Origin of the sequence: Shewanella zhuhaiensis, from assembly GCF_022484835.1 — a bacterium.
GTDB lineage: Bacteria > Pseudomonadota > Gammaproteobacteria > Enterobacterales > Shewanellaceae > Shewanella > Shewanella khirikhana.
Genome location: NZ_JAKUDL010000003.1, coordinates 342,991 through 400,661 on the forward strand (window position 1 = coordinate 342,991; position 57,671 = coordinate 400,661).

Here is a 57,671-nt window from a genome sequence, read left to right on the forward strand (position 1 = left end):
CAGGCAAAGCTTATTCAAAGAAAGTTGCGCTCAATCAACATTTGTACCTCCGGCGGCGTGCTACTTTCTGCCCAGTTTCCAACGAATAAGGCGAACTATGAGAACAAGGCATTGGATGGGGGGAATCCACCGCATTGCGGGGCTGGTGATTTCATTTTTGACCATGGCGTTGATGGCGCCGCTGGCCTGGGCCAGTGAGTCGGGCCAGGGCGAATGGCTGGATTTAACCCACTCGGGAGTGGGCTATCTGGCCATTTTTATTTTCGTGCTCGCCTATACCCTGGTGATGCTGGAAGAGAAGCTGCATCTACGTAAATCCAAGCCGGTGCTGGTTGCCGCAGGCATAATCTGGGGCATGCTGGGGTTTGTTTATTCCCAGCACGGCATGCCCCAGGTGGCGGAGGAAGCCTTCAAGCATAACCTGCTGGAGTATGCCGAACTGCTGCTATTCCTGTTGGTGGCCATGACCTACATCAACGCCATGGAAGAGCGTGGCCTGTTCGATGCGCTGCGGGCCTGGATGGTCAGCCGCGGCTTCACCCTGCGGCAGGTGTTCTGGCTTTGTGGCATTCTGGCATTCTTTATTTCGCCGGTGGCGGATAACCTGACCACGGCGCTGCTGATGTGCGCCGTGGTAATGAAGGTGGGTGGCGAGAACCGTCGCTTTATCGGCCTTGCCTGTATCAATATCGTGGTGGCCGCCAACGCCGGTGGCGCCTTCAGCCCCTTCGGTGACATCACTACCCTGATGGTATGGCAAAAAGGCATAGTACCCTTTGGTGAGTTCTTCGATCTCTTTATTCCATCGGTGGTTAACTTTATGGTGCCGGCGTTGGTGATGAGCTTTTTTGTTGGCAAAGAACGTCCTGCGGCCGTATCGGAGCGGGTGTTTATGCGCCGCGGCGCCAAGCGCATAGTCGGGCTGTTTTTGCTGACTATTGCTTCTGCGGTGATGGCTCACTCTTTCCTGGGAATGCCACCGGTACTGGGGATGATGACCGGCCTTGGCATGTTGCAGTTCTTTGGCTTTTTCCTTCGCAAGACCTTCGACAGCTCGGTGGAAAAGGCCCGCGCCAAGGCGGAAGCCAACAAGGACAACGACCGCCTGGCCAATCTGGGCAACGTGGTGCCCTTCGATGTGTTCAGCCGTGTCGCCCGCGCAGAATGGGATACCCTGCTGTTCTTCTACGGGGTGGTGCTGTGTGTGGGTGGCCTTGGCTTTATGGGCTATCTGACCCTGGTATCTGAAGCCATGTATACCCATTGGGATCCCACCTATGCCAACGTCGCCGTGGGCGTACTGTCGGCGGTCGTGGATAACATTCCGGTGATGTTTGCCGTGCTGACCATGAACCCGGACATGGCCCTTGGCCAGTGGCTGCTGGTGACCCTGACCGCCGGGGTCGGGGGCAGTTTACTGTCCATCGGCAGCGCCGCCGGGGTAGCGCTGATGGGGCAGGCCCGCGGCATCTATACCTTCGGTACCCACCTTAAATGGACACCTGTTATTGCCCTTGGCTACGTGGCCAGTATTCTGGTGCATATGTGGCTGAACGCCGCCACCTTCTGATCACATGCCCTTATGCCGCGTTACCTTTGTAAGTATTTGAATCAAAGGTAATCCGGCAGGGTTCACGTTTTTGGATGATATTTCCCTTTAGGCAGCCTGGATCACAACGCCAGGTTGCCGCTCCCTTTTATACTGCCGCCCCTTTTAACGGAAGGTAGCAGTATGCAAATAGGCCCGGCGCGGTTTTCTCCTCAAGCTTTAACACTCTCTTTTGCCGATGGACGCGAGCTGGCGTTATCGGCGGCTCAGGGTGCCTTACTGCTGATGCTGGGAAGCGAGCGTGGCCGGGTAGTGTCGCGCCCGAGTTTGCTCAGTGCCCTCAAACGGGTTGGTGTAGCAGAGCCCCGACTCGACAGTGAGATGCGAAGCCTGGGGGCACTGATGGGCAAAGACTGGCCCCGGCTGCTGGAAGTGGTGGGCGATCAGGGCTTTATTTTGCATGCCCGGCCACGACCGGGGCGTTCGCTGTTTGGCCGTCCGCTGGGGGAAGTGTCAAAGCCGCTTTTCCTGGGGGTGATACTGCTGATTGGCGTGGCATTGTCACTGATGCTGCAGGCTATGCCGACGCGGGTGACTCCCCCTTTTGCCAAGGTTGAGCGACTGACTCTGGCTAATGGGCAACAAGTTGAGCTGCGCCGATTTGGAAAAAAGCACAAGCTTATCAGCGAACTGACTACCACCCTTGAAAATTGCTCCCCCGCCGGTTGGTCGGTTATCACTGTGTCGGTGGCGGCAAAGAGCGACCTGTTGCATCTGGTGCTGGAGCAGCCTGACCAGGCACCGCGAAATCTGAAACTGCTGGGCACCCAATCAGAGCCTCTCAGGCTTGATATGAACACGCTGAAGGAGGCTGGTGTCTGTGACTAATTCTCCATTATGGTGGCGAGCCCTGCTGTGGGGTGTTGCGGTGGCGCTGCCGCTGCTGGGCTTGATGCTGACACAGGCTATGAGTCATCAGCGCAGCGACTTAAGGCTTCGCTGTGAGTCCAGCATGTTTGTTGCCGGGCAAAGCGAGCCCAAAAGAGTACAGCTGGACGTGCGCATTCAAGAAGGGATGGCCGAGCTTGTGTACGGCATTGAGCGTGATAATCGCGAGCTTGGCGCTGTGCGTCTCAGCGGGCAGCTGACGGATTGGGTACCCGCAAACCTCTGTTATCAGCTGTCTCTCGATAAGGGCCAGGTGTTGATGGATTTCACCCAGTCCCAGTTACCCGATCATTTACAACAGGTGCTGTTGATGGGGCGTGAGCCCTTACTGCGCGGTGAATCGCTGTCGGTGAATTTTAAGATGCTGGAGCAGAGTGGCTCGCGGGCGCTGCTGGGGTTTGATGACAGTAACGCCCTGTGGAGCTGTGAGGTAAAAAAGCAGGGGCCCATGGGCTAGCGGCCCCCGTTGTCGCATCACGGCGCGTGTAGCAGCTTAAGGTGCTTCTGCGACAAATTGCATGTCACTGCTGGCCTTGGCACCGTGAAAGGTGATGGCCAGTCGATAACGGGACAGGGTGCCGTCGGGGGCGTCCTGGCTCCAATCCAGCCCCTGAGCCTGGAAAAGATAACGGCCCTTGGTATTGCCTTCGGTCAGAACCCCTTCACAGTCGGCGGGCACATCGCCGCACACAAAGCTCTGGGTCACGTGCCAGCGCTTCCATGCCTTGGCATTTCTCGAGGCCTTGCCTTCAGCGGGCAGACCAAAGTAAATCAGCTCGTACTGTTTCGCTTCGGTCACCGCCAGTCCGGCGCCGTCTTTCAGGACAAATTCCACTTCACCGGTTAAGGGCTCAAAGCTGACCACTTCCAGGCTCAGCGCCTCGGCTTGATCTATGTGGACAGTCTCTGCCACCGGTGGCTCGGGTGGCTCAATGTCCGGACTGTCGTTATCGCTGCCACAGGCGCCCAGTAATAAGGTGCCCAGCAGGGGATAGAGTAGTTTTGCGTTCATGGCGCCTCCTTAATTGAAGTGGCCGGTGTGACATGTGGTGCACTCCATGTCTGTCTTGACGCTGGCGGCCGGGCCCATGGTCTCTGTGGTGCCGTGGCAGGTCTGGCAGCGCTGGGCTTCGTCGGAAGGCTTGGCTTCTGGGGTTCCGGCAATCACTTCACCCTTGTGGGCGCGGTTAAGGAGGTCAACCAGATGGTAGGCCATGGAGGCCGACAGACGGTAGCAGCGTTCACCTTTCTGGCTGAAGGTTTTACCGGATGCCTTGGACCAGTTACTGATGGAGGAGTGACACAGCACGCTGTTAGCAATGGAGGAGCTGCCAACCAGGGCGGTTTTCTCAGCGGTGGAACCAATGCCGGCAATAAACTCAGGCGTTTCCAGCGGCAGCATGGTGTTTTCGTACCAGCGGAAGGCCGCGCCAATCACGGCGGCGTTCTGGCCGTTGATATCATCGAGCAGGTTGACCAGCATACCTATGGCGTTGAGGTTGCCACAGAGGGTGCCTTGTCCAACCACCCCGGCAAAACCGTATCCGGCCAGTGCGGTTGGAATGCTCTTGAACTTGTCGGCATCCACACTGGCAGAATGGGCCAGCATGGTTACTGTGGCATGGAATACCTGATGCATACAGCCGCCGCCGGTTTCATAGGCCAGTTTGGCGGTGGCCATGGGGTCCAGAGGCACATACTTAAGCTTTTCACCCAGCGCCAGCTGATAGTTGCCGTTTTCATCGGTGGCGGCCATCAGTGAAGTGCTGACCAGGCCAAGACCTGCTGCGCTGCCGAGGCCGATGATTTGTCCGAGCGCCTGTCGTCTGTCGATTTTCATATAGTTATTCCTCGTTTTGGTGATGCCAGTTTTTTTAATGCAAGAGCCAAGTGGCCATGGAGCCAGTATGGCGGCCAGTAAAACGAAGACTGTGATTTATCCCCCTTGAACCCGGGGGCGGAATCGATGGTTTTTGGATAGGTGTTTTCGAACGATAGGCGTTTTGGTAACAGAGAAATAAGGTCGATAATCGCGTCAGATCGCGCTATTTGTAATATTCATGTGAATTCATCCACCTTCATGGCGCTTCAAGGCTGGCCTGAAACAGATTCAACATCCTGTGCGGATTCACAATTTTCAAAGATACCTCCTTCGAGGCAAAGAAAGACCGCGCCTTAATCCAGATCACAGTTGATTTGTGCCTGTTCCGTTACAATTGCCCCGTGCAACTGTTGAGGGTTTGGGATGCAATTGGGTGAATGCTGGTTTGATGACGCCAGGGGGGAACTGACCAACAGCGCCTCCGGCGACGTATGGCATTTGCCCCGCGCCGAATTGCAGGTGCTGAGGTTGTTGGTGCGTCATCCCGACGAAGTGGTTTCCAAATCGGATTTACGCCGCGGTGATGAAGAACATGACGACTTGAGCGACTCTTCCGTTGCTCGGGCGGTCTTTATGATCCGCTCCTTTATCGGTCCCGGCAGCGAGCTGTTGATTGAAACCGTGAAGGGCCAGGGTTATATGCTGCGCCAGCAGGTTGCGTCTCCGGCTGCACCCCACCAAAGCTGCCAAATTCGCCTTGGCCACCGCTTCAGTGTGATGCCGGTGTGGCTGCTGGCCCTGCTGATGCTGCTTGCCATCAGCGCCAGTATTTACTACGTCTACCGGGTCGGCGAGCTGGCGCCAACCGCACCACTGCGGGTGCAAACCCTGACTCAGGCCGATGGCCAGTTGGTGAAATTGGTGTTCTATGCCCATTCCCGCAGCAACAATACGCTGCTGCTGGATAAGGCCGCTATTATCGCCGGTGCCCTTGGTGATTGCCGCAAGTCGCGCTGGCGAGATGTGTTTGTGTCGTTAAGTCACGACTCACGGGTGCTCAATATCACCATGCGTGGCGATTATCTCGGTCAGGCGGTGGTGAGAAACCTTAAAGTCAGCGATGGTCGCGAGCCCAGAGCCTTTATCAGCCCCGAGTGGCTGAAGGAGGTAGACATCTGTGACTAGGCCCTGGATTTGGGGGATTAACCTCAGTATTTTACTGCTGCTGATGCTGGCGCTCGGCACCATCTATTCGCTCACCCGCGGTGCAGAAACCACCTTGCTGAATTGCTCATCAGAACTCTATGAGCCGGGGGATGGCGGCAAGGCGCGCCAGTACCTGCTGGTGGATCTGGTGACCAAAGGCAAGCGGGCACAGATGCATTACCGCTACTTCAACCTCGATGGCACCCAGGCGGGCAGCATCAGCATGGAGGGGAAACTCAATACTTCCCCCGGCGCAGGTAACCGCTACAACATCGCCATCCACAGCAAGGAAGAAAAGCCCGGCAAGGACGGCTCGCCAGTGCCCATGCACATGAGCTATGTTTCCTATGTCAGCGGCCTGAATCTGTCCGGCAAAGGCTTACATGAGCTGGAGCTGGAAATCCTCGAGCTGGATACCGCCCGCGACTACGCTATTGTGCTGTTTCAGCCGAGCAATACTGTCTGTGGTTGCCGGTTGATCCATTAAGGCTGTCTTGGCACACTGAAGGGGAAGGCTAAGCTTATGCCTTCAATCACTTTTTTAAATCCGCTTTCTCTCTTTCCAACCCCTTCGGGAGGCTTGTGGCCAACGTTCAGTTAAAACAGGAAGACGCGCTTTCAGTTAAATTTTCCCATCAGCTCGGCACGGGCGATGCCTGCAGGCTGGATCTCTATTTTGCCCTGCCCAAAGAGATGGGCATCGGCCCCGAGAGTCTGGATGAAGAGGAATACTTCCACAGCGCCATTGTGGGGCGGCGGGCTTACTATTCCGACGGCCTGCATCTGCCGTTGGTGCAAAGCCGTTTTGTCAGCCTCAACAAGCGTACCATGGAAGAGTTCAGGCTCTATCTGAACCTGTTTGCCTACCAGTTTGCGGTGGCGATGGAGAATGACACCAAGGAGCTGCTGCAACTGAAAACGGCGGAGGAGTTCTTTCCTGCGCTGTCGGAGCTTGGCGAGCAGGTGGTGGGGATCTTGAAAAAATTCCGCCGCAGCGAGCCCACCGAGCCCAAGTGGAAGCCCTGGTTTGAACACGCCGACAACTATTTGTCCTGGCACTGCGAGCAAAAGCTGTTGCAGCTGTTGATGCATGCTCCTGAGTTGCCAACTGAGGAAGCCGAAAGCTTTGAGGTGCGCGAATCGACGCTGGCACTGTGCCGAAGTGAGTCCGAGTATCGCGACTCCAGGCGCTACAACTCAGAGAAAACCAAGTCAGATCATAACCGTATCTCCAATAAGATGTTGCTGCTCAGGCGGCTTATCCAGCAAGGGGTGGTACTCAAAGAAGAGCTGAAACCCCTTGGCGTTGGCCTGAAAAAGTTTGTCACCGGCCTTGCCACCGGTCTGGTGATGTTGGTGGTGTCGGCGCTTATCATCAAGGCCCAGGGGGTATTCAGCGGCCTGACCATGAGCCTGCTGTTTACCCTTGCGGTGATTTACGGTTTTCGCGAGATTTTTAAAGAAGATATCCGCAACGTTATGTGGCGGGCCATTCAGCGTGGCCGCCCCCGCTGGAGCCGCTTGCTGCGGGACACTTCCAGCCAAAAGGTCATTGCCCGCCAGCAGGTGTGGCTCGATTTTATGCGCAGTAAAGACCTGCCGACGGCGGTGACAGAAATCCTCAGTCGCCGTCACCAGCAAAACCGCATCGAGGCGGAATATCTGCATTACGGCATTTCCACCCGGGTAAACGATGAAGACTTTTTGGCGGGGTACGACACCCTGTCGGAGCAGGTGTCATTCAGTCTGGTGCCCTTTGTGCGCTATCTGGAACGTGGCAAGGTAAGGGTGTTTCGCGAGCAGGAAGGTAATATCAGCGCCGAGACCGCCGAGCGCCGCTATCAAATCAACGTGGTGTTGGTGTACCGCGAGGGACGCAAACCGCCCCGTTATGCCAGATACAAGATCACCTTAAACCGCTCCGGGATAATAAGTGTGAGTGAGAAATCCCTGCCGGAGCAGCTGTTGGGTGTCAGCGGGTAAAGGCCTGGCAAATCTTCTGATCGCCGGTTTGCTTGGCCCGCTTAAGGGCGATTTCGGCGTGGCTGATGTAGGCTTCCAAATCCTGGCCGTCCTGATAGGCGGCAATACCGATGGAAATCCCTTCGCCCAGCCCATGGGTGTTGAGTTCACCCAGCACGTCCATGGCGTATTTGTGGGCCTCGTTGTTGCCGGTGGATGGCAGAATAATCACCAGTTTACCCAGCTGCCAGTGGGAGATCTGGAAGTTTGATGGCAGCTCTTTGAGCAGCAACATTTCCACTTCCTGCTGGCGTTTCTCCAACTGGCCGATATCGCTCATGTGGCTCAGCATGCCAGAGGGGCTGATGTCCATCAGCATCAGGCACGAGTCGACCCGGCTCGATTCGCCCAAGGCGTCGAAGTAGCGCTGCAAATCTTCAATATTGGCCAGAATGGTGCTGCGATTGGGGATAAGGTGGCCGTTGTCTTTGCCACGGCGACTGGCGGCCTGCTCCAGGGTGCACACCAGATATTCCACATCCCCTTCGTCATCGAGATGACCTTTGAGCGTGGCTTGCAAGCAGGTGGTTGCATTGTTGGTGCAAAGGATTTGCCCTTGCCAGCTGCCCTGCATGGCCACCATCTGGCTGATGCGCGGCCACTGGTTGCCCAAATCGTTTTCCAGAATATCCGCCAGATTGCCACTGATGGGCTCGGCAATATCCAGCAGTTGCTCAAAGGCGCTGTTGTACTTGAGCAGGGTGCCATCGGCGCGGGTGAGGGCGGTAGCCACAGCGCTGTCGGCCAGCAGGCGATGCAGGGATTCCTGCTTGCGGCTTTGGGCCAGCTCACTGATGTCGGTCAGTCCCACCAGGAAGTAGCGCTGACGGTCGCGATTGGCGCGGGTATAGCGGATTTGCACGGTCAGCAGCGCATCCGGGGTATTGTCCAGACTCATCTCACCGCGCCATTCGCCCTTATTCTGGGCGGTTTGAATGATGCGGGCATAGGTGTCGTCATCGAGCTGCAAACAGCGCTGCAAACTGCGGTCGGTAAGCTGATCGGCCGCAAGCGCAAGCAGCATGCCGGCGGTAGGGTTGGCACTCAGTACCCGGCCTTTGTCGTTCACCAGCAGCATGCCTTCATCGCCACTGAACAAGTCTGCCGCCAGTTGAATACTGTTGTGGCGGGCGCGCTGCTCGAGGCGATACAGGTGAGTGAGCACCACAGCCGCCGACGCCAGCAGGGTGAGGATCACCGCGCCAACAATCAGAATGGTTTGCCAACGGGCAAAGCGTGAGGCGATATCATCGTTGCGAATGTAAGAAACCAAAAAGTATTCGCGGCGGGTTTCGTATTGGGTGGTCAAATCCACCTTGAGATACACGAAGGTAGCATCGTCGCCGTGGAACTGGCCGAAGTTGCTCATGGCCATTTGCCGCCACAATGCCGGATAACTCTGACGCAGGCTGGCATTGAGGGATTCGGGCAGCCTTGGCAGCGGATTATCACTGGCACCGGCGTACATCAGGCCCTGGGTGTCAAACATCATCATCGGCGATTGGCCGGAACTGATGGCCGGTTTCACCAGCTCCAGGGTGCGCAGCATGGAGTTGTAGGTGACCAGATAGCCGCGCACTGTCTGATCCGGATTTTCGAGCCAGGCCAGTTGGTACATGTAGGGTTCTAGGCCGCCATTAATGGACAAAAACTCCATCGGCGAGCTGTAAATCTCATTGCCGCCCATATTACGGGCGCCGCCCAGCAGCGAGGGGGGCAGGGTTTGGGTGCCAAACTGGTTGGTGGAAGCAAACATAAACTCGCCGCGGGCATCAAACAGGGCGATCCCCATCAGCTCAGGCATGTTTTTCTGCAAGCTTGTCCACTGACTCAACAGCTTTTCTTTAATGGCCTCATCGCCGCTTTCCATGTATTGGCGCAGCAATTCGCCGCGGGCGAAGGTTTGGGTGCGAAACTGCTGAAAGGTCACCTTGTCGGCAATCATGGTGCCCACGGTTTGCAGTTCACTGTATCTCTGGGTGGCCCATTCTTCCTGTAAGCGCCGCTCACCCAGGGTGATAATCACATTGGTTACCAGCACCACGCTAATCACCAGCATGGCCAACTGGCTGGCGATGGCCAGCATCCGCTGATGGGACCAGCGTACGCCCTGAGCGTCGGTCAGCAGTGAGGTCAGAGGTGAGAGTCCGGTGTTGGGTTTGAGCATGCCAAATCAGGTCGGGTCAAAAGTGGACAACATGTTAACACGAATCCCCGACCAATGAAGAGAGCATTCAAGGGGGGCGGCATCAGCCCATGATGTCGAGCTTACGATGCTTGAAGCGGCACCCAGCGGCCTCCACCAGGGCACGGCAGGCATCGATATCCACGCCTTCCAGGCCCTCAATGGCTGAAACTTCCACCCGTACTATGTATTTGGGGGCCTCGTTAATAAAAGCATTGACCGCCGCAAAGGAGCCCTTGAGTTTGGGTTGGCAGTGACGCACATACGTCTCTTCGTCCTGGGCATTGAGGGAGACCGACAGTGCATCCACGCAGCTCGCCAGCTCAGGCAGGATATTGCGCTTATGGAACAGATTGCCAAGGCCGTCGGTATTCACCCTGACCTTGCCGCCACGGGCCTTGATTTCCCGGGCAACCCCCAGCAGGGTTGCCAGATTTAAGGTGGGCTCGCCGTAGCCACAAAAAACATACTCATCGAACTGACTCACATCGCCAAGCAGGGGCAAAAAGTCTGCGGTAGTCGGCTGGCTGCTCAGGGCAAGCTGATACTGATGAATTTGCTTGCTGCCCTGCTGCTTGGGGCAAAAGGCGCAGCGCAGGGTGCAGCGGCCGGTGATGTTGAGATAACGGCTTTGGCGGATATCGTAAACCAGCGTGGGCTGGGTCTGTTCGGTGGTGGCGTGTGTGTGCATGGAACTGCAGTGCCTGGGGCACGTCCTTACTCAGGATGGATGGCGGCAGTCTAACAAAGGGATGCGCCGGAAAATGTCTGCGGGATCAAAAAGGGAGAGCCTGTGCTCTCCCTTTTCCTGTTCTGGCGTCGATATTATGATGATAGCCGCGCGCCTGAATTACTGGCTGTGCCTCGCACCTTTTGCTTACAGCGCCTCAGCGCTTGTCACAATGCGTCATGCTTTCCCGGCATCTCGCTGTGGCCTGAGCTTGGGCTCAGGTGGGCGGCTTCATGGGCGTGCTCCTGGCTTGCCGGGCGCCACCACCAGTTAAAGAAGCGGCGCCACAGTTTGCTGAAATCAGCCAGAATCACGTACAGCAGCGGTACCAGGATCAGGGTCACCACGGTGGAGAACAAAATCCCGAATGCCAGCGAGGTGGCCATGGGGATCACAATCTGCGCCTGCAGGCTGCGCTCCAGAATAATGGGCACCAGACCGAAGAAGGTGGTCAGTGAGGTCAGGATGATGGCCCGGAAGCGGAAACAACCTGCATTCACTGCCGCATCCTTGATGGAATAACCCTGCGCCCTGGCGCGGTTAACAAAGTCCACCAAAATCAGCGAGTCATTCACCACCACCCCGGCGAGGGCGATGATGCCGCACAGGCTGAGTACGCTCAGCGACAGCCCCAGCAGCAGGTGGCCAATGATGGCGCCAATCATACCGAAGGGAATAACCGACATGATGATAAGCGGCTGGCTGTAAGATTTGAGCGGAATCGCCATCAGCGCATAGATGGTAAAGAGCGCGAAGAACAGACCCTGCAGCAAGCTGAACATGGCGCTGGCTTCTTCCTGACTCTGGCCATCGAGCGCGCTGGAGATATGGGGGTACTTGCGCTTGAGCTGCGGCATAAAGTCTTTTTCAATCTCGGCCACCACTTTGCCGGGCTCAACCTTATCTTTGTTGGCGGCGGCGGTGATGCTGATGGCGCGGCGACCGTCCACCCGGGTGATGGCGGAGTAGGAATCGCCCACTTCAAAATCGGCCACGGTGGCGAAGGGCACGGCATTGCCATCCGGGGTACGGATCAGCATGTTTTCCAAATGCCCAAGGGTGCGGCGCTGCTCCAGTGGGTAGCGCACCATCACCTTGACTTCTTCTTTGTTGCGCAGGATACGCTGGGCCTCATAGCCGTAGAAGCCGTAACGTACCTGACGCGCCAGATCTGACAGGGTCAACCCCAGCGCCTCGGCTTCGGGGCGGATCTTAAGGCGAATTTCATGGCTGCCAGAGGAGTAGTTATCGGCAATGTCGTACAGCCCCTCGTAGGTACCAAGCTTGGCTTTAAGCTCCTTGGCGGCCAGCGCCAGTTGCTCAAGGTCGCTTGACTGCAGACGGAAGGCCACATCGGCGCCGCCATCTCCGGTGGTGGCGTTCATCGACAGTTTTTTCACCCCGACCATTTCCGGCACCGCATCACGCCAGGCTTCGGTAATGGCATTACCGTCCAGCTCGCGGTCTTCACCCTTGGTCAGCTCGGTGAAAATAAAGGCGCTGGTGCGGGAGTTGAGGGCAAAAAAGCTGTGCTTGACCACAGGTTCACCGTACTTTTGCTCCATCTCACCGTTCATGCGATAAAGCGCGTCTTCGATGTCCTGCAGTGCCTTGAGGGTGGTTTCTTCCGAGGTGCCTTCTTCCATTTCCAGCTGCACCTGGACGAAGTCCGACGGAATGCTGGGGAAGAACACCCAGCGCACCATGCCGCTGCCCACTAAGGCAATCGACAGGAACAAGACGCCAATAAAGCCAGCCAGCCAGCTGTATCTGTGGTAGATGGCGCGCTCAAGGAAGCCCTTGTAGCTGTGATGGATAAAGTGGGCCACCCGTTCGTTGAATCTTTGCTTCATCAGTCCCAGACGGCTGGTTGGAGCCTTGGTACTGACCTTCATATGGCCAAGGTGAGCCGGCAGAATGAGTTTGGATTCCACCAAAGAGAAAGCAAGACAGAGGATGACCACCATGCCGATGGATTTCCAGATGATGCCCATGGGGCCATCCACCATCAGCATAGGGATAAAGGCGGCAATGGTGGTCAACACCCCGAAGGTGGCGGGCATGGCCACCTTTTGGGCGCCGCGAATGACGTTATCCATGCTGTGCCCGTGGCGCTCCACCTCGGTGTGCACGCTCTCGCCAATCACAATGGCATCGTCCACCAATATCCCGAGCACCAAAATAAAGGCGAACAGGGTGAGCATGTTGATGGTCAGCCCGAAGGGTTCCAGCGGCATCACCAACACAGTGCCAAGGAAGCACACCGGGATCCCGACCATAACCCAGAAGGCGAGTTTGAGGTCGAGGAACAAGGCCAGAATAACAAACACCAGCGCGGCGCCCATCAGCATGTTAGACAACATCATGTTGAGGCGACCGTTGAGGTAGTGGGTCAAATCGCCCCAGTAGTCGAGTTCGGCGCCGGCCGGCAGGGTGAGTTTGCGCTCACCAAGGTAAGATTTCACGTCTTCGGCAATGGCTACGGCGTCCTGGCCTTTCAGGCTCAGCACTTCCACTATCACTGCGGGTTTGCCATTAAAGCGGGTGTATTCGAGACGCTCTTCGAAGTCATCCTTGATGGCTGCCACATCGCTCAGCATTACCCGGCTGCCGTCCAATCCGGTGGCCACCACTATGCTGGAGAAGTCATCGCCTGTGTAGGCCTGGCCCTTGGTGCGCAGCAAAATATCACCGTCTTTGGCGCGAATGGCGCCGCCGGGCAGATCCAGAGAGGAGTTTTGCACCGCCATGGCCACCTGGGTGAAGGTAAGGCCGTATTCCCTGAGCTTATCTTCAGACACCTCGATGCCGATTTCATAATCCCTGGCACCAGCCACCTGAGCGCGGGTCACCGAAGGCAGCGCCGCCACTTCATCACGGATGTTTTTGGCAAGCTCCTTCATTTCATGGGGATTGAGATCGCCATACACCGACAGCCAGATCACATTGTTTTCGGGCTTTCGCTGATAAATGTTGGGCTTTTCAATGTTGGCCGGGAAGGTGGAAATCGCATCGATACGCAGCTTGGCTTCATCAAGCACGGTTTTGGGATCCACCCCGTCCTCAACTTCCACGGTAATATTGCCAAAACCATCGCTGGCGACCGAAGTCACCTTCTTGATGCCGGTAACATCCTGAATCGCTTCTTCGATTTTGATGTTGATCCCTTCTTCGATTTCCTGCGGCGCCGCGCCCGGATAGGCCACGGAAATTTGCAGCAGGTTGAGCTCAAAGCTGGGGAAAATTTCTTTATTGATAATTTGGGTGCTGAACAGACCGCCAATCAGCAGCACTATCATCAGCAGGTTTGCCGCCACACTGTTGCGGGCAAACCATGCAATTATGCCTTTGTGGGTGTCCATGGTTACTTGTCCCCTGCCTGCGCCAGACGCTCATCGGAAGGCGCTGTGTCGTCCTTGCTGCTGTCAGGTTTGTCTTCGCCCTGGATTTTCACCATCTGGCCACTGCCCATGTTGCCGATATTGGTAATGGATACACGCTCGCCGTTTTTCAGGCTGTCTTTGATGAAGGCATGTTCCACATCGGTGCGCACAACTTTGACTTCACGCAGTTCCAGGGTGTTGTCGGGAAGTACCACGGGCACTTTACTGTCGCGCACTATGTAGCGGGGCAGTTTGACAATGCCATCGACGGTGCGGCCCTTGATGATGGCGTTCACGAAGGTACCAAACTTAAGCGGCAGTTCGCCGGTGCTCTTGTGCAGGCGCAGATAAGGGTCTTTCACCTCGGCAACCAGATACACCATGCGGTTGCTCTGATCTATGACGCCTTCACTGCGCACGATTTCGCCCTGCCATACCACGTCACGGCCAGCCAGGGTGGCGCTTAAGGTGACTTGGGTGTCGGGGTTGTCGACCGACTCAAGGTAGGCCAAATCGGCATTGGTAATCGGCAGGCGAATTTCGGCAACGCCGGTGTCGTAAAGCTCACCAAGCTTGGTGCCAAGGGTGACATACTGTCCCAGATCCACGCTGCGTGCCTTGACGATACCGTCGAAGGGCGCGCGGATCACGGTGCGCTCCAGGTTACGTTTGGCGCGGGCAAGTGCTGCCTCGGCATACTTAACGTTGGCCTGTTCTTTTTTCAGCTGAGGGATACGCAGGCCAAGCTCTGGTGGCACGCCTTTGTCGTAACCCTTGAACTCGGTCTTGGCCACTTCGCCGCGCGCAATCTCTTCATTCAGCGCTGCTGTGGCCTGAGCCAGACTGGCTTCGGCCTGCATCAAATCGGCCTGATAATCTGAAGGCTCAATCACTGCCAGCTCATCGCCTTTTTTCACCACACCACCGGAGACAAAGTTTGCCGACACGCTCAGCAGTCGTCCCTGTACTTCGGCGACCAGTTGGGTCTTGTGTTTGGGGGCAACCACACCGTAAGAAGGCAGATTGAGAGAGACGGTTTCCTGATGGACTTCAGTCACTTCAATTAACGGCAGTGGCAGCTCGTCGGCTTTCTGCTCGGGCGCTTCCTTCATGCCGAGCAATACCACGGCGGCAAATATAAACAGGAAGAGGATGATGATGGGGAGGAGGATTCTTCTTAACAGTGTACTCATAGCGGCCCGCTTATCCATTTTCAGGTAACGGTGCCTAAGTTACCAAATGCGGCTTGCTATACCAATCAGTTTTTGTAAAGGAAATGTATCTGATTTTGTTCCGCTAATCGGTGTTTGAGTGGTGCCAAGCCCTTGGCAAGCCTTTGATATTTGGTTGGGGCTGAATAAATGCTGCGCAAAAAGAAAGGGAGCCAGTGGGCTCCCTTAACAACAAGTTACAAAAGTGGTTATTTTTTAGCGGATTTTTTGGGCTTCTTGGCCTTGCCGTCTTTGGCTTTGACCTTCTTCTTGCCCGGCACCTTGGCTTCTTTGTGCTTGGGGCGCAGGCCTTCGATTACCCGGCGCTTGAGCGACTGCTCGGTGTAGCGCTCAATCTTACCCAGAATACGCATATCATGGGCTTCAACCAGCGAGATGGCCGTGCCCTTGGCACCGGCTCGACCGGTACGGCCAATACGGTGCACATAGGTATCGGCCGAGCGTGGCATGTCGAAGTTAATCACGTGGCTGATATCGTCGATATCGATACCACGGGCGGCCACATCGGTGGCCAGCAGCACGTTCACTTCACCCTTGGTAAAGCGGCCCAGAGCCTGGAAACGCTTCTTCTGATCCATGTCGCCGCGCATAAAGGCGCAGGCAATGCCTTCCTGTTGCAGCATGCCATCGAGGCTGGCAACCACTTCGCGGGTCTTACAGAACACAATGGCGCGGGTTACTTCTTCCTGTTTGAGCAGGTGACACAACAGGGCGAACTTGTGGTTCTTATCGTCGGCAAGGTGGATCCACTGATGGATTTTGGCCTTTTCGCTGCGTGGTGGCTCGGATTCCACAAACACAGGATCGTTGAGCAGTTCGCGGGCAAAAGCGCCTACACCGCCGCCTTCCAGAGTGGCAGAGAACAGCAGGGCCTGCTTACGGCCCTGAGCTTCTAAAGCCAGGGTTTTCACCACATCGCCAAAACCCATGTCAAGCATACGGTCGGCTTCGTCGATAATCAGGGTTTCTACCAATTCGGCACTGAACAGGCCCTTGTCGAGGTACTCGAGCAAGCGGCCGGGGGTGGCCACCAGAATGTCCACGTTCTGTTTCAGCATGGCTTCCTGGGGCTGGTAGGGCACACCACCAGTGATGATTTTGATATCCAGCTCGAGGTCGGTGGCCAGGTGGCAGGCATAGCGATGCACCTGACTTGCCAGTTCCCGGGTGGGGGTAAGGATAAGCACCCGTGCCTGACCGGCACGGCGGCGAGGGAAATCAATCAGGTGCTGCAGCGCAGGCAGCAGGAAGCTGGCAGTTTTACCTGTGCCGGTAGGGGCACGCGCCAGAATGTCCCTGGCTTCCATCGCAAGAGGGACTGTCATGCGTTGAATGGTGGTGGGGGACTCGTGCCCCATGGCTTTCAGCGACTCCAGCAGTGCGGGGTCTAATTGGAAATCTTCAAATTGCATGGCGGCGTTCCTACGAAATCAGGCGCGGTATTATAGGCGCTTTGTTGGCGCTTCGATACCTTGTCTTACAGTTTCAGGTAAAAGTCTCTGGTGAGCTCTGTCATGGCCTGGGTGTAATGGCCTTGAATGTCACGGATTGCCAGCTGGGTTTCTGTGGGCTGGCACGACGTTTTCGTTATTGCTATCAATAGTCTGCGCGGCGGTTTTCCCTCAACGGTACTCACGGCTACCCGGTGGCTGACATAAAGCTCAGCGTGAGTGAGTGCTTGCAAAAAAGCCGCTTCGCTCTCGGTAGGCAGGATAACACTGGCAACGCCATTTTCGCTAAGGTGAGTTGCAAACAGCTGACACAGCGCAGTAAAACTCAGGCTGCCTGTGTGCCTTGCCTGGGCGCGGCCAGGTTTATCGCTGAGCGGGCCTGTCTCAAAATAGGGCGGGTTACACAAAATGTGAGTAAACACTTCGCCGCTAAGCACTGTGGACGAAGTGGCATCGGCTTCGATTACGCAAAGCCTGTCTGCCCAGGGGCTGGCGGCAAAGTTGTGGCGGCAGGCGTTGGCCGCCGCACTGTCGATTTCGACGGCGGTAATGCGGGCATCAGAGCGCTGGGCAGCCATCAACGACAGCAAACCGCTGCCGGCACCAAGATCCAGCAGGGTTTGGGCACCGGTTAACTCGGCCCAGGCCCCCAACAGCACGCCATCGGTGCTTACCGGCATGCCGCAGCCCTCGTCGTCGATATGAAATGCCTTAAAGCTGAACCCCATCGCTTGATTGCCCTTGTTGGTTGTCTGTTATCTGTGGCCGCCATTATCACTTGGGGCGAATAAGCCTTCAGTGGCTGCGGCTGCGCATTGCCGGGCATAGTAGCAGAGCCCTTGTCCAATTGCCGGAAAATCCCGGTTCTACCTGTGACCTCTGGCTTAGTTCTGGTCTTACCTCTTGGCGTGAAAGGTTAGGGGGATGTGACGCGCCAAGGCCCACAAACGGGCAGCTTTGTGATCCCGGGCAACATCGCGTTAGCCCCGATGTTGCATCCGCGCGCTTTTTTAGCGGATGAACGGCCGTTTCCTTGCGCTCGGGCGATGGCTTTGATAATAGTCTCTGTCCTTCCCGGGGCTTTTTACACGACTTCGGGCCCCTCGGCGGTGATTTTTGGCAAAAGTTGCCTCGGGGCTGCGGTTTTTTTGGGCAGTTCACGCCAAATTTACCCATTTTTTCCTGTAAGCATGGCTTTACAAGTCCGATTGCCTCGATGCAAGCCGGTAGCCAAGCGCGGGATAATCACTTAAGTTTGTTAACAAAACACTAATAAGATGGGGCTTCTTGTGCAAAACAAGCAGATGAGTTTCTCAGACACCCTGAGTCTGGGATTTATGACCTTTGCGTTCTTTTTGGGGGCTGGCAACCTGATATTCCCGCCGTTTGCGGGCATGCTTGCCGGAGAAAACATGCCACTGGCGATGATGGGCTTCCTGGTGACGGCCGTGGGTATGCCGCTGGTGGGCCTGATTGCCGTGGCCAAAACCCAGGGTAAGGTTATGGCCTACCTGCCCGCGGTGGCAGCCACTGCGCTGGCGGTTGCTATTTATATCATTATCGGCCCAGCCTTTGCGGCGCCCCGCACCGGCCTGGTGGCGTTTGAGATTGGTGCCAAGCCCTTTCTTGGCGATACCAGCGCCGTGTGGATGCTGGGCAGTGTGAGTCTGAATGTGGCTCAGTTGCTGTTCACCCTCGGCTTTTTCACCGTCACCATGCTGCTGGCACTCTTCCCCGGCAAGCTGATGGACAGCGTGGGTAAAGTACTGACGCCGGTGCTGATGGTACTGCTGGTGGCGCTGGCGGTGTCTGTTATCCTGCTGCCCGGCGGTGAAACCGCTGCCCCTCAGGGCGATTACGCCGCAAGTCCACTGATCAAAGGTGTGATTGAAGGCTACAACACCATGGATACCCTGGCCTCGCTGATGTTCGGTATGCTGATTATCGATCTGCTGCGTAAAAAAGGGGTGGACGATCCCAAGGCCCAGACCCATGCGCTGGTGCGCGCCGCCATTATCGCCGCTTCAGGCCTGGCGTTTGTGTATATCTCGCTGTTTTTCCTCGGAGCCACTGCCGGTGATATCGCCGTTGGCGCCGACAATGGCGGCCAGATCCTGACCCGTTATGTAGACCGCGAATTCGGTACCCTCGGCGCCGCCATGCTGGCGACTGTGGTATCGCTGGCCTGTCTGACCACAGCGGTGGGCCTGGTGAGTGCCTGTTCCGATTACTTCAACGAGCTGTTTCCGCGCATCAAGTATCGCCAGTTTGTGATCCTGTTCTCCGCCATTTGTGCCTTGGTGGCCAACGTGGGGCTGGCGCAGCTTATCAGCATCAGTATTCCTGTGCTGGTGAGCATCTATCCGGTGGTGATTGCGCTGGTGGCGGTGACCTTCCTGACCGAGCGTATGCCAAACCCTGTGCTGGGCCACAGACTGGTGCTGGCGGTGGCGCTGCTGTTTGGTGCCATTGATGGCCTGAAAGCCGCCGGTGTTGATATGAGTCTGCTGGACTTTATGCCACTGTACGCCGAGGGCATGGCCTGGTTGTTGCCAACTGTGGTGACCATGGTAATCTGCCTCTTTATCGGTAATCGTCAGGCCGAGGCGGCTTAACCCCTAATCTATTCAGACAAAACTGGGGATTCAGAAAAAGCCGGGCCCGCCCGGCTTTTTTGTTGTTTTGAGAGGCCCCTTGCTTGCCTCAGTGATGGAGTGTGACTTGAGCGCCAACGCTGCCCCTAAATCTTCCCGCAGTAACTCCCGTAGCGGCAAATCCCGTAGCGATAAGTCCCGTAGTGATAAGTCCCGTAGTGATAAGTCCAGTCGCAAGACGTCCAAAACTACCGCTGCGGTGAAGCCCAGTGCCCAAGGCGCCATGCTTATCGATGCCTTTGTAGATGAGCTCTGGTCGCTGCACGGACTGTCGGACAATACCCTCAGTGCCTATCGAACCGACCTGGCGCAGTTTGAGGTGTTTTTGGGAAGCCGGGGCATGACACTGCTGATGCTGGACACCCTGACCTTGCGGGACTATCTGGCGTTTCGGGTCGAAAAGGGCGTGGCCAAAACCTCCACCGCGCGCATGCTCTCGAGTCTGAGACGCTTTTACCGCCATCTATTGGTGTCGGGGCAGATAACGGAAGATCCCACCGCGCTGGTGGAATCGCCCAAACTTGCCAAACCCTTGCCCGGCAGCTTATCTGAGGCCGAAGTGGAGCGGCTGCTGGCCGAGCCAAACACCGAAGACGCGATAGAGTGCCGTGACAAAGCCATGCTGGAACTGCTCTATGCCACCGGGCTGCGGGTCAGTGAGCTGGTGGGGCTGGGGATGTCCGAGCTTAGCCTGCGTCAGGGGCTGGTGCGAATTATCGGCAAAGGCGGCAAGGAGCGACTGGTGCCCATGGGTGAAGTGGCTCAGGATGCGCTGGAGCTGTTTTTCGACGGCTCGCGTCAGCAACTGCTCAAGCAGGGTGCTACCGAAGTGGTGTTTCCATCGAGCCGTGGCCAGCAGATGACCCGCCAGACCTTTTGGCATCGCATCAAACTCTACGCCCTCAGGGCCAATATTCACACCGAGCTGTCGCCCCATACCTTAAGACATGCGTTTGCTACACACCTTTTGAACCATGGCGCCGATCTGCGGGTGGTGCAGTTACTGCTGGGCCACAGTTCATTGTCGACAACCCAGATTTACACCCATGTGGCCAGGACCCGACTGGCGGATTTGCATGGTCAGCACCACCCAAGGGGCTGATGCGAAACGCCAAAAACATTATCTGATACAAAATCGACGGCACTCGATTTGCTTTTGTCGACATTAGTCGGTAACTTTTCAGGCCATTCGCGGGTCTAAGTCTTTAAGCGATATTGAACCGCCGTGCTTATCAAGGAATTCACATGAAATTGTCTCGCACCCTGACCCTCTGGGTTTCCCTCGCCCTGGCGCCATTGGCCTTTGCCAGTTCGCCAACGCCAAACGATATGCTCAAGAAAAAGGTTGAAGATACCCTGGGGCTGGAAGTGAGCTCGGTCGCCGCCGCGCCAATCTCTGGCCTGTATCAGGTGATCACCAACCGTGGCGTGCTCTACATTACCCAGGATGGCAGCAAGCTTATCCACGGCAATATCTACGACCTCGACAGCTCGATGAAAAACCTCACCGAGGCAGCTCTGGCTGGTCCGCGTCTGGAAATGCTGAAGAACTTCGAAGACAAGATGCTGGTTTACAAAGCCAAAAACGAAAAACACGTGGTGACTGTGTTTACCGACATCACCTGTGGCTACTGCCGTAAGCTGCACCGCGAGATGGCCGACTACAACAAGCTTGGCATTACCGTGCGTTACCTTGCTTTCCCACGCCAGGGCGTGCCCTCACCGAACGCCGATGAGATGGAAGCCGTGTGGTGTGCCAAAGATCCACTCAAAGCCATGGACGATGCCAAAGCCGGTAACGCCATTTCCGCCGCCAAATGTGACGCCGACATCGCCGGTCAGTACAATCTGGGTGGCTCTTTCGGTGTGAATGGCACCCCTGCCATTGTGCTGGAAGACGGCTCTATGATCCCGGGTTACCAGCCACCCAATGCGCTGTTTGACCTGCTGGAGCGCGTAAGCGCCCAATAAACCGAATTGGTTCGGTTTCCAAGGTGAGCCCAGGCTCACCTTTTTGTTGTCAGTCTTTTGCAAGGAGTTTCCGGCGTGAAGTATAAGCTCACCAGACGCCCTAAGGTGGATGATTCCCACCTGCCTGCCCACCTGCATCCGCTGCTGAAACAGCTGCTGGCCCGCCGCGGCGTGGCCGCCGAGGAATGTGAGCAGGAACTGGCCTCCTTGCTCAGGCCGGAAACCATGCTGGGATTGCCAGAGGCTGCTGCCATTCTGGCGGACGCGGCCGAAGCAGGAAAGCGGCTGCTGATTGTCGGTGACTTTGATGCAGACGGCGCCACCTCCACCTCAGTTTGCCTGTTGGCGCTGGCAATGATGGGCATAGAAGGTGCCGATTTTCTCATTCCCAACCGCTTCGATTATGGCTACGGCCTCAGTGTGCCTTTGGTGGCGCTGGCGGCGCAAAAGGGCGCCGAGGTGCTTATCACAGTGGATAACGGCATCAGCAGTATCGATGGCGTAGCCGCCGCCAAGGCCGCCGGTATGCAGGTAGTGATCACCGACCACCATTTGCCCGGACACGAGTTGCCGGTGGCTGATGCCATCGTCAATCCCAATCAGCCTGGCTGCCAGTTTGCCAGTAAGTCCATTGCCGGTGTTGGGGTCGCGTTTTACCTGATGCTCGCCCTGCGTGCAGAGCTTAGAAGCCGCGGCTGGTTTGCCCGCCTTGGCAGACCTGAGCCCAATCTAGCCACCCTGGTGGACATAGTGGCGCTGGGCACTGTGGCCGATGTGGTAAGCCTGGATGCCAATAACCGTATTCTGGTGGATGCGGGCCTGAAAAGGGTGCGGGCAGGGCGCTGTCGCCCCGGCATTACCGCGCTGCTGGAAGTGGCCAAACGTAACCCCGTCCGCGCCGTGGCTGCCGACTTCGGCTTTGCCGTGGGGCCAAGGCTCAATGCTGCCGGTCGTCTCGATGAAATGTCCCTCGGGGTTGAGACTCTGATGTGCAGCGATATCATGTACGCCCGCCGTATGGCCGCAGAGCTTGATGGTCTTAACCTCGAGCGTCGTGAGCTGGAAACCGGCATGCAGGCCGAAGCATTAAAAAGCCTGGAGCGTCTGCAGCTTAAAGAAGATGAGCTTCCATGGGGCATAGCCCTGTATCAGGACGACTGGCATCAGGGAGTGATAGGTATTCTCGCCTCGCGGATTAAGGACAGATACCACAGACCAGTTATCGCCTTTGCCGAGGCGTCAGACACAGAAATCAAAGGCTCGGCCCGCTCCATCAAGGGGCTGCATATGCGGGATCTGCTGGAGCTGATTTCGAGCCGCCATCCGGGACTTATTCTGAAGTTTGGCGGCCATGCCATGGCAGCCGGTTTGAGTCTTGGCAAAGCCGATTTCGAGCGCTTTAACGCCATCTTCGATGCCACTGTGCGGGAGATCCTGGCGCCAGAGCTGTTAACCGGTGAAATCCTTTCGGACGGAGAGCTGCCGGTGGAATTTATGACTCTGGAAACCGCTGCGCTGCTGCGGGCAAGTGGCCCCTGGGGCCAGGGTTTTGAAGAGCCGCTGTTTGACGGTCATTTCCGTTTGCTGCAACAGCGCCTGGTGGGTGAGAAGCACCTGAAAATGATGGTAGAAACCGAATGTGGCCGCCTGATGCTGGATGCCATTGCCTTTAATGTTGACCTCAATGTCTGGCCCGATGCCACTGTACGCCACGTGCAGCTTGCCTACCGCCTCGATGTAAACGAGTTTCGCGGCAATCAAAGCCTGCAATTGCTCGTTGAGCAAATCGAACCTATGTAATCCCTATTCGGAATGCATACTGTAAAATCATGAAAATTAACAAATTGATGCAACAGTAAACAAATTGTCTTAGGATGTTGCCAGGTCGGCGCCAGGACAGGTGTTAACCGTGGCTCGCGGCTGCAAATGATAACAACAGGCCAGCACGGGGTTGCGCGCACCTTACTTGGGTGGTGCCGACATTTTTCAAAGGAATTGAATATGTTCAAATACTCTCCCTTCGCGTTGGTCGTTGCTGTTGCTCTGGGTGGCTGTGGTGGCTCGTCTGACTCTGTTGATGACTACCGCCCCGACGTCGCCCCGCCTTCCACCTCTGAACCTGATACCTTTAAGCTGCATGCCGTTAAAGTTGATGGCTGTGGTGTTGGGGCTGATTTTACCGATGCCGGCATGCTCATTCACGATGCCAATGGCGCTGTGTTATCTGAAGTCAGTGCAGATGCCAATGGCAAATTTGAGTTTGAGCTGCCCGCAAATGCCAAACATGTCACGGTAAAGGGATATAGTCGCTACATCAACTGGAATGGCTTGCTGGTGCAGGAGCCTGAATACATCAGTTTTCTCGATGTCAGCGCCCAGGACCTCGGTGAAGTTCGCTTTCTTGATAAGAGTGAAGAGGCAAACTGTGGCTGCCGGACTATCACTGCCGATGTGACCGATTTAGCCGCAGTACGAACAGGCTTCATTCTGGATAGATTTGCCCTGGATGCAGCAGATACTCAAAGGAGCATGCAAGTTTGCACAGTCGACGCAGATAAGCTCAGGGTACAGCTTGGCGCACCAGATGGCTCAACAAGTCTGGCTGCCCGCATCGATGTGTATAACAAGACCGAATTCACGCTGTCATTGAATGACTTCAGCCATGCGGGTGTGAAAGTGAAGGTAAGCGCTGAAGTGGCTGCAGGTAGCCGTAAAGAGGTTTCCCAGTACTTTACCAATCCCTACCATTATGGCTCCTATGATAAGACCACCAGACTGGCATCTGAGTTTGTTTATCCGTCGCTGAGCGAGGCTAACTTGTTTGTTGCCAATGGCGACACCGAAGATTCTGGTTGGGGGATTTTGGCTTGGGTTGATCAGGGGGCAGATTTATCCTCCGTTAAGCCTTTGGTGCTTGGCGCTCAGGGGCAGGCGCTAAAGACTGAACTGACCCAGGGCGTGCTGGCTAAAAGCTACCCGCTAAGCTTTGATTTCAGTGTGGTATCTCCGACAGCGGTTACCTCATCGTTTTCGATTCATCACCAGAACCTTCAGGGTGACGCCACCTCATGGCGTATTCATGGCGGTGCCAAGGGCCAATTGCCGGATCTGGTTCTGGGTGGTGGCGAACAGTTGAGTCAGTTTTTCGGGGCTAATGATGCGGTGTCTGTCACTGACTTGGGTAAGGCCATGGATCTGAAGAGTTATCGCGCTGAGCGAACCAGGGGGCAGAATAGCTTTTTGGATGTAAGGGACTCAATGAAGGTACAAAGCACATTGTCCTTCAGCATTCGCCAATAAAACAAAAAGCCACCTGAAGGTGGCTTTTTTACTCAATAACCAAGCTATCAGGCTGTAACTGTCTTCACGCCTTCCGGAGTACCGACCAGCAGTACGTCGGCGCCGCGATGGGCAAAGAGACCATTGGTTACTACCCCTACGATGCCGTTGATTTGCGCCTCAAGCTTCTTGGGTTCCATGATCTTCATGTTGTGCACATCGAGGATCACGTTGCCGTTATCGGTGACCACACCTTCGCGGTATACAGGGTCGCCGCCCAGTTTGACCAGCTCACGTCCTACATAGGAGCGGGCCATGGGGATGACTTCAACCGGCAGCGGGAACTCGCCGAGAATCGCTACTTCCTTGGTGTTATCCACGATGCAGATAAACTTGTCGGCCACGGCAGCGACAATTTTTTCGCGGGTCAGGGCTGCGCCACCGCCTTTGATCATGTCCATCTGGCCGTTGATTTCATCGGCACCATCCACGTAAACCGACAGTCTGTCGACACTGTTCAAGTCATACACCGGAATGCCCAAGGCCTTGAGTTTGGCGGTGGAGGCTTCGGAGGATGACACAGCGCCTTCGATATCGGCCTTGATGGTAGCCAATGCATCGATAAAGTGGTTGACGGTGGAGCCGGTGCCCACACCGACGATGCTGTCCTTTTCTACGTACTTGAGTGCGGCCCAGGCGGCGGCCTTTTTCATTTCGTCTTGAGTCATGGTGAGGTCCTGTAAAAGACGTTAATGCGAAAAATTGCCCTTAGTATACCTGTAACTTGTTGTGAAAGTGGTTGGGGCTTAACAAAAATCCATCCTAGGTCCTCTTTTACGGGATCTGCTGCCGGTTTGGCAAAATCGGGGCTGCGCTTTGCTGCGGCAATGGATTAGGATAGCCTTTGAAAATTCAGGATAGTTTCACAAGGAGATGTTATGGCCGGAGCCAGTTTGCTCACCTTACTCGATGATATTGCGACCATTCTTGATGATGTGTCTGTGATGAGCAAGGTTGCTGCCAAGAAGACTGCCGGGGTGCTGGGTGATGATTTGGCCCTCAATGCCCAGCAGGTTACCGGAGTGAATGCCGATCGCGAGCTGCCGGTGGTGTGGGCGGTTGCCAAGGGGTCATTCCTCAATAAGCTGATTTTGGTGCCGGCGGCACTGCTTATCAGTGCCTTTGCCCCCTGGTTGGTGACGCCTTTGTTGATGTTTGGCGGCCTGTTTTTGTGTTTCGAGGGCTTTGAGAAGCTGTGGCACAGCAAGGCCAAGCATGACACTGCAGAGGGTGAAGATGCCCATGAGGCTCTTGTCCCCAAGGGCATGGACCCCAAAGAGTACGAAAAACAAAAGGTAAAGGGCGCGGTACGTACTGACTTTGTGCTTTCTGCCGAGATTATTGCCATTACCCTGGGCGTTGTGGCTGAGCACCCCTTTATGACTCAGGTCGCCACACTGTCGATTATTGCCGTAGTCATGACCATAGGCGTGTATGGCCTGGTGGCGGGCATAGTAAAGCTGGATGATTTGGGGCTGTGGCTGTCGAAAAAGGCTTCCGGAATTGCTCAAACCATTGGTGGATGGATCCTTGCCGCAGCGCCCAAGCTCATGAACCTGCTATCGATTGTGGGCACCGCGGCCATGTTTATGGTGGGGGGCGGTATCCTTACCCACGGCGTGGCAGTGCTGCACCATGGTATTGAGGCTGCCGCCGAACATGTGGCTGCCATAGCAGGGATAGGCCCTGTGCTTGCGTTTTTAACCCCAAGCCTGCTTAACCTGATTTTCGGCATTGTTGCCGGCGCACTGGCGGTGGTGCTGATGAACCTGATTGCAAAGCTCAGGGGCGCCGAGGCACATTAAGCCAGCAGCCCTTCAAACGCTACATCAGGCGTTAATTCCGGGCTCAAGGCAATCCGGGATCCAAATGATGAAAAAGCAGTGCCTCGGCACTGCTTTTTTGTTTGTTCAGTTTGGCGAGCGCAGCTAAGGGGATGTCGGTGGCAGGGGTTAAATACTCCAGACTGGGTTTGGCAAACAGGTAGCCTTGCAGGTAGCGGATCCCCAAGCCGGTCAGGCACTCGAGTTCAGCAAGTGTTTCAATACCTTCTGCCAGAACCTGGGTGCCCTGCAGTGCGCAGTGAGCCATGATGTCTTTAATTTGCGCCTGTTTTTGTGGCTCCCGGTCGATATTGCGAATAAGCGACATGTCCAACTTGAGCACATTGGGCTTGAGTTCCGCCAGCCAGCTGATGTGGGTGTAACCTGCGCCATAATCATCAATGGCGGTGAGAAAACCGAATTGGGCGTAACTCTGGAAAATATTTCTCAGGTGCGCCTTATCGATAATCTCTTCTCCTTCAGTCACTTCAAAAATGAGCTTCTTCAAATCGAAGCCGTAAAGATGGGCGGCTTCAATGGTTGCCCTGATACAGCTTTTGGGGTTGTAAACGGCATTGGGTAAAAAGTTGATGGTGAGGAAGGTATCGCAGCCCAGTTCGGCAGCGGTTTTAATGGCACTGACCCGGCAGGCCTGGTCGAAATAGTATTTATTGGCATCGTTTATCCGCTCAAACACCCAGGCGGCGCCTTGTCCCTCAGGGCCACGAACCAGGGCTTCATAGGCAAAAATATTGCGGCTTTGCCAGTCGATGATCGGCTGAAAAGCCATGCGGATATCAAAGCCGAGTGAGACGCCACTCAGGCAGTCTGCGCAGGTTTGTTGTTTGATTTCGCTGGGGAAGTCCACGTTTTCGTCTCAGGGAATCACTGAAAAGGGGCGTGATTTTACTGTAGATCCTGGCCTGCGGGAATTCCAAAAATCGGCGCTGCAGACATTTGATTATTGGCGATAAAAGCACACGCCAGATAAGCAAAAGACCCGCTTTGGGCGGGCCTTGGCTGAACGCTCTCGTCACCAGCCATGTGGCGGTGAAGCCTGAGCTAAACTAAGCGATATCAGTGGCTTGGCTTGTCGTGGGCTGCGGCGTATTTCACTGCAATCACGGCAACCACCATCAGCACAAATGGCATTGGGGCGGCAACCATGCCAAGGGCGCTGACATTCAGCATAAAGCCCATTGCGATATGACCAACCAGTGCCAATACCAAACCCAGAGTCGCGAGCAGCAGTACAACCAGTTCTGATTTCATCATCGAATTCCTTTTTAAAAGCCTTTGTGCGGTGGCGAGGCTGGCTCGCCGTCTTGTTCTGTTGGGCTCAGTATGCGTTGTTGACGCAGCAGATATTTGATCGCTATCAATTTTTAGGTAGGATTTCTTTGCTAGGGGAACAAAGTTTGCGCCAGCGCAAGCTTTGTTAAGAAATGGCGGAAAAGGTTAAAAAGTTGGCTTGGGATATGCTTATGTGTGACTTAGGGGATTAGCGCTTGGGAGACGCTGGTGTTGGTTTTTGAAGCAGGATTATATGTTTACCGAGGTGCTTTTACGTCCTGAGGATAACCGGGACGTCGGGTTAAAAGCCGGGGGAAAGTGCAGTGCCAACTGAATTACGCTGTAGCAGGTTGATGAAGCGGGCTCGATCCAAACTTATTCCGGCTCCTGATTATCAAACTTACCCATTTGGGCGTACCAGAGGGCGTTTTTCTCCAGCGCGGTCAGACGGGTTCGGGCACAAAACCCGGCAAGACCAATCCCAATGGGCACCACTATCAAATCTTCGCTGTGAAACGGTAGCAGATAGCTGAAGACCATCAGATACACCATGGCAGCCGTGACGGCAGGAATGAGCAGCAGTTGCCACTCAAAACACTGGCCCAGCACTCTGGCGCCAAGCCCAATCAGCACAGGTGGCAGAATATAGAGAAATACCATTCCCAGATCCTGCTGGGCGAGAGTGGCAAAAGCGCCTAATGCCAGCACGGCGCCAATCAGGCTGCCAAGCAAGGTTTTGTACACAGATTGCCGGGCTATCAGTGCATTGAGGGCATTTTCCATCATGGCCATTTTGGCGCGGGCACGCTTGGCGCTGTCTATCTTGCCGGCACGTTCGAGTCTGGGGGGCATTGCGAGCTTCAATGATTGCTGGATGTTGACACTTTATCCGATGCAAAAGCCTGTGACAAAGCCACCGGTGCAGGCACCGGTGGCAATTGATATTAGGGTTCAGACTCGATTGATGTCAGTTTCAGGGAAGAAGTTTGCCCAGATAATCCAATAAGCTCCGGCTTTAACCGTTTCAACGCGATTGAGTTTGCCCACGTTGGAATTACCAAAGAAATCAATCTCTACCACGGGTTCTTGATGTGGGTTGTAGTAAATACCCAGGCTTTGGTATTCATTGTCCCAGGCAATGACCAGGTTCTTGCCGCCAACTTCAGTATTGATAGGCTGCTCGTGCTGACGTACAAAATCCTCGGTATAGGCCACATAGTCAGTGCCCACATTCAGCCCCCAAACCAGCGTCTTATTGGGCAAACGTGGATCCTTGTGCTGAATGGTTGGGAAGGTGGGATCCTCATTGGTTGCCTGATCTACAATGGCGTGGTCAAAAATGGCTTCCATGATGGGATCGTATATGGCGAGGAATGGGTTTTCCCAAAATGAAGGCTTCATATCCTGCACAAGATAGTCATTCAGGAACACTTCGCCGTTTGGATAGGCCTCAGCAAATTTGGAAAACGGCATTCTGAAGGTCGGCCACTCACGCATTTTTGCGCTGGCGCCCTGATTGATATCTGCTTCCTTTTGGCCCCAAAGTTGCTGAATAGGTTCCCCGGATACCTTGTCCCACATCACCAGGTTGTTTTCCAGCTGGTTCATCGGTGCCAGTTGCAGTGCTTTACCATCAATTTCAGGGGTATAAGCCATCCCCAGATTGGTGAGACCACAGTAAGTCATCACTACGTTTTCACCGCCCAGTTCTCCATTGCCGGCAACATGGGGGCGCAGCAGCTGTTTGTCCGAGTGGGCGCGGGCCGCACCATTGATGTCGAGTACAATCACACTCTCGTCGGGGGAATAGTATTTTCTGGCTGTTTCCACAGAGACAAAGACCCCATTGTCCATGCGATCGCGCATCATGATGTGGGGGTTTATCATGCCGCTGTAGAGCAGGAAGGCAAACAAGATGACGCAAGCGGCAAGCGCTTTTTTACTGGTGAGGCTGGGACGGCGGCTCAGAACCCAAAGGGCGATGGCAAAACTGATGATGGCCACTGCCGTGAGGGCATACCTGTGATACCACACCCACATAGTGCTTTCGCGGGGGGATTGAATAAGCCATTGGCTGACGTCAGCCAGATCTTTGAACAGCAGTCCTGCACTGGCGAGTGCTAAGGCCATGGCGCCCCAAAAAAGTGGGCGGGCATAGCGAGTGATAAAGGGCATCATAGAGGTTACTCCGGTGACAAAAAATTCTGCCACCATTGTAAAAACCGTCATCAGCGGGATAAATCCGCCTGGATGCAATGAACTGTTCCATTAATTGGAACAATCAGCTTATTCCGCTTCCAACTGCTGCAATCTGCCCGGCAGCCCCGCGCGAATGTCTTCCATCAGCAGCTTGACTTTCTCAGGTACAAAACGGCGGGAGTGATACACGCCATAGAGCTGTTCTGCAGTTCTAGCTGCCCGGTTGTATAAGGGAACCAACTTTCCTTGCGTTACCAAATCACCAGCCATGGCTACCGGCAAATAACCAATCACCTTGTGCTGTAACACTAATGAGCGCAGCAGATAGGGCGACTGGGTGCAAAACCTGGGGCGTTGAAACAGGGGGATTTTTGCCAACGGCCAGCACAAATCCAGGGATGCCAGTTCCATGATGGCCAGCGCATGCCCTTGCCCGAGGATTTGCGGGTGTTCGGGGAGCGGGTGCTGTTGCAGATATTCCGGTGTGGCGTAGAGATCAAACTGCAGTTTGGCCATGGGATGCGCGATAAAGGATGAATCTCGCAGTGCTCCCAGGGTCAGCAGCAAATCAAAGCGCTTGTCTGCCAGTGTCGAAGACGTCTGGCCTATGTCATGCACCCGCAGGGAGAGTTCGGGATAGCTATCAAAAAAGCGTGCAATCTGAGGAGAGCACCATTCCATCAGAAAGTCGGGGGCATAGAGTGTCAGTTCGCCTTCAAAGGTTTGCTGAGCGCCTGCCACTTCAAGTTCGGTTGCTTCTACTGCCGCAAGTATGGCTCGGGCTCGCAGTAAAAATGCTTCCCCCACCTCGGTCAGCAGTAAATGGCGGGTGGTGCGCTCCAGCAAGCGGGCACGAAGGCTTTGTTCAAGATCGCGAATACGGCGGCTTACGGTGGACTTTGGCAGGCCGCTTAGTTCGGCGGCTTTGGTAAAGCTGCCCTGTTCAACCACCTGAACAAACAGGGCTACGTCATCTAAATTCATGGGCTCATCCTTTGAAGAAAAACACCATAATCATTAGGGCATTATACCTAAAGAAGCTGCGAATAAAGTCCGTGCTTGGGCTGCGTGAGCTTACAACAGATAGATGCAAGGCACAGTTGGCAGCGAATAGCCTTAACCCGTCGCTAGAGCTGCTGAGCAGCAGATACAGCGGTAAGGCACGCCCGGCGGCCTTGATAGCAACACCATGTCGGCGTTATTCAACGTCACCATGCCTCGGCAGGCATTGAGTTAAAAGCCTTGAACTGTCGTCGCTGTCATCGCCAGAACTGTGCGAGGACTTGTTCGCACCTATTCTTAGTTCGCACCTATTCTTGGACAGAAGCCTGGCTCACGGCGGTCGTTCTGCCTTAATTCTGCTGGGGGAAACGATAGACTTTTGATGGGGTGACTATGGTTGCCAAAGGTACGTCCCAGGCTTCAACTGGCAGGGCAGGGAGGCGCTGGCAGTCGTGGGCCAGGCCTATCACCCTGGTGCTGTCAGGCAGCTGCGCCAGGGTGCGGTCATAAAAGCCGCCGCCCATGCCGAGGCGATTGCCGGTCTCATCGAAGGCGACCAGCGGGGTGATAATGGCATCGAGCCTATGGGCCGGGCACAGTTGATGGCAGGCGAGCACGGGCTCGGGAATACCGTAGAGGTTTTCGCGCATGTCGGTCTGGTCATCGTAGCGGATAAACAGCAAATGGCCTTCGGCGAAGGGATGCAGCACCGGCAGATAGACTTCAACTCCCTGTTGCCACAGAGCGGCGATCAAAGGGCGCGGGCTGATTTCACCGTCGTTTTCAAGATAAAGCGCGACTCGCTTGGCGCCTTTGAGCTCGGCCTGCAGATGAATGGCTGCTTGATGGGCGGCAGATGCCTGGATGTCGTCCGACAGTGCGCGCCTTAGGCTGCGCACCTGTTTGCGGATGGCGCTGCGCGCCTGGAGGTTTTGATGTGCTGGGGCGATGTTCGCCCTGGCGGTGACGGATGCCGTCATAAGTTGAGATGCTCCCCGGAATGCCGCTGCCGGTGTAGCCCTTGAACCGTAGGTTCAAGGCGGGCCTGCGATTACTTCCTAAGGCTTCTCGGTACGAGCCGAGCCTGCTCAATGTCGGTAAAACACCTGCCCTAAAGTCAAAAATATCGGCACAGGGACATTACCAGCTGGCGCACAACCCAGGGAGCAAATTTGGTGGTGTTACACAGGGATTGTACCCGGCGCAAAACCTGTAATCAGTTTAATCGTCCTTGTGGCTTCGCTCAACCAAAGCCTGCTCTAACGTGCGTTGCAGCAGGCGGATCCTGTCATCCATTTGCTGCATATAGTCCTGATTTTTCCTCTGTTCTTCGTAAAGTTCGTGACCAAAATTCAGGGCAGCCATAATGGCCAAATCTTCCCGACTGAGGTTATTCGAACGGCTGCGAAGCGAGGTCAGTTGCTGCTCGAGCTTATGTGCCACCGCCCTGAGTGCCGCTTCCTGTCCGGATGGACACGCGACCGAGTAGGTGCGTCCAAGGAGGGTGATGTCAATGGCGCTGCTGCTCATGGGCTATCCCTGTGGTGGTCTTTATGTGGCGGACTATATAAGGCGGGTTTCAAAAGTGCAAGGCCAAGGCTGAGGATCCGTCGCCTGACTTATCGAGTTTGCTGCTTGCGTGAGCAAAGCTGTGATATGTCGGACAAACGTCACGCAAAATTGCCATAAATCACGGCCACTGAACTTGGTGGTGTTGGCCCCATCTGATAGCATTGCCCCAATTGGTTTGACGCCACGGACAGAAATTTATGGCAACCCCACCTTCTTTGAAAATCGAAAAACTCCTCGCCGCGCTCGAGGCTGCCGAAATCGGTCAGCATCCGGTGGAAGTCCACGGCGCTATGGTCGGCCTGATTGCCGGCGGCGTAGAGCAGGGCCGCGGCGCCTGGCTCAAACCGCTGCTTGAGCTGATGAATGATGGTCAGGCGCTGCCCGGCGACCTGCAACAGCTGGTGGAAGAACTCTTTACCGACACCCAGGCGCGTCTGGCTGAGCGGGACTTTGGCTTTACGCCGCTGCTGCCCGAAGAAGAAGAGCCTCTGTGTGACCGGGTTGAAGCCATGTCACTGTGGGTGCAGAGCTTTTTGACCGGCCTTGCCATTATTCAGCCTGGTCTGAATAAAGCGCCGCAAGATGTGCGTGAAATCGTAGCCGATCTTGCCGCCATCGCCCAGGTGGAAATCGATGTGGCCGAGGATGAAGAATCCGAAGCGGCTTACACCGAAATCGTTGAGTTTGTGCGTATGGCTGCCATTCATTGCTATCAGGAATTCGGCCCCCAAGAAGGCGAAAGTGGCGACGACGGCACAGTGTTGCACTGATTTCAGTTTCCGACCCAGCTAGAGGTTCCCATGAGCGGTGATGCAGGCAGCAATCAAGGCACTTCTCCCCTCGAGACATTTGAGACCGATATCGCCATAGTCGGTGGCGCCATGGCCGGTGCCACCCTGGCACTGGCGCTGGACAAGCTTGCCAGCGACCTTGGCAAACCCCTTCGCATTACCCTGATTGAAGCCAGACGCCCCGGCGATGAACACCCGGGCTTCGATGGCCGCGCCATTGCCGTGGCCGAGGGCTCTATCACCGAACTTAAGCGCCTCGGCGTTTGGCGCCATCTGAGCCAGCTTGGCACCAGCATCACCGACATTCACGTATCTGACCGCAGTCATTTCGGTATGACCGAGCTTGGCAGTGCCGCCTTTGGCCTGCCGTATCTGGGGCAGGTGGTCGAGCTTGAAGCCGTGGGCAAGGCGCTGTTTGCCGCCATTGAGAAAAGCCAAATCCGCTGCTTATGCCCTGATAGTCTGCAACGCCTCGAGGCCGGACAGGAAGCCCACACCCTGGTGCTTGCCAGTGGCGCAGTGCTCAAAGCCAAACTGGTTGTGGCCGCAGACGGTTTGGGCTCGGCGGTACGCAGCCACTTTAACTTGCCGCTGGAGCAGGTGGATTTTGGCCAGAGCGCCGTTATTGCCAATGTGGCGCTGGACAGACCCCACAATCATTGGGCCTGGGAGCGCTTTACCGGCTCGGGCCCGCTGGCGCTGCTGCCAATGGCAGACATTCATGGTCAGCACAGATTATCGCTGGTATGGGCCATGCCGCCTGACGAGGCCGAGCGCTTCCATCACTGCGATGAAGCCGAGTTCGTCAGCGCCTTGCAGCAGGCCTTTGGTTACCGCGCAGGCAAGTTTACGGCCGCCGGCAGTCGTCACAGCTATGAGCTCAAACTCAGCTGGATGCCAAGGCCCATCCATCATCGCTGTGTGTTCGTTGGTAATGCCGCCCAGACACTGCACCCCATTGCCGGGCAGGGCTTCAACCTGGGCCTTAGGGACATAGTGGATTTGGTGGCCGTGCTTAAACAGGCGCTTATCGATAATGACGACATCGGCGATATCCGCCAGTTGCACGCCTATTTACGTCTGCGCGAGCAGGACAGGCGCGAGACCTTGCTCGCCATCGAGTCGCTGGTGCGAGGCTTTTCCAACCAATATTGGCCGCTGGTGGCCGGGCGCAGTCTGGGGCTTAGATTGCTGTCATGGTGCCCACCACTGAAGGCGCCTTTGGCCAGCCGCGCCATGGGCTGGCGCCGCGGCGTGCGGCTGTCGACTGTTTCCCCTTGTGAGGATTGATTGATGCAGAGGACCCAAAGCTGTGATGTGGCCATCGTTGGCGGTGGCATGGTAGGTCTGGCAACCGCCATAGGCCTTGCCGAGGCCGGGCTCAGGGTGACTGTGCTGGATGCGGGCTCCCAGGCTGCTGTGGACGGTGAACCGCGCCTCAGAGTCAGCGCCATCAATCGCGCCAGTGAAGATTTGCTTACATCCCTCGGCGCCTGGCATTTGCTCGATAGCGAGCGTCTGGCGCCCTATGGCCGGATGCAGGTGTGGGACAAGGACGGCATGGGCCGTATCGGATTTGATGCCAATGAGTTGGGCGAAGATAGCCTCGGCACCATTATCGAAAACGACAACATTGCCTTCGCGCTGGCCAAACGTGCTGCCGAGTGCGACAACCTCGATTACCGTGAAGGCGTGCGTTTAAGCCGGCTTGCCTTTGGTGAAAAGGAAGCCTGGTTGACGCTGGAAGAAGGCGACATGCTCTCGGCGGCGCTGGTGATTGCCGCCGATGGCGCCAACAGCTGGGTGCGCAGCCAATGCAATATTCCGCTCACCTTCTGGGACTATGGCCATACCGCCATCGTTGCCACCATAGAAACCGTAGAGCCCCATCAGGACTGTGCCCGTCAGGTGTTCCTGCCGGACGGTCCGCTGGCATTTTTGCCGCTGTATCAGCCAAACCTGTGCTCTATCGTCTGGTCAGTGACCGAGCCCAAAGCGCAGGCACTGCTGGCGATGGATGATGAAAATTTTTCAAAGTCGCTTACCGCCGCCTTCGATGCCCGCCTCGGGCTTTGCCGGGTGGCCAGCGAGCGTATCGGCTTTAATCTGCGGATGCGTTACGCCCGTCATTTTGCCCGTCATCGCCTGCTGCTGGCGGGGGATGCGGCCCACACCATACATCCGTTGGCGGGGCAGGGGGTAAACCTGGGCTTTCAGGATGCAGCCGCGATTATCGATACGGTTGCGCGCCTGAAAGACGAGGGCAAAGACATAGGGGACTACCGTCTGCTTCGGCCGCTGGAGCGTGAACGCAAGGCCGCTGCCCAGGAAATGATTGCCACCATGGAAGGCTTCAAGCGCCTGTTTGAGGGCAATAATCCCATCAAGCAGGCGGTACGGGATCTGGGGCTGAACCTGGTAGATAAGTTGCCAGGGCTGAAAACAGTGTTCATCAAACAGGCCATGGGCAGATAAGCAAACAAGCTTGCAAAAAACCGTCTGCGGCAGGGGTAAGTCAGTGCCACGCGCTGATGGTTTTTGCAGCAAATATCAAACAATTGGCGCAGTTTTTGGCCAGTGAAGAATTTTAACGTTAGTTTTTTGAATGCAATCCATAAGAAAAACTAATGATCTGACTGTTCGGATTAGAAAATTCTCTTGTATACAAATTTGTGACGCAAGGTATAATTTCGCCGCATTTTAACCAGGTGCCGTTTCTATTTTTGGCACCAAAGCCCCGGATAGAAGGGATAACAATGGCTAATAAAACTGTACTCTTTAGCAAGCACCTGGAATCAAACGCCAAGATGGTGGATTTCCACGGCTGGGATATGCCCCTGAACTACGGTTCGCAAATTGAAGAGCACCACGCGGTGCGCCGCGACGCCGGTATGTTCGATGTGTCCCACATGACTGTGGTTGACGTTGAGGGTGCCGATGCCCGTGCCTTCCTGCGCAAGCTGCTGGCCAACGATATCGCCAAGCTGACCGTTCCCGGCAAAGCCCTTTACGGCGGTATGCTGAACCACGAAGCCGGCGTGATTGACGACCTCATCACCTATTTCCTGAGCGACACTCATTACCGCGTGGTAGTGAACTCCGCCACCCGCGAAAAAGATCTGGCCTGGATTGGCGAGCAAGCCAAAGCCTTCGACGTGACCATCACCGAGCGCCCTGAGCTGGCCATGATTGCGGTGCAGGGTCCTAACGCCAAAGCCAAAGCCGCCACCGTATTCAGCGCCGAGCAAAACGCTGCCGTTGAAGGCATGAAGCCTTTCTTTGGCAAGCAGGCCGGCAGCCTCTTTATTGCCACCACAGGTTACACAGGTGAAGCCGGTTACGAGATCATCGTACCGGAAGCTGAAGCCGAAGCCCTGTGGCAGGCCCTGCTGGATGCCGGTGTGCAGCCATGCGGCCTGGGTGCCCGTGACACCCTGCGTCTGGAAGCCGGTATGAACCTCTACGGCCAGGACATGGACGAGAGCGTGAATCCACTGGCGGCCAACATGGGCTGGACCATCGCCTGGGAACCAAGCGATCGCGACTTTATCGGCCGCGAAGCCCTGGAAGCCATCAAGGCCAAGGGCACCGACAAATTGGTCGGTCTGGTGATGGAAGAAAAAGGCGTTCTGCGTCATGATATGGCGGTGTTTTTCACCGACGCTGACGGCAACGAGCAGCAGGGCGTGATCACCAGCGGTACTTTCTCACCCACTTTGGGCTATTCTATCGCGATGGCGCGCGTACCCGGCTCCGTTGGCGATACCGCCGAAGTGGAAATGCGCAAGAAGCGTGTACCTGTGCGTGTTATCGCACCCAGCTTCGTACGCAACGGCAAACAAGCATTTTAAAAGACCCGATTAAGGAACAAGAACAATGAGCAATATCCCGTCTGAACTCAAGTATGCTTCTTCCCACGAATGGATCCGCAAGGAAGAAGACGGCACCTACACCGTAGGTATCACTGAGCATGCTCAGGAGCTGCTGGGTGACATGGTGTTCGTTGAGCTGCCTGAAGTGGGCGACACCGTATCTGCCGGCGAAGATTGTGCCGTTGCCGAGTCTGTAAAGGCCGCTTCTGACATCTACGCCCCTATCTCCGGTGAAGTGGTAGCCGTGAACGAGTCTCTGGAAGATTCTCCTGAACTGGTAAACAGCGATGCTTACGGTGACGGTTGGTTCTTCCGCGTGAAGCCTTCTGACGAGTCTGAGCTGGACAGCCTGCTGGACGCCGAAGGTTATCAAGCAGTTATCGACGAGGAATAATCCTCGCCAGGAAAAACGAAGCCCCCCGGGGCTTCGTTTGTTTTATCCGACATAAAGCAGATCGGTCGCATACCAGACCGGCGTAATTTGAAAGGTTTATCATGACCAAGCAAACCCTCACAGAGCTGGAACAGCATGAGCTGTTTCTGACCCGTCACATAGGCCCCGATGCCGACGAGCAGCAAGCCATGCTGAACTACGTTGGTGCCGAGTCGCTGGAAGATCTGACCAAGCAAATCGTACCCGAGTCTATCCGCCTGGGTCGTGAGCTGAACGTGGGTCCATCCAACGCCGAAGCCGAAGGTCTGGCCTATATCCGTAAGCTGGCCGAAAAAAACCAGGTGTTCAAGAGCTACATCGGCATGGGTTACCACGGCACCGAAGTGCCAAACGTTATCCTGCGTAACGTGCTGGAAAACCCGGGTTGGTACACAGCTTACACCCCTTACCAGCCAGAAATCGCCCAGGGCCGTCTTGAAGCCATTCTGAACTTCCAGCAGCTGTCTATCGACCTGACCGGTCTGGACCTGGCCTCAGCCTCCTTGCTGGACGAAGCCACTGCTGCTGCCGAAGCCATGGCTCTGGCCAAGCGTGTTTCCAAGGCCAAGAAAGCCAACCGCTTCTTCGTAGCCGACGACGTATTCCCACAAACACTGGACGTGGTAAAGACCCGCGCCGAGTGTTTTGGCTTCGAGATTGTGACCGGTCCAGCTGCCGATGCCGCTAACCATGATGACCTCTTTGGTGCCCTGTTCCAGTACACCAACCGTCTGGGTCAACTGACCGACTTCACCGAGCTGTTTGCCAAGCTACGTGAAAAGAATGTAATTGTGACCGTTGGCGCCGACATCATGTCGCTGGTGCTGCTGAAGACCCCGGGTGCCATGGGCGCCGACGTGGTATTCGGTTCTGCCCAGCGCTTTGGCGTGCCAATGGGCTTTGGTGGTCCACACGCGGCCTTCTTTGTGTCCAAAGACGAGCACAAGCGCTCTATGCCAGGCCGTATCATCGGCGTGTCCAAAGACACCCGTGGCAACACCGCCCTGCGTATGGCCATGCAAACCCGCGAGCAGCACATCCGCCGCGAAAAGGCCAACTCCAACATCTGTACCGCACAGGTGCTGCTGGCCAACATGGCGTCTTTCTACGCCGTATTCCACGGCCCACAAGGTCTGAAGGTCATTGCCTCACGCATTAACCGTCTGGCCGACATCCTGGCTGCTGGTCTGGCTGCCAAGGGCGTGACTGTGCTGAACAATCAATGGTTCGATACCATCAGCTTCAAGGCCGATGTGGACGCCGTACGCGCCCGCGCCCTGACCGCCGGTGTGAACCTGCGCTATGACGCCGATGGCGTGATGGGCGTAAGCATTGCCGAAACCACCACCCGTGCCGATGTTGCCGAGCTGTTCGATGTGATCCTGGGCGCCGGTCATGGTCTGGATGTAGCGGCGCTCGATGCCGATATCCTGGCCAAGGGTTCAAGCTCTATTCCTGCTGCGCTGGTGCGTGAAGAAGCCTTCCTGACTCACCCAACCTTCAACAGCTACCACAGCGAAACCGAAATGATGCGCTACATCAAGCGCCTCGAGAACAAGGATCTGGCACTGAACCACTCCATGATCTCGCTGGGTTCCTGCACCATGAAGCTCAACGCTGCCGTTGAGATGATCCCGGTAAGCTGGCCTGAATTTGCCAACATGCACCCATTCTGCCCATCCGAGCAGGCCGAGGGTTACACTCAGCTGATTGGCGAACTGTCTGACTGGCTGGTGGACATTACAGGCTACGATGCTGTGTGCATGCAGCCTAACTCAGGTGCACAGGGCGAATACGCAGGTCTGTTGGCAATCCGCAAGTACCACGAGTCCCGTGGCGAAGGCCACCGCAACGTGTGTCTCATTCCTCAGTCTGCCCACGGCACCAACCCGGCTTCTGCCCAGCTCGCTGGAATGAAGGTTGTGGTTACCGCCTGTGACAAAGAAGGTAACGTGGATCTGAACGACCTGCGCGCCAAGGCCGCCGAAGTGGCCGAGAACCTGTCGTGCATCATGATCACCTATCCTTCTACCCACGGTGTGTATGAAGAAACCGTGCGTGAAATCTGTGACATCATTCACCAGCACGGCGGCCAGGTATACCTGGACGGTGCCAACATGAACGCTCAGGTAGGTCTGACTGCTCCTGGCTTTATCGGTGCCGACGTATCTCACCTGAACCTGCACAAAACCTTCGCCATCCCTCACGGCGGCGGCGGTCCAGGCATGGGCCCAATCGGCGTGAAGAAGCACCTGGCGCCTTTCGTAGCCGGTCACGCTGTGGTTAAGCAAGGTATCGAGAGCGACAACAATGGCGCCGTTTCTGCCGCACCATTCGGCAGCGCCGGTATCCTGCCAATCAGCTGGATGTACATCAAGCTGCTGGGCAGCAAGGGTCTGAAGCAATCTACCCAGACCGCCATGCTGAACGCCAACTACGTTACCAAGAAGCTGTCTGAGCACTATCCGGTGCTGTTCCGTGGCCGTAACGATCGTATCGCCCACGAGTGCATCATCGACATGCGTCCGCTGAAAGAAGCCTCTGGCGTTACCGAAATGGACGTAGCCAAGCGTCTGAATGACTACGGTTTCCACGCCCCAACCATGAGCTTCCCGGTTGCCGGCACCCTGATGATCGAGCCGACTGAGTCTGAATCCAAGGCTGAGCTGGACCGCTTCATCGAGGCTATGGTGGCCATTCGCGGTGAAATCGCCCGTGTTGAGAGCGGCGAGTGGCCGGTTGACAACAACCCACTGGCCAACGCCCCGCACACCATGGCTGACATCATGGATCCGGCTTTCGATGCCCGTCCATACAGCCGTGAGCTGGCGGTGTTCCCAACCGAGTCAGTGCGTGCCAACAAGTTCTGGCCAACCGTGAATCGTATCGATGACGTGTATGGTGACCGGAACTTGTTCTGTGCTTGTGTGCCGATGAGCGATTACGAATAAATGGCTACTTAGCCTTGATAATACGGCGTCACCCCACTGTTTTCGCTGCTCATTTACATGAGTAAACTGCGCGGCGAAAACAGCAGGTTTCCTTGTCTTATCAGCGGCAGCAACGCCATTTTGGAAAATTGCTGCCTGGACTTGCTGCTTGAACTCGAAAGAGGGGCGTTAAATCTCGGTTCCAGTGCTCATTTACAAAAGTAAACTGCGCGCTGGAACCATCGATTTGCCTTGCATGAGCGGCGTCGGCAACGCAATTTTGCTCCGGTTGAGCCTTGGTTCGGTCAGACAATAAAAAACGAGTGCTTCGGCACTCGTTTTTGTTTTAATGGCTTAAGATGTCACCCCACTGTTTTTGTGGCTCTTTACATGAGTAAACTGCGCGGCGAAAACAGCAGGTTTCCTTGTCTTATCAGCGGCAGTAACGCCATTTTGGAAAATTGCTGCCTGGACTTGCTGCTTGAACTCGAAAGAGGGGCGTTAAATCTCGGTTCCAGTGCTCATTTACAAAAGTAAACTGCGCGCTGGAACCTTCGATTTACCTTGCATGAGCGGCGTCGGCAACGCCATTTTGGTCTGGTTAAGCCTTGGTTTAACTGACAAATAAAAAACGAGTGCTTCGGCACTCGTTTTTTATTTTTGGGATAGCTGTTACATCAAACTCTGACTCAGCGCCTTTGCAGCGACTTGCTTCTGAATTGCCCCGGGGTGATGCCAATCACTTGCTTGAACTCACGGATGAAATGGGCCTGGTCGTAGAATCCGGCCTGATAGCCGATGTCGGTGAGTGGGCTGTCGGTGTCGCTTTTAAGCAGTTCCCGGGCGAAGCCGGTGCGCTGGAGGATGCTGTAGTTTTTCGGCGACATCCCCAGGTTTTGCTGGAATAAACGCTCAAGCTGACGTTGGCTGATGTCTATCTCGGTGAGCAGGTTACGAATTTCTCCCTGGCCTTTTTGCTCGGCTATCCAGTTGAGCGCGTATTTCATGCTGGGTTCGGTCGTTTGTGTTTGTGAGCCATGGGCGGTGAGGTAGTGCAGCAGCCGGGTTTCAAGCAGCGCAATGCGCTCAGGCGCGGTGGGCAGCACGGCCAGACGTTCGGCCAGCTCATCGCTTAAGAGCGCGAGCGACAGGTCGGCTGGCGTCAGGGTTTGCCCGAGCATTTCCGACAGGGGCGTCTTTAAAAACGCCCGTCCGGCGCCGGGCCAAAAACGAATGCCGAGCGCATCGACCCGGCCTGAAAGCTCCAGCCTGGTGCTTTGTTTGGTGGGGCCTGTCACCAGACATTGGGCCCTGTGTTGCCAGCCATCGAAGTGCATTGGCGCACCGAAATTGAAGATGATGCCGCTGCCTCCTTCGGGGTGCATGAATTCGGTTGACCTTGTCTCTGGGGCGGCAATGCGGGTGATTTGCCAGTAGCAGCGAACATAGGGCAGCAGCGGGGCGCAGGGCTGATAAACCTGAAAACCAAGATGCGGCAATGTTGACATGGCAAAGCGCTCCAAATACGGGTTGAGTCAGTATATCCCAACCGTCCCCGGTTAATGCCAGTCAATGACATTCCGGCAATCCCCTGTGCATCTTACTGACATGTCGAAAATCTACAATTCGCATTTCCCCTGATTGCTTACCATGCCCGCAGTCGTAAGCAGTCATGCTGTAACTCTCTGAGAGCTGGCTGCTGCGCTTCACTTATCCGTTGTCGAATATGGGAATCACGCATGACACAAATACCCCCCAAGCTATCCAGGTTGCTGATTATGAGTCTTTCAACGTTGTTGCTGTCCTCGGCCTTTGTCGGGCCTTCGGTGGCGTCGGATGATTTTGCCGCAGAAGGGGAAAGAAGAGCCAAAGTCGCCGGCAATGAACTCATTGGTGCACCCGCGCCTGAGCTGACCGTGACCACTCTGGCGGGTGATAGCCTGAATCTTGGCGAGATCTATGGCAAAAAACCGGTGTACATCAAGTTCTGGGCAACCTGGTGCGTGCCTTGCCGCCAGCAAATGCCCGGGTTTGAAGATATTTATCAGCAGTATGGTGATGAGTTGCAGGTGATTGCCGTCAATACCGGCATCAGCGATGACAACAATTCAGTCACTGCTTTTGTGAAAAAGGCGGGGCTGACGATGCCGATGACCATAGATGATGGCTCACTGGCGCGGGCGTTTAATCTGCGGGTGACGCCGCAGCACTTTTTGATTGATACCAGCGGCCATATTGCCTACGTGGGGCATCAGGATGACGAGGCATTTCATCAGGCACTCAAAGAGGTGGTTGCCGGTGCGGCAGCCAAGCCTGAGCTGAGTGAGTCACAGACAAATGCCGTGGCCAAAAAAGCGCAGGTGATTGAGCGGGGTGATGAGCTGAGTTCGCTGACATTAACGGCCCTCGATAAGACTGATTATCCGCTGCCCTCGACTGCTAAGCCGGGTAAGGCAACAGGACTGGTGTTCTTCGCCCCTTGGTGTGAGTGGTATCTGGCGGAGTCTGAGCCTGCTACTGCCAAAGCCTGTCAGCAGGTGCGTGAAATGGTTGAGCAGCACGCCGCCAACAGCAAAGCCCAGTGGCTGCATGTATCCGGTAACCTCTGGTCATCCGAGGCCGATCTGGCCGAATACCAAACCAACTACGCACCGCGTTTGCCGATTGTGTTCGATGAGCAAGGCAGTCTGTTTGGACAATTCGGGGTTAGCCAGCTGCCAACCGTCGTCTATATCGATGAGCACGGCAAGGTCACGGAGAAGGTGAGTCCCAAGGCGCCTGACTTCAGCGAACGCCTCAACGCGCTACTTACCGGGGATATCGCTGAATAACGCAGCACCATAACGTCAGGCCCCTTTCAGCGCGACCCGCAGTTACTTCACAGGGTTGGATGACAGGGGGCTGACACTCAGGACTTGGAGTACAGGCTATACCATGAAAATCATCACCTTTTGGTTGCAAATCCTCGTGGGTTGCATCCTGTTGGCATGTTTGCCTGCAATGGCAAGCGACGGCCCGGACCAAAAGATAGCGGCATCGCTGCTGTTGGAATCAAACACTCCGGCGTCCGGGAGCCAGACTTCCCTGGCTATCCGTATGTCGCCCGAAGCGGGATGGCACGGTTATTGGCTCAACCCCGGTGACGCCGGTTTCCCGCTGCAGCTGAAATGGCAACTGCCGGAGGGGGTCACAGTGGGAGAACTGCAATATCCTGCCCCCGAGTCCCTGCTGATAACCGGCATGATGAATTACATCTATCACGGTGACTATGCCTTGCTGGCACCACTGCAGATTGCCGATGAGGTCGCCGCGGGTACCGCCATCGATGTTGCGGTGGAACTGCGCTATCTGGTGTGCAGTCCCACGCTGTGTTTACCCGAGCAGCAGCGGCTCGAAACCCACTTTATTGTTGGCGACAAGGGCGCGCCCAAGACACAGCAGGACGCCTTTAATGTCTGGCGACAAGCTATCCCAAAACCCGTGGCGGCGAGCGCTGATTTCACTGTCCGCGATGGGCAATTTGTGTTGTCGCTGCCCCTGCCCGAAACCGCTTCCCTGACTGATAATCTGCACTTTTACCCTGAGGTCAACGGCGCGCTGTCCAATACGGCGCCGCAATCCTTTGTGCAAAAGGGTGACCGCCTCTTTATGCAGACCCAGGCCGGTGAGGGGGATGTCAGTGACTTTCATGGTGTGCTGACGCTGGATAAAGGCCTGTCTATCCGGGTCAAGGCGACCGGGCAGGCGGGTGGTGCATTGATGTTCCCAACCGAAGCCGGTTTACCGGCTGCGCAAGAGGGCTCGCTGCTGCCCCTGTCGGTGGTGGCCGTGTTGGGAGCTGTGCTCGGAGGATTGCTGCTGAATCTGATGCCCTGCGTCTTTCCCATTCTCAGCTTAAAAGTGCTGAGTCTGACTCACATGGGGGACGAGCGCCTTGCCCGGCGCGGCGCTGTGGCATACACGCTCGGCGCCGTCCTGGTGTGCGTACTGCTGGGAGCCCTTATTCTGGTGCTGCGGCAGTTCGGTTTGCAGGTGGGCTGGGCCTTTCAATTGCAGCGGCCTGAAATCATAGTGGCGCTTATTCTACTGATGATGGCCATAGGGCTGAATCTGGCCGGTTTGTTTGAAATGGGCACCCTGAGTTCGGGCCGTCGCCTGCAGCAGCAACAAGGACCGGCGGGGGATTTTTGGACTGGCGTGCTGGCTGCCTTTGTGGCCACCCCCTGTACCGGGCCTTTTATGGCCACCGCTCTGGGGGCGGCGCTGGTGCTGCCGACTTACGTTGGGCTCATGGTATTTGCCGGTTTGGGTCTGGGCATGGCCTTGCCCTTTTTGCTGGTGGGCTTTGTACCTGCACTGCGTCAGCGAATGCCTAAGCCCGGTGCCTGGATGGTGACAGCGAAGCGCATTTTTGCTGTGCCCATGTTGCTTACGGCCCTTGGACTGGTGTGGGTGCTGATGCAGCAGACTGACAGCCAGTATGTGTTTGTTGCCCTGTTGCTGGCAATGCTGCTAGGTCTTGCTCTCTGGCTGATGGGATTGCTCCAGCATGGGGGCCGAGACAGGCCTTGGTGGCCAGTGCTTTCGGCGGTCATTATTGTCGCTGGCACCCTGTTCAGTGTACCGCCGGGGGCAGAGACTCAGACATCGAAGGCAGGTGCCGAGACAAACAGGCCACTGACATTTAACGAGAAGGACTTGTCGGCGCTGATCCAGGAGCAGGATGTGTTTGTGTATTTCAGTGCCGATTGGTGCCTGACCTGTAAAGTGAATGAAACAACGGCCATTGAGCGGCAAGACACCCAGGCGGCCTTCGAGCGCGCAGGGATGGCCGTGATGCTGGGCGACTGGACCAATGGTGACCCGCAGATTACCGAATTTCTGGCAAAACATCAGCGCTCTGGTGTGCCTTTATATCTTTGGTATAAAAAGGGGAATCTACAGCCAGAGGTGTTGCCGCAAATACTGACATCCTCACTGCTGATTGAAAGGGCGGGTGGTTGAGGCCGGGCGCCCTGATGATGCTGTGTCAGGGCGCTTGTCGACTTTCCTTCTTTGGTGCTGCAGGTTCGTTGGATGGAGTTACTTTGGTGCCTTGCCGGACGCCCGTGGTCAAGCCGGGGATATAGGTATTTGAGCGGGCTATGGCCAGTGGGCTGTGACGTCACGTTTTGGCGGATTGCCAAAGAGGCGTGCGTATTCCCGCAAAAACTGTGATGGGCTTTCGTAGCCGACCCGGTAGGCCGCAGCAGAGGCATCCATGTTTTCGCCGAGCATTAATCTGCGGGCTTCCAGCAGTCTCAGGCGTTTTTGATACTGTAGCGGACTCATGGAGGTGAGCGGACGAAAGTGATGATGGAACGTCGATTTGCTCAGGCGGGCCATGTCGGCCAGCCCATCCACACTCAGGTGCTGATCATAATGTGATTTCAGCCATTCGATGGACTTGGCAATCCGCAGCCCCAGGTTGCCCGCCGATGCTATCTGCCGCAATCGACTTCCCTGTTCGCTGATAAGAACCCGCCAAAAAATTTCCTGTTTAATAAGGGGCGCGAGTACTGCAATGGATTCGGGTTCATTAAGTAATGCCACCAGACGTTGAACGGCATCCAGCAGTGAAGGTGTGGTATTGCCAAGCACCATGGCGTGTTCTGAGGTGGGGTCTTTATGTGGATGTGGTGGTGCCTGCATAATCAGTTCGCTCATCATGGCCAAATCCAGCTTGAGGACAATGCCCAGATAAGGTTGTTTCTCACTGGCTTCCAATACCTGCATTTTGGCCGGTAAATCCAAACTGTTTTCGTGGCTCTTTACATGAGTAAACTGTGCGGCGAAAACAGCAGGTTTCCCTGTCTCATCTGCGGCGGTAACGCCATTGTTGATGCCTTTGCAGCGACTTGCTTCTGAATTGCCCTGGGGTGATGCTAATCACTTGCTTGAATCCATGGATAAAGTGGGCCTGGTCGCTGGAGTCGGTTTGATAGCCAGTGTCGGGGTATCAGAGTACTTTTGGTTCCGGGTTTATGTTGCCAAGTTGAAGCAGCATCGGCTGGGAAGGGGGCTGGCGTATTCCGTATTTGCGACCATTAATTTTCAGTGTTTGATGGCCAGAAACAGTAGTTTTGTTAATAACTATCGGTTAATGTAGCCTGTTGTCGTATTGGGTTTTCCCCTGAGAACGGATATGGAAATCTCTTGGTTGAACAAGCCTTTCAAGTGGTTGCTTTTAAAGAGTTTTCCCCCCTATGCGCCATAAACAACTTACGCAGGACGCGCCACTTGCTCGCTCTGCCATCTGCCTGAAAACGATAATGAGTAGTTCAAACACTATTAAAGGGTAAGAGTTGACCTATGAAAGAGTGGTATTTCTCCCATAACGGTGAAGTCAGCGGGCCGCTGGGCCTGGCCGAATCAAACCTGTTTATTGCAAACAACCCAAATAGTTACGCTTGGCATCCGTCCTTCGCGCAGTGGATGCCGGTGAGTCACATCGACGAGTTTGATATTGCCATCACGCCGCCACCGCCACCCAAGGCCATTCCCAAAGAGCTGATTGCTCACTTCATTGCCAAAGAGCAGGAGCTGAACAAATCGCTTGGGCGTATCGAAGATACCTTAAGGTCGATAGACAATTCGCGTGCCGAGTTGGAGCGCGACATCAACGACACCAAGGGCGTGACGCAAACCTTGAATCAGGAAGTGAACACCACCCTGCGCAGTATCAACGAACAATACGAAGCGCTGCAGAAAAAACTGGCGGGATTCAAGTCCAAGCAGTCCTGAACCGCACCCTGATAACAGTTAACGGCGAATAAGAATAATGACGATGAAAAAATGGTTTCTATCCCAGGATGGCGAACTCACAGGGCCATTAACCGAAGCTGAGGCTATCGCCTATTTACAGGACAAACCCAATAGCTATGGCTGGCATCCCACCTTCAGCCAGTGGCTGCCGGTGAGTCACATTGCCGAGTTTGTTGGCCGTGTGCCTGCGGTTGAGTCGCCTGCCAAAATTCCCAAAGAGCTGATTGACGGGTTTAACACCAAGCGCACCGAGCTGCAGCACACCTTCGGCGCCATGGATGAGTCTATTAAGTACACCAAGACTTATCTCTATGAGCTTGAACAGGAAATCAATATCTACAAGCGCCTCACCAATAAGCTAAGCGACGAAGTAAAGCAGGGCATTGGCGGCATTGAGTCCACCTATCAGGGCTACCAGAAGGTGCTGGAAGATTTGGTTTATGCCGTCAGTATGGCCAAGGTGGAAATGGAAGAAGTCACCGCCGAGTTCGATCAGCGCCTGCTTGAGCGCGAAAAGGACCTGGCTTCGGCACCGGCCGCGCCTCAGGCCGTGCTGAACACCGCAGCCAGCCTTGGACTCGCCCTCGACCCTGTGGCAGTAAAAGCGGCCGCCGCGCCTGTTATCCCGGCGCCGGCTTTAGCTGAGCCCAAGACAGTACAAAAGGACCCCTTGGCCAGTGCCGCCAAAGACGCCGCCGAGGCGCTTAAGCTGTCCCAGCCTGCGGCCATTGAATTCGATATCGAGCCACCTGCCGCAGAGCCAGAAGTTGTGGCCGAGCTTGTTGAACCAGACGCTGTGGCAGAGCTTGCTGAGCCAGAGGCAGTTGTTTCTGCGCCAATCGAGTCCGAGACAATTGAACTCGAAGTCATTGAGCCTGAGACAATTGAGCCCGAAACAATCGAGCTGGAGCCAGTCCTCCCTGCAGCGCCAGCCAAGGCTGAGCTGGAACTGGTCGGCGACCCGGTGGCTACTTCTGTTACCCCTGATGCCGCCCAAGAGCTGGTGGCCCAGCTTGAGCCTGTGGAGGATATTCAGGCGGAGATTAAGCCTGAGCCTGAACTCAAGCCAGAGCCTAAGCCTGAGCCCAAGCTGCAGGTGGTGCAGGATGCGGTAGCCAGCAAGCCTGCCGCGGCGGAAACTGTCGCCTTGGATCCCGTGGCTGCCAAACCTGCTGCCATCAGCAAGATTGCACCGCCGCTGGATATCGACCCAGTTGCGGCCAAGCCAGCCCAGTTGGACCCGATAGCGCCAGTTGATCCGATTGCAGCGCCAGTTGATCCGATTGCCGCACCAGTTGATCCAGTCGCTGCGCCCCTTGATCCTGTTGCAGCACCTGCCAAAGCAGCGGCAGTGTCGCTCGACCCGGTTGCCACCAAGGCTGACCCCAATGATTTCTTTGCTGAATTAACCCAGCGCTCCCAGTCCCTCGACCCTGTGGCCAGCAGGCCGCCAGCGGGCATGGACAAGCTGCTGTTTGGTTTCAGCCCGGAAGAGTTTGGCGCAGCCAGCGGCGATGCCAAGCCTGCACCTCTGGCCGAAGTGCCCAAGGCTGAGCTGCCTGCCGATGCAGAGCCCTTAGCCAGTGCCGATAAGCAGGCCGATAACAAGGCCGATAACAAGGCGAAGTTCAGCGAACAGCCAGAAGGCGATGAGGACGGCAAGAACGATAAGGGCGAGCCCCTTGCCAAGTTGCAGGCCGTCACCAGCATCTTCAAGTCGGTATTCAAGGGCGAGAAGAAGGATGAGATCCGCTTCCTGTCTGAATCCGAGGCTGGCCCGGGCGCTGCCCAGGCAGAAGACGCCGCCGAGCCAGAACTGGCAGAAGTGAGCGCTGACAAGCCCAAAGAGACTCAGCCCAAGGAAGTGAAGAACGACATCGAAGGCCGGATGCGCCGCCGTAGCAGAAGACGCGGTTAACTCCCGCAGCCTCTTCTGGTCATGCAAACAAAACGCCCGAACCTTGAGTCGGGCGTTTTTGTTTCCGTTGTGGTTACGGCTTCCAGCCTGGGTCAGCTGCCGGCGCTGCGGCGCTTGAGCCAGCAGCCAAAGGGGTACCACAGCTGGCCTAAGAAAGAACGGGGCAGCGGCTTGGTGGTGCCGTAGTGGGCGGGCCAATGCTTGGATGGCACATGCAAAGTACCAAACAGCCAGTCGTAAATTGGCGTGTGGGCGCCGTAGTTGGTATCTATCGCCGGTTTTTCTGAGCTGTGATGCCAGTGATGGAACCAGGGGGTCACCAACAGATATTTAAGCGGCCCAAAATGCAGCCTGGTGTTGCAATGGATAAGCACCGCCTGCAGGGCGGCGAAGGCCACATAGATATCCAACGCAGCCTTGTCGGGGCCAAGCAGATACAGGGGCACCATCACCATGGCGCGCTCAGAGAACATCTGAATAAAATGGCCGCGGGAGCCTGCCAGCCAGTCGAGATCTTCTACCGAGTGATGCACCGCATGAATGGGCCACAAAAAGCCCACTTCGTGAAACAGCCTGTGTTCCCAATAGAGCACAAAGTCGGCGGCGAGGATAATGGCCACCACCTGCACCCACAGCGGCAGTGCCTGAACCCAGGCCTGCACATCGTCACTCACAGCCCAGTGGAAGTGGCTCACATGGTAGTTGGCGTAAAGCAGGATGGCGGAAATCGCCAGATGGTTAAACACAAAGTACCACAGATCTAGCCCCCAGCCGGGTCGCAGGATCACCTGATCCCTGTACCTTGGCAGCAGTTTCTCGAGGGTCATAAAAATAAACACAGAGCCAAGAAATGCAAGGATAAGCCAGTCAACGCCGAGGGACAGCGGCTTTGGTGCCACAGGCCCAACAGGAATTTGCCAGCCGCCAAGCAGAAATGCGATGCTGGTCAAGGTGATACCCGTTATCCCCAGACGGCGATAGCCTCCAAGCACAAAGGTCAGCAAGCCAAAAAACAGTGAAAAATACATGCCGTATTTCAGCACCTGCTGCAGCTCTTTGGCGTCATAAACCGCTCGAAGCTCGGTGGTGGTCAGGTAAGATGGGTACAGGTAGGCAAGCACTGCCAGCAGCGACAGCGCGCCCAGAAACACGCTGGCGTAACCGCTGATTTTGCCTTCTCCGATGCGAAAGGCCTTATGAGGGCGCGACGGCACCTCGCGTTGCTGATATTGATACTGCTCGTTCATGGTCACATCCTTGTTTTGCCTGCCAGTTTAGCGTTGTGGGGCGAGGTAACTGGCCCTTGGTCGGCGCATTGGCGTGCCGCTATTCTAGCAGGGTGCGATACTTTTAACAGAGCAGGCGTACGGCATCAGCTTGTAAACACGGGTTAGGCCGAAAGCCTGGTCAGTGACTGAGTAAATAATACTGTGAATCAATGGGATATAACATGAGTCGAGCCCAGTGCCCGCAAGATATGCCAATCAGCGCCTGCCCCGGCCGCGCAAACTTTGGGTTGGTGTTTAGCCGCGGTTTGAACTACCTTGCAACCGCACTCGGGGCCTTGCTGTTGGCGGGCCAGAGCCTGGCTGCGCCGCTGCGCTCAAACGATAGCAATCACCTCGATACTGCCTTTATCGCCAATGCCTTTATCGCCGTGGTGCATGGGCGGGAATATGAAGCCGGCAGCTTTGTGCTGTCACGTTGGCCGGGGGAGATCAAATTCCATATCCATGAAGGATACCAGGATCCTCAGGCTGTTTCGTTAATCGAGATGCACCTTAGCCAGCTTGGCGACATCAGTGGCCGACGCTTTACCAAGGCCCCCGTCGCTGAGGCCAGATTGGAGATTTTTCTTACCCGCCAACGGGACTGGCAGACACTGGTGACTGACCGTCTCGGCGCCAGGGCCGCAGCAAACCTGCATGGCGCCGTGTGTCTTGCCAATTACAGTGCGCCGGGGGGCGTGATAACCAAAGCGCAGGTATTTATTCCGGTAGATCAGGCCAGGATGCAGGGCAAGCTGGTGTCCTGTGTGGTGGAAGAAATCACCCAGATCATGGGCCTGCCCAACGACAGCGTGGCGGTGTTCCCATCTATTTTCAACGACCGAACCCCGGACGACCTGTTAACACCGCTGGACTGGGTGCTGATAAAGCTGTTGTACCACCCCGATTTGGCGCCGGGGATGACGGCAAGCCAGAGCGCGGCTGTGGTGAAAACCCTGCTGCGCCAGTGGCAGGCTGACGGCACCCTGCAAGGTGCTCCGGCGAAGGTAAAGCAGGGAGAACTCTACCGTGTTCTGGGGCGGCGGTGATGGTCCCTGTGTGTTCACTCTGGTGCAACAACCGCCTTTAAGGTATCTTGGGGCGGAGTTTTCAGGCCTTATGGAATAGCCAAATAGAATCATGGAATTACCTGCACCACTGAACCGCTTTCGTGACAGCATCAATTCGGTTTTCCGTCGGCCGGCTCGCAGCCCTATTACCCGCATGCTGGTGGGTTTTCGCCAGCTATGGCACAGCCTGAACTTTGCCCAGCGCAGCTATTTTGTGGCGACCTTGCTGCTGATAGGCGAAATGGTGTTGATGCTGGATCTGGGGCCTTGGTTTACGGCGGTGTTAACCCTGATGGTACTCGCGGCCCTTGCCAGTGAATTCTGGCCACGTTTTTTGCATGTATGGCACAGTCTGCCCGGCAAGGCAGTGATCCTGCTGTTTTATGCGGTGGTGGCTAACTTTGCGTTGGGGAATGCTGCGGGCATGGTGAATGAGGTGACCGGCGTCTCGGCCGCAAGCCTGCCATACAGCCATAACTTTGCGATTTTGCTGAGTTTACCCGGCTGGTTTTTTATGACCTCCGTGATGATGCTGCTACTCGCACAAGTTGCCATGCCCTTTTATCTGCTACTGCTGCTACTGCTTAAACCCTTTGGTATTCATGCTCTTTGGCATCCTCCCCATTATCGTTTTGTGTTTACCACCGCCTTGGTACGTTGGTTTTGGAGTATTGCGCTGCTGGTGCAACTGTTGATGTTTGGCGCCTTCACCGGCGTGGGCTCGGACTCAGGTACCTTAACGTCCAAGCTGTATGATGGCTTTATGGAGGCGGAAAAAGAGCTGGTAGAAGAATTGCCGCTTAAGCAGACAGATGCTGACCAAAGCGAAGTGATTGCAGCCACTGCGCTCGAACTCGGGGCTGATGAGGCCCTGCTTGATGAGGCATTGGTTGATGACGTGAATACGCCGGATGCGGAATTCGGTATTCATTTGTCCACAAATGGTGAACGGCGCTCGTTGGCATCGATGCCGGTGCAGGAAATGCGTGCCAGAGCCTCGCGCTACCACAGCTTCAGGCAGTCGATGCTGGAATATTTTATCTACCACTATGAGGCCGATAGCCGTTCCCGCTGCGAGCACGAGGATGGCAGCAAGGTGGTGGAATTGAACGACTACGAAATCCTTGAAATCCTCGATCATGAGGCCGGGGATGCCCGCTACAGCTATAAGGTGAAAACCTGTGTGTCACCGGCCTTTGGTCACTGAACACTGTTATTGACTATGCTGCAAACCAAAAAAAGCTGCCTGGGGCAGCTTTTTTTATGGGCAGCTTTTTTATGGAAGGCCTTTCTTATTCGAGGCTCGGGCGGCTGGTTTGTCGGTTATGCCGTTTCAGTGAGCGCTTTGCGACGTGACGCCAGCCGAACTTCATACAGCGCCGCTTCGGTTTCAGTGAATGCCTGCTTCAGTGAGTGCAGGGTGGCCTCAGCCTTGCCGCTACTGAGCAGAAAACCATGGATTTCAGTCATCAGCTTGGCCCATACAGCGGCATCCACTTTATGCCCCTGCTCTAGGCAGGTTTCATAGAGCATATCGAGGGCAAAGGTGTTACCGCCGAGCACCGCCCGTTCCAGCAGTTCTATAGCCCGGTCCGGGTCACGCTTACCCTGCTCGCCGTCCTGCAGCAGGCGTATGGCATGGTTCTGATCCATATCGGCCTGGGCACTTTGGCTGATGGGGAAGCGGTTCAAGAAGTCCTGATAGCTGCTTTCGGCCTCAGTTTTTTCGTACTGTCCCAGGCGTTTGGTTAAGTCTTCCAGCGCCTGCACATGCTCGGGGGCATGGTCGGTGGCCGCCAATTTGTAATATTGCCAGGCGGTAGGCAGGTGGCGGCGTACTCCCAAACCCCGCTCGTAGGCCTGTGCCAGCAAGAACTGGGCGTGGGTCCACCAATCCTCGGCCATCGGCGTCAATATTGCCACGGCTTCGGAGTGGGCGTCGTTGCTGTGCTTATGCAGCAGCAACAGCTCGGCCAGGGTGAAGGCGGCACTGAGGTTATCGCTGTCGTCCTCCATGGCCTGGCGCAGCAATACCTCCGCCTTGTGCAGATCCCGCGCAAGCAGGTTGCCGTTCAGGTACATCATCCCCAGCTCTACCCGGGTGTATTGGTCGTCCACTGCCAGCTCTTCGAGCAGGGCGGCGCCCCGGCGAATGTCATCGCGGTTATGCTCGTTTTGCAACAGTAACCAGGCGAGCTCCCGCTTGGCGCTGCTATCGCCGCCGGCGCTTGCCAGTTCAAACTGCTCCCGAGCCTTGGCGGCGTCGTTGCCATGCTCTGCTGATTGATAGTATCTGCCCAGTTTGAAGTGGGCTTGGGCGTGACCTTTTTCAGCGGCTTTTTTCAGCCAATACAGGGCTTTGCTGCCATCTGGGTCGGTAAGTGGATTGTCGAAATACATGGCGCCCAACTGGGTCTGCAAATCCACATCACCGGCCTCGGCACCGGGACGCAGCAGCGACTCCAACTGCTGCTTATCGCCACCCAATACCGGGTGTGCATTAAAGCTCAGTAAGGTGCGTTGTTTGACGGCAAGGAGCGGGTCCAGCTCGGCGGCTTTGGCGTACCAGTGACGGGCCTTGGCGTCATCGAGCATGCCGAACTCTTCCAGGCTGTATAGCTCAGCCAGCATTTGTGCGGCTATGCCATTGCCTTGTTCGGCTTTGTCCTGCAACAGGGCGGCGAGTTCGTCGTATTTGTTTTGTCCCATCAGGCGCATGGCAGCTTTGATGATGGCGTCGGTGTCACCGTCTTTAAGGCGTTGGCGTTGGCGCCAACGGGAGAAAACGACAAACAGGGTAACGATAAACAGAATGGCAACTAACAGCTTCATAGCGATCCTTCACTGTTTCAAAGCATGGGCTCGCAGAGCGCGGGCCAGTTAATGAAATGTCTTGCAAAGGTTGCCACGATGAAAATAAGTCAAAGGAATTCATGTACATCCCTGCTGCAACCTTGGCTTCTTGGAGGCAGTGTGCATGGATTGAGCTGCAAGCGCAAGGCGATGTGAAGGCCATGTGCCAGGCTGCATGGCCATGCCAGAGGGGGAGTATTGGCCGCAGCCCTTACTGCACTTGAGCCTTTTGGGGCAAAAAGCGGAAGCGACCTGTGATGGGGTAGTCGAACAGCATGTCTTCCAGCACCGGGCCCTGACCTATGTTGTGCACTATCAGCGGCCGCTTGCCATCTTCCGAGCGCTTGTCGGTGACTATGCCGATATGGGGCCTGTGGCCTGTTACCGTCCAGGTCACCAGATCGCCGGGTTGGTAGTCTTCGCCCTTGTCGCTTACTTTAAGTTGCTCACCATGGCGGCTGAAAAAGGTTTGCAGATTGGGCACCCGCCGGTGATCTATGTTGCTGTCTGGCTTGGATAAACCCCAAATTCGTTTGGATGGGTATTGGCTGAAGTGGGCCTTGATGTCTTGGTGCACCAATGCCTGCAAATCCAGCCCCAGGGCACGATAGCTGCGAATGACCACATCGGTGCAAACACCGATATCGGCCGGCACGTCGCCCATGGGGTAGGGAATGCGGTGGTAGCTGCCATCGTAGCGCACCTGATGTTGGGTGCGCTCACGGGCCGCAGCAACCAGCTCGTCGGCGGTGATGGCGCTGGCAAGCCCTGGGGTGAGCAGCAACAGCAGCCAGAATGCGTATTTGAACTGATCTGTCACTTAAGTTTCCCTTTCAATTGAGTCTTTGAAGCTGTGGGCTCAGTGCAGTCGAATGGCCTTGATGATGACCGGTGTTTTTGGCTCATGGAAGGCAATTTTTTTGTCATCATCGTAATATTTTTCAATGACTTCCACATTGGCGATAGCATCCAGAACGGCTTGACCTTCAACCAGTTGCCCAAACACTGTGTAGCGGCCATCAAGATGGGGCCTAGCTTCATGGCAGATGTAAAATTCGGTGGAGCCTGAATTGGGGTCTTCATCCCTGGCCAATCCAAGTGTGCCCTTGATATGGGGATGGCTGTTGAATTCCGCCTCCACCATGGGCTCGATGTTTTCATCCAGGCTGCCCGCCTGGATCACATGGCCCTTTACTACCCGATAAAATGGCTTGCCGTTGTACCAGCCACTGGCGGCCAGCCGCTGGAAGTTGGCCACGGTTTTGGGCGCCTCGCTCGGGAAGAACTCAAAGGTCATTTCCCCCATATTGGTTTCTATGGTGGCCAGGTTGTCGGCGCGCCCCTCGGGGCTCAGCAGCACAAAGGCAGCAGCGGCAATGCAAAGCAGGTAACGGGCAGGGTTCATGGGTTATTCCTTTTATATTATTGGGTTATGTTCTAATTTCTTGATGTGTTGTCCGGCTAAATGTGGATTTGCCCCACCAGATAATCGGCGGCCTTACCTTCCAGGCTTACCCGTTCGCCCTGCAAATGGCACATCACAGTGCCGGGGCGTGACGATATTTGCCTGCCGATAAGCTCGTGCTTACCGAGCCGCGCAGCCCAGTATGGCGCAAGCTCGCAGTGGGCCGAGCCTGTGACCGGATCTTCATCCACCTTGAGCGCCGGAAAAAAGCAGCGGCTGACAAAGTCCACTTCATCTCCGGGCGCTGTGACTACCACGCCTCTGAGGGGCAGGTTCAGCCAGTGCGACAGCGTGGGCGTAAGATTCTTGAGGGTGGCTTCATCCTTTACCCGAATGAGGTAATCGAACCCCGCCAGCACCTCTAAAGGCTCAGCATTCAGGCCGCGAAGCAGCGCTGCAGGCACCTCACAGGCGGTGGGCATGGTGGCAGGGAAGTCGAGTCGGTACCCATGCTGGGTGCGTGCCACCCTGAGTGTGCCGCTGCGGGTAAAAAAAGCCACTGAGTCGGGTTGCCAGCCCAAATGGGTAAATATCACATGGGCCGCGGCGAGGGTGGCATGGCCGCACAGGTCAACCTCTTCCCCGGGGGTGAACCAACGCAGGGCAAAGCCGTCGGCTACAGGGATGAAAAATGCGGTCTCGGACAGGTTGTTCTCGGCTGCTATTTGTTGCAGCAGGGCATCGTCCAGCCACTGCTGCAGAGGGCACACGGCGGCAGGGTTGCCTTCAAATACCCGCTCGGCAAAAGCATCCACCTGATAAATGTCGAGTTTCATTCACATTCCTTATGTTGATATCAGCTTTGTTTGTCACAGATTTAGCCCAGAAGGTCAATCCTTGTTCGCGGCAGCGACCGTGCGTCAGCCGCTGGCCGTTGCGGATTGTGCACTTAATTGGTGCACGCTTTTGGTGCGCAGGCACCAATTGAGTGCGCTACCAAGTGATTTTTTATGCACTTTATTTGCGCGTGGCTGCACTGCAATGGCGCGCGGGCGGCGCTGATGCCCCAAGGCATAAGGCGCTGCCAGTCTGGCCTGCTTTTTGAATTCTGCTACTCATTAACATTTTGGCATCAATTGGTGCCCGACTTTGGGGGATACAAGGTGGAGTCATTGAAAGCGGGCACAGATGTGCTGTTTATTCTGCTGGGGGCCATCATGATTTTGGCCATGCACGCCGGGTTTGCGTTTTTGGAGCTGGGTACGGTGCGGCGTAAAAATCAGGTCAATGCGCTGGTGAAAATTCTCACCGACTTCTGTGTGTCAGCCATGGCGTACTTCTTTATTGGCTACGGCATTGCCTACGGGGTGAATTTTTATGCGCCTGTGTCTGAATTGTCAGTGGATAACGGCTATGAAATGGTGAAGTTCTTCTTCCTGCTGACCTTTGCCGCGGCGATTCCAGCCATTGTGTCCGGCGGCATTGCCGAGCGGGCCAGATTCAAACCGCAACTGCTGGCGACCTTTTTGCTGGTGGGCTTTGTGTACCCACTGTTTGAAGGCATGATTTGGAACAACAACTACGGCGTACAGGACAGCCTGAGTCAGTGGTTTGGCGCGCCATTCCATGACTTCGCAGGGTCAGTGGTGGTGCACGCGGTGGGGGGCTGGATTGGCCTTGCCGCGGTGCTGATGCTGGGTGCCCGCAAGGGGCGCTATCACAAAGACGGTTTGATGACCGCCTTCCCGCCGTCCAGCATCCCTTTTCTGGCACTGGGGGCCTGGATTTTGATTGTGGGGTGGTTTGGTTTTAACGTGATGAGCGCGCAAAAAGTGGAAGGCATTTCCGGACTGGTGGCGCTTAACTCGCTGATGGCCATGGTGGGCGGCACTCTAACCGCCATGCTGTTTGGCCGCAACGACCCCGGCTTTATTCATAACGGCCCG

The 57,671-nt window shown here is 55.8% G+C and carries 48 protein-coding genes and 1 other RNA gene (1 of these 49 running past the window's edge); 25 read left to right on the top strand and 24 right to left on the bottom strand.

From position 1 onward, the window contains the following. The first annotated feature begins 97 nt into the window (after positions 1-97). The 3 genes from nhaD (at position 98) to MJ923_RS11175 (ending at position 2,954) form a co-directional block, all read left to right on the top strand. On the top strand, positions 98-1,570 hold the full coding sequence (nhaD, locus tag MJ923_RS11165; RefSeq protein WP_420854433.1) for a sodium:proton antiporter NhaD: 1,473 nt from the start codon (positions 98-100) through the stop codon (positions 1,568-1,570). Positions 1,571-1,732: 162 nt separating this feature from the next. After that, complete coding sequence (locus tag MJ923_RS11170) at positions 1,733-2,437, top strand: uroporphyrinogen-III synthase (protein WP_240591150.1); 705 nt, start codon at positions 1,733-1,735, stop codon at positions 2,435-2,437. Next, the gene (locus MJ923_RS11175) at positions 2,430-2,954 is read left to right on the top strand and encodes a hypothetical protein (protein ID WP_240591151.1); all 525 of its coding nucleotides are present in this window, start codon (positions 2,430-2,432) and stop codon (positions 2,952-2,954) included. The genes MJ923_RS11170 and MJ923_RS11175 overlap by 8 nt, the downstream gene beginning before the upstream one ends. Before the next feature lie 36 nt (positions 2,955-2,990). Here MJ923_RS11175 and MJ923_RS11180 read toward each other — a convergent pair whose 3' ends face one another. Beyond that, complete coding sequence (locus MJ923_RS11180; protein WP_240591152.1) at positions 2,991-3,509, bottom strand: hypothetical protein; 519 nt, start codon at positions 3,507-3,509, stop codon at positions 2,991-2,993. A gap of 9 nt (positions 3,510-3,518) precedes the next feature. After that, positions 3,519-4,337 (bottom strand): cytochrome c3 family protein, encoded by an 819-nt coding sequence (locus MJ923_RS11185; RefSeq protein ID WP_240591153.1) that lies wholly within the window; start codon positions 4,335-4,337, stop codon positions 3,519-3,521. Between the two features lie 405 nt (positions 4,338-4,742). Here MJ923_RS11185 and MJ923_RS11190 point away from each other — a divergent pair, with 405 nt between their 5' ends. The 3 genes from MJ923_RS11190 (at position 4,743) to MJ923_RS11200 (ending at position 7,508) form a co-directional block, all read left to right on the top strand. After that, complete coding sequence (locus MJ923_RS11190) at positions 4,743-5,504, top strand: winged helix-turn-helix domain-containing protein (RefSeq protein ID WP_240591154.1); 762 nt, start codon at positions 4,743-4,745, stop codon at positions 5,502-5,504. Next, positions 5,497-6,012, top strand: a complete 516-nt coding sequence (locus MJ923_RS11195; RefSeq protein ID WP_126167936.1) for a hypothetical protein — start codon at positions 5,497-5,499, stop codon at positions 6,010-6,012. Before MJ923_RS11190 ends, MJ923_RS11195 begins: the two co-directional genes overlap by 8 nt. 95 nt (positions 6,013-6,107) lie before the next feature. Then, positions 6,108-7,508, top strand: a complete 1,401-nt coding sequence (locus MJ923_RS11200; RefSeq protein ID WP_240591155.1) for a hypothetical protein — start codon at positions 6,108-6,110, stop codon at positions 7,506-7,508. Here MJ923_RS11200 and MJ923_RS11205 read toward each other — a convergent pair. The 6 genes from MJ923_RS11205 to MJ923_RS11230 all read right to left on the bottom strand — a co-directional run bounded on the left by MJ923_RS11205 (position 7,498) and on the right by MJ923_RS11230 (position 17,256). Beyond that, positions 7,498-9,714 carry a PAS domain-containing protein gene (locus MJ923_RS11205; protein ID WP_240591156.1) on the bottom strand — a complete coding sequence of 739 codons (2,217 nt, stop codon included), beginning with the start codon at positions 9,712-9,714 and terminating at the stop codon, positions 7,498-7,500. The two genes, MJ923_RS11200 and MJ923_RS11205, sit on opposite strands and share 11 nt — an antisense overlap. 82 nt (positions 9,715-9,796) lie before the next feature. Continuing rightward, positions 9,797-10,423 (bottom strand): TatD family nuclease-associated radical SAM protein, encoded by a 627-nt coding sequence (locus MJ923_RS11210; protein ID WP_240591157.1) that lies wholly within the window; start codon positions 10,421-10,423, stop codon positions 9,797-9,799. A gap of 206 nt (positions 10,424-10,629) precedes the next feature. Then, positions 10,630-13,824: an efflux RND transporter permease subunit gene (locus MJ923_RS11215; RefSeq protein WP_240591158.1), complete on the bottom strand. Its 3,195-nt coding sequence runs from the start codon at positions 13,822-13,824 to the stop codon at positions 10,630-10,632. A 2-nt stretch (positions 13,825-13,826) separates the two neighbouring features. Further along, complete coding sequence (locus MJ923_RS11220; RefSeq protein WP_240591159.1) at positions 13,827-15,038, bottom strand: efflux RND transporter periplasmic adaptor subunit; 1,212 nt, start codon at positions 15,036-15,038, stop codon at positions 13,827-13,829. A 227-nt stretch (positions 15,039-15,265) separates the two neighbouring features. Further along, positions 15,266-16,489 carry an ATP-dependent RNA helicase SrmB gene (gene srmB, locus MJ923_RS11225; RefSeq protein WP_240591160.1) on the bottom strand — a complete coding sequence of 408 codons (1,224 nt, stop codon included), beginning with the start codon at positions 16,487-16,489 and terminating at the stop codon, positions 15,266-15,268. Between the two features lie 65 nt (positions 16,490-16,554). Then, positions 16,555-17,256, bottom strand: coding sequence for a tRNA1(Val) (adenine(37)-N6)-methyltransferase (locus MJ923_RS11230; protein ID WP_240591161.1), 702 nt, complete (start codon positions 17,254-17,256; stop codon positions 16,555-16,557). A gap of 549 nt (positions 17,257-17,805) precedes the next feature. On the opposite strand from MJ923_RS11230, the gene brnQ reads away from it, so the two are divergent. The 5 genes from brnQ to MJ923_RS11255 all read left to right on the top strand — a co-directional run bounded on the left by brnQ (position 17,806) and on the right by MJ923_RS11255 (position 24,453). Next, on the top strand, positions 17,806-19,143 hold the full coding sequence (gene brnQ, locus MJ923_RS11235; RefSeq protein WP_240591162.1) for a branched-chain amino acid transport system II carrier protein: 1,338 nt from the start codon (positions 17,806-17,808) through the stop codon (positions 19,141-19,143). Positions 19,144-19,405: 262 nt separating this feature from the next. Next, positions 19,406-20,284, top strand: coding sequence for a site-specific tyrosine recombinase XerD (gene xerD / locus MJ923_RS11240; protein ID WP_240591281.1), 879 nt, complete (start codon positions 19,406-19,408; stop codon positions 20,282-20,284). A 143-nt stretch (positions 20,285-20,427) separates the two neighbouring features. Then, positions 20,428-21,153, top strand: a complete 726-nt coding sequence (gene dsbC, locus MJ923_RS11245; protein WP_240591163.1) for a bifunctional protein-disulfide isomerase/oxidoreductase DsbC — start codon at positions 20,428-20,430, stop codon at positions 21,151-21,153. Positions 21,154-21,228: 75 nt separating this feature from the next. Then, complete coding sequence (gene recJ / locus MJ923_RS11250; protein WP_240591164.1) at positions 21,229-22,953, top strand: single-stranded-DNA-specific exonuclease RecJ; 1,725 nt, start codon at positions 21,229-21,231, stop codon at positions 22,951-22,953. 201 nt (positions 22,954-23,154) lie between these two features. After that, positions 23,155-24,453: a hypothetical protein gene (locus MJ923_RS11255; RefSeq protein ID WP_240591165.1), complete on the top strand. Its 1,299-nt coding sequence runs from the start codon at positions 23,155-23,157 to the stop codon at positions 24,451-24,453. A 47-nt stretch (positions 24,454-24,500) separates the two neighbouring features. Here MJ923_RS11255 and rpiA read toward each other — a convergent pair whose 3' ends face one another. Then, positions 24,501-25,160: a ribose-5-phosphate isomerase RpiA gene (gene rpiA, locus MJ923_RS11260; protein ID WP_240591166.1), complete on the bottom strand. Its 660-nt coding sequence runs from the start codon at positions 25,158-25,160 to the stop codon at positions 24,501-24,503. A 210-nt stretch (positions 25,161-25,370) separates the two neighbouring features. Between rpiA and MJ923_RS11265 the strand changes: the two genes are divergently transcribed. Beyond that, a complete protein-coding gene (locus MJ923_RS11265) occupies positions 25,371-26,297 on the top strand; it encodes a DUF808 domain-containing protein (RefSeq protein WP_240591167.1) in 927 nt (308 codons plus the stop codon). Positions 26,298-26,340: 43 nt separating this feature from the next. Here MJ923_RS11265 and MJ923_RS11270 read toward each other — a convergent pair whose 3' ends face one another. From MJ923_RS11270 to MJ923_RS11305, 8 genes are all read right to left on the bottom strand, one after another. Beyond that, complete coding sequence (locus tag MJ923_RS11270) at positions 26,341-27,183, bottom strand: EAL domain-containing protein (RefSeq protein WP_338092231.1); 843 nt, start codon at positions 27,181-27,183, stop codon at positions 26,341-26,343. Positions 27,184-27,392: 209 nt separating this feature from the next. Next, positions 27,393-27,587 carry a hypothetical protein gene (locus MJ923_RS11275; RefSeq protein ID WP_126169516.1) on the bottom strand — a complete coding sequence of 65 codons (195 nt, stop codon included), beginning with the start codon at positions 27,585-27,587 and terminating at the stop codon, positions 27,393-27,395. A gap of 396 nt (positions 27,588-27,983) precedes the next feature. After that, positions 27,984-28,460: a hypothetical protein gene (locus MJ923_RS11280; RefSeq protein WP_240591169.1), complete on the bottom strand. Its 477-nt coding sequence runs from the start codon at positions 28,458-28,460 to the stop codon at positions 27,984-27,986. Positions 28,461-28,559: 99 nt separating this feature from the next. Then, positions 28,560-29,786, bottom strand: coding sequence for a DUF3179 domain-containing (seleno)protein (locus tag MJ923_RS11285; protein ID WP_240591170.1), 1,227 nt, complete (start codon positions 29,784-29,786; stop codon positions 28,560-28,562). 108 nt (positions 29,787-29,894) lie between these two features. Beyond that, complete coding sequence (locus tag MJ923_RS11290) at positions 29,895-30,791, bottom strand: LysR family transcriptional regulator (protein WP_240591171.1); 897 nt, start codon at positions 30,789-30,791, stop codon at positions 29,895-29,897. A 368-nt stretch (positions 30,792-31,159) separates the two neighbouring features. Continuing rightward, the gene (locus MJ923_RS11295; protein ID WP_240591172.1) at positions 31,160-31,789 is read right to left on the bottom strand and encodes a 5-formyltetrahydrofolate cyclo-ligase; all 630 of its coding nucleotides are present in this window, start codon (positions 31,787-31,789) and stop codon (positions 31,160-31,162) included. Positions 31,790-31,797: 8 nt separating this feature from the next. Next, positions 31,798-31,978, bottom strand: a non-coding RNA gene (gene ssrS, locus MJ923_RS11300) — 6S RNA. Positions 31,979-32,030: 52 nt separating this feature from the next. After that, a complete protein-coding gene (locus tag MJ923_RS11305) occupies positions 32,031-32,339 on the bottom strand; it encodes a cell division protein ZapA (protein WP_126167919.1) in 309 nt (102 codons plus the stop codon). 239 nt (positions 32,340-32,578) lie between these two features. On the opposite strand from MJ923_RS11305, the gene MJ923_RS11310 reads away from it, so the two are divergent. From MJ923_RS11310 to gcvP, 6 genes are all read left to right on the top strand, one after another. Then, the gene (locus MJ923_RS11310; protein ID WP_126167918.1) at positions 32,579-33,151 is read left to right on the top strand and encodes a UPF0149 family protein; all 573 of its coding nucleotides are present in this window, start codon (positions 32,579-32,581) and stop codon (positions 33,149-33,151) included. A 30-nt stretch (positions 33,152-33,181) separates the two neighbouring features. Next, positions 33,182-34,462 carry a 2-octaprenyl-6-methoxyphenyl hydroxylase gene (ubiH, locus tag MJ923_RS11315; RefSeq protein WP_240591173.1) on the top strand — a complete coding sequence of 427 codons (1,281 nt, stop codon included), beginning with the start codon at positions 33,182-33,184 and terminating at the stop codon, positions 34,460-34,462. Positions 34,463-34,465: 3 nt separating this feature from the next. Then, entirely contained in the window at positions 34,466-35,647 is a 1,182-nt protein-coding gene (locus tag MJ923_RS11320; protein ID WP_240591174.1) for an FAD-dependent oxidoreductase, read from the top strand. Between the two features lie 281 nt (positions 35,648-35,928). Next, entirely contained in the window at positions 35,929-37,023 is a 1,095-nt protein-coding gene (gene gcvT / locus MJ923_RS11325) for a glycine cleavage system aminomethyltransferase GcvT (protein ID WP_240591175.1), read from the top strand. A gap of 25 nt (positions 37,024-37,048) precedes the next feature. Beyond that, positions 37,049-37,438 carry a glycine cleavage system protein GcvH gene (gene gcvH, locus MJ923_RS11330; protein ID WP_126167914.1) on the top strand — a complete coding sequence of 130 codons (390 nt, stop codon included), beginning with the start codon at positions 37,049-37,051 and terminating at the stop codon, positions 37,436-37,438. 101 nt (positions 37,439-37,539) lie between these two features. Further along, the gene (gene gcvP / locus MJ923_RS11335; protein ID WP_240591176.1) at positions 37,540-40,428 is read left to right on the top strand and encodes an aminomethyl-transferring glycine dehydrogenase; all 2,889 of its coding nucleotides are present in this window, start codon (positions 37,540-37,542) and stop codon (positions 40,426-40,428) included. Positions 40,429-41,096: 668 nt separating this feature from the next. On the opposite strand, the gene MJ923_RS11340 is transcribed toward gcvP, so the two are convergent. Continuing rightward, positions 41,097-41,915, bottom strand: coding sequence for an AraC family transcriptional regulator (locus MJ923_RS11340; RefSeq protein WP_240591177.1), 819 nt, complete (start codon positions 41,913-41,915; stop codon positions 41,097-41,099). Positions 41,916-42,185: 270 nt separating this feature from the next. On the opposite strand from MJ923_RS11340, the gene MJ923_RS11345 reads away from it, so the two are divergent. Together MJ923_RS11345 and MJ923_RS11350 are read left to right on the top strand one after the other, a co-directional pair. Beyond that, positions 42,186-43,238, top strand: coding sequence for a TlpA family protein disulfide reductase (locus MJ923_RS11345; RefSeq protein ID WP_240591178.1), 1,053 nt, complete (start codon positions 42,186-42,188; stop codon positions 43,236-43,238). Between the two features lie 103 nt (positions 43,239-43,341). Then, positions 43,342-45,411: a protein-disulfide reductase DsbD family protein gene (locus MJ923_RS11350; protein ID WP_240591179.1), complete on the top strand. Its 2,070-nt coding sequence runs from the start codon at positions 43,342-43,344 to the stop codon at positions 45,409-45,411. Between the two features lie 138 nt (positions 45,412-45,549). Here the strand turns inward: MJ923_RS11350 and MJ923_RS11355 are convergent, their stop codons facing one another. Next, positions 45,550-46,200 carry an AraC family transcriptional regulator gene (locus tag MJ923_RS11355; protein WP_276313063.1) on the bottom strand — a complete coding sequence of 217 codons (651 nt, stop codon included), beginning with the start codon at positions 46,198-46,200 and terminating at the stop codon, positions 45,550-45,552. Between the two features lie 558 nt (positions 46,201-46,758). Between MJ923_RS11355 and MJ923_RS11360 the strand changes: the two genes are divergently transcribed. Next, complete coding sequence (locus MJ923_RS11360; protein ID WP_240591181.1) at positions 46,759-47,190, top strand: DUF4339 domain-containing protein; 432 nt, start codon at positions 46,759-46,761, stop codon at positions 47,188-47,190. Between the two features lie 43 nt (positions 47,191-47,233). After that, positions 47,234-49,129 carry a GYF domain-containing protein gene (locus MJ923_RS11365; protein ID WP_240591182.1) on the top strand — a complete coding sequence of 632 codons (1,896 nt, stop codon included), beginning with the start codon at positions 47,234-47,236 and terminating at the stop codon, positions 49,127-49,129. Between the two features lie 92 nt (positions 49,130-49,221). Here MJ923_RS11365 and MJ923_RS11370 read toward each other — a convergent pair whose 3' ends face one another. Further along, positions 49,222-50,376 carry a sterol desaturase family protein gene (locus MJ923_RS11370; RefSeq protein WP_240591183.1) on the bottom strand — a complete coding sequence of 385 codons (1,155 nt, stop codon included), beginning with the start codon at positions 50,374-50,376 and terminating at the stop codon, positions 49,222-49,224. A gap of 203 nt (positions 50,377-50,579) precedes the next feature. On the opposite strand from MJ923_RS11370, the gene MJ923_RS11375 reads away from it, so the two are divergent. Together MJ923_RS11375 and MJ923_RS11380 are read left to right on the top strand one after the other, a co-directional pair. Beyond that, positions 50,580-51,446 (top strand): DUF2927 domain-containing protein, encoded by an 867-nt coding sequence (locus MJ923_RS11375; protein WP_240591184.1) that lies wholly within the window; start codon positions 50,580-50,582, stop codon positions 51,444-51,446. Positions 51,447-51,537: 91 nt separating this feature from the next. Then, positions 51,538-52,674: a hypothetical protein gene (locus MJ923_RS11380; protein ID WP_240591185.1), complete on the top strand. Its 1,137-nt coding sequence runs from the start codon at positions 51,538-51,540 to the stop codon at positions 52,672-52,674. A gap of 116 nt (positions 52,675-52,790) precedes the next feature. Here the strand turns inward: MJ923_RS11380 and MJ923_RS11385 are convergent, their stop codons facing one another. The 4 genes from MJ923_RS11385 to MJ923_RS11400 form a co-directional block, all read right to left on the bottom strand. Continuing rightward, complete coding sequence (locus MJ923_RS11385) at positions 52,791-54,299, bottom strand: SEL1-like repeat protein (protein WP_240591186.1); 1,509 nt, start codon at positions 54,297-54,299, stop codon at positions 52,791-52,793. A 232-nt stretch (positions 54,300-54,531) separates the two neighbouring features. Beyond that, positions 54,532-55,140 (bottom strand): DUF1287 domain-containing protein, encoded by a 609-nt coding sequence (locus MJ923_RS11390; RefSeq protein ID WP_420854435.1) that lies wholly within the window; start codon positions 55,138-55,140, stop codon positions 54,532-54,534. A gap of 39 nt (positions 55,141-55,179) precedes the next feature. Next, positions 55,180-55,725, bottom strand: a complete 546-nt coding sequence (locus MJ923_RS11395; RefSeq protein ID WP_240591187.1) for a peptidylprolyl isomerase — start codon at positions 55,723-55,725, stop codon at positions 55,180-55,182. Positions 55,726-55,781: 56 nt separating this feature from the next. Further along, the gene (locus MJ923_RS11400) at positions 55,782-56,561 is read right to left on the bottom strand and encodes a PhzF family phenazine biosynthesis protein (RefSeq protein WP_240591188.1); all 780 of its coding nucleotides are present in this window, start codon (positions 56,559-56,561) and stop codon (positions 55,782-55,784) included. 327 nt (positions 56,562-56,888) lie between these two features. Between MJ923_RS11400 and MJ923_RS11405 the strand changes: the two genes are divergently transcribed. Continuing rightward, a protein-coding gene (locus tag MJ923_RS11405) for an ammonium transporter (protein ID WP_338092232.1) crosses the window boundary here: on the top strand, positions 56,889-57,671 show its 5' portion. The gene runs 420 nt beyond the window's last position; 783 of the gene's 1,203 nt are visible here — the first part of the coding sequence; the start codon lies at positions 56,889-56,891; the stop codon falls past the right edge of the window.

Excerpts from the sequence above, each read along its gene's own strand:
- nhaD (WP_420854433.1), top strand. The coding sequence starts at position 98 with ATGAGAACAAGGCATTGGATGGGGGGAATCCACCGCATTGCGGGGCTG.
- MJ923_RS11375 (WP_240591184.1), top strand. The coding sequence starts at position 50,580 with ATGAGTCGAGCCCAGTGCCCGCAAGATATGCCAATCAGCGCCTGCCCC.
- MJ923_RS11285 (WP_240591170.1), bottom strand. The coding sequence starts at position 29,786 with ATGATGCCCTTTATCACTCGCTATGCCCGCCCACTTTTTTGGGGCGCC.
- ubiH (WP_240591173.1), top strand. The coding sequence starts at position 33,182 with ATGAGCGGTGATGCAGGCAGCAATCAAGGCACTTCTCCCCTCGAGACA.
- MJ923_RS11185 (WP_240591153.1), bottom strand. The coding sequence starts at position 4,337 with ATGAAAATCGACAGACGACAGGCGCTCGGACAAATCATCGGCCTCGGC.
- MJ923_RS11180 (WP_240591152.1), bottom strand. The coding sequence starts at position 3,509 with ATGAACGCAAAACTACTCTATCCCCTGCTGGGCACCTTATTACTGGGC.
- MJ923_RS11310 (WP_126167918.1), top strand. The coding sequence starts at position 32,579 with ATGGCAACCCCACCTTCTTTGAAAATCGAAAAACTCCTCGCCGCGCTC.
- MJ923_RS11350 (WP_240591179.1), top strand. The coding sequence starts at position 43,342 with ATGAAAATCATCACCTTTTGGTTGCAAATCCTCGTGGGTTGCATCCTG.
- gcvT (WP_240591175.1), top strand. The coding sequence starts at position 35,929 with ATGGCTAATAAAACTGTACTCTTTAGCAAGCACCTGGAATCAAACGCC.
- MJ923_RS11305 (WP_126167919.1), bottom strand. The coding sequence starts at position 32,339 with ATGAGCAGCAGCGCCATTGACATCACCCTCCTTGGACGCACCTACTCG.
- MJ923_RS11400 (WP_240591188.1), bottom strand. The coding sequence starts at position 56,561 with ATGAAACTCGACATTTATCAGGTGGATGCTTTTGCCGAGCGGGTATTT.
- MJ923_RS11190 (WP_240591154.1), top strand. The coding sequence starts at position 4,743 with ATGCAATTGGGTGAATGCTGGTTTGATGACGCCAGGGGGGAACTGACC.
- MJ923_RS11340 (WP_240591177.1), bottom strand. The coding sequence starts at position 41,915 with ATGTCAACATTGCCGCATCTTGGTTTTCAGGTTTATCAGCCCTGCGCC.
- MJ923_RS11380 (WP_240591185.1), top strand. The coding sequence starts at position 51,538 with ATGGAATTACCTGCACCACTGAACCGCTTTCGTGACAGCATCAATTCG.
- srmB (WP_240591160.1), bottom strand. The coding sequence starts at position 16,489 with ATGCAATTTGAAGATTTCCAATTAGACCCCGCACTGCTGGAGTCGCTG.
- MJ923_RS11320 (WP_240591174.1), top strand. The coding sequence starts at position 34,466 with ATGCAGAGGACCCAAAGCTGTGATGTGGCCATCGTTGGCGGTGGCATG.
- brnQ (WP_240591162.1), top strand. The coding sequence starts at position 17,806 with ATGGGGCTTCTTGTGCAAAACAAGCAGATGAGTTTCTCAGACACCCTG.
- MJ923_RS11215 (WP_240591158.1), bottom strand. The coding sequence starts at position 13,824 with ATGGACACCCACAAAGGCATAATTGCATGGTTTGCCCGCAACAGTGTG.
- MJ923_RS11290 (WP_240591171.1), bottom strand. The coding sequence starts at position 30,791 with ATGAATTTAGATGACGTAGCCCTGTTTGTTCAGGTGGTTGAACAGGGC.
- xerD (WP_240591281.1), top strand. The coding sequence starts at position 19,406 with ATGCTTATCGATGCCTTTGTAGATGAGCTCTGGTCGCTGCACGGACTG.
- MJ923_RS11395 (WP_240591187.1), bottom strand. The coding sequence starts at position 55,725 with ATGAACCCTGCCCGTTACCTGCTTTGCATTGCCGCTGCTGCCTTTGTG.
- MJ923_RS11370 (WP_240591183.1), bottom strand. The coding sequence starts at position 50,376 with ATGAACGAGCAGTATCAATATCAGCAACGCGAGGTGCCGTCGCGCCCT.
- MJ923_RS11345 (WP_240591178.1), top strand. The coding sequence starts at position 42,186 with ATGAGTCTTTCAACGTTGTTGCTGTCCTCGGCCTTTGTCGGGCCTTCG.
- MJ923_RS11230 (WP_240591161.1), bottom strand. The coding sequence starts at position 17,256 with ATGGGGTTCAGCTTTAAGGCATTTCATATCGACGACGAGGGCTGCGGC.
- gcvH (WP_126167914.1), top strand. The coding sequence starts at position 37,049 with ATGAGCAATATCCCGTCTGAACTCAAGTATGCTTCTTCCCACGAATGG.
- dsbC (WP_240591163.1), top strand. The coding sequence starts at position 20,428 with ATGAAATTGTCTCGCACCCTGACCCTCTGGGTTTCCCTCGCCCTGGCG.
- MJ923_RS11255 (WP_240591165.1), top strand. The coding sequence starts at position 23,155 with ATGTTCAAATACTCTCCCTTCGCGTTGGTCGTTGCTGTTGCTCTGGGT.
- MJ923_RS11275 (WP_126169516.1), bottom strand. The coding sequence starts at position 27,587 with ATGAAATCAGAACTGGTTGTACTGCTGCTCGCGACTCTGGGTTTGGTA.
- MJ923_RS11170 (WP_240591150.1), top strand. The coding sequence starts at position 1,733 with ATGCAAATAGGCCCGGCGCGGTTTTCTCCTCAAGCTTTAACACTCTCT.
- MJ923_RS11280 (WP_240591169.1), bottom strand. The coding sequence starts at position 28,460 with ATGCCCCCCAGACTCGAACGTGCCGGCAAGATAGACAGCGCCAAGCGT.
- MJ923_RS11205 (WP_240591156.1), bottom strand. The coding sequence starts at position 9,714 with ATGCTCAAACCCAACACCGGACTCTCACCTCTGACCTCACTGCTGACC.
- MJ923_RS11365 (WP_240591182.1), top strand. The coding sequence starts at position 47,234 with ATGAAAAAATGGTTTCTATCCCAGGATGGCGAACTCACAGGGCCATTA.
- gcvP (WP_240591176.1), top strand. The coding sequence starts at position 37,540 with ATGACCAAGCAAACCCTCACAGAGCTGGAACAGCATGAGCTGTTTCTG.
- rpiA (WP_240591166.1), bottom strand. The coding sequence starts at position 25,160 with ATGACTCAAGACGAAATGAAAAAGGCCGCCGCCTGGGCCGCACTCAAG.
- MJ923_RS11220 (WP_240591159.1), bottom strand. The coding sequence starts at position 15,038 with ATGAGTACACTGTTAAGAAGAATCCTCCTCCCCATCATCATCCTCTTC.
- MJ923_RS11210 (WP_240591157.1), bottom strand. The coding sequence starts at position 10,423 with ATGCACACACACGCCACCACCGAACAGACCCAGCCCACGCTGGTTTAC.
- MJ923_RS11360 (WP_240591181.1), top strand. The coding sequence starts at position 46,759 with ATGAAAGAGTGGTATTTCTCCCATAACGGTGAAGTCAGCGGGCCGCTG.
- MJ923_RS11385 (WP_240591186.1), bottom strand. The coding sequence starts at position 54,299 with ATGAAGCTGTTAGTTGCCATTCTGTTTATCGTTACCCTGTTTGTCGTT.
- MJ923_RS11265 (WP_240591167.1), top strand. The coding sequence starts at position 25,371 with ATGGCCGGAGCCAGTTTGCTCACCTTACTCGATGATATTGCGACCATT.
- MJ923_RS11295 (WP_240591172.1), bottom strand. The coding sequence starts at position 31,789 with ATGACGGCATCCGTCACCGCCAGGGCGAACATCGCCCCAGCACATCAA.